This is a genomic window from Streptomyces sp. SYP-A7185 (assembly GCF_046103685.1).
In the GTDB taxonomy this organism is placed as follows: Bacteria; Actinomycetota; Actinomycetes; order Streptomycetales; family Streptomycetaceae; genus Streptomyces.
Genome location: NZ_CP122310.1, coordinates 6,377,782 through 6,435,452, shown reverse-complemented (window position 1 = coordinate 6,435,452; position 57,671 = coordinate 6,377,782). Strand labels below are relative to the sequence as shown.

General features: G+C 71.2%; 42 protein-coding genes (2 of these 42 only partly in view). 21 read left to right on the top strand and 21 right to left on the bottom strand.

Annotated features, from left to right (window positions below; genetic code table 11):
• From QBL25_RS28370 to QBL25_RS28340, 7 genes are all read right to left on the bottom strand, one after another.
• On the bottom strand, positions 1–84 hold the 5' portion of the coding sequence (locus tag QBL25_RS28370; protein WP_409059795.1) for a glycoside hydrolase family 25 protein. 471 nt of this gene lie to the left of the window's left edge; only the first 84 of its 555 coding nucleotides appear in the window; it begins with the start codon at positions 82–84; the stop codon falls past the left edge of the window.
• Positions 85–173: 89 nt separating this feature from the next.
• Positions 174–1,361, bottom strand: coding sequence for a YncE family protein (locus tag QBL25_RS28365; protein WP_409059794.1), 1,188 nt, complete (start codon positions 1,359–1,361; stop codon positions 174–176).
• Positions 1,361–2,164, bottom strand: coding sequence for a polysaccharide deacetylase family protein (locus tag QBL25_RS28360; protein ID WP_409059793.1), 804 nt, complete (start codon positions 2,162–2,164; stop codon positions 1,361–1,363). The genes QBL25_RS28365 and QBL25_RS28360 overlap by 1 nt, the downstream gene beginning before the upstream one ends.
• A gap of 376 nt (positions 2,165–2,540) precedes the next feature.
• Positions 2,541–3,044 (bottom strand): ATP-binding protein, encoded by a 504-nt coding sequence (locus tag QBL25_RS28355; RefSeq protein ID WP_371527060.1) that lies wholly within the window; start codon positions 3,042–3,044, stop codon positions 2,541–2,543.
• A gap of 275 nt (positions 3,045–3,319) precedes the next feature.
• Positions 3,320–4,090 carry an enoyl-CoA hydratase/isomerase family protein gene (locus QBL25_RS28350; RefSeq protein ID WP_409059792.1) on the bottom strand — a complete coding sequence of 257 codons (771 nt, stop codon included), beginning with the start codon at positions 4,088–4,090 and terminating at the stop codon, positions 3,320–3,322.
• 110 nt (positions 4,091–4,200) lie between these two features.
• Positions 4,201–5,442, bottom strand: coding sequence for an Ig-like domain-containing protein (locus tag QBL25_RS28345; protein WP_409059791.1), 1,242 nt, complete (start codon positions 5,440–5,442; stop codon positions 4,201–4,203).
• Between the two features lie 157 nt (positions 5,443–5,599).
• The gene (locus QBL25_RS28340; protein ID WP_409059790.1) at positions 5,600–6,796 is read right to left on the bottom strand and encodes an Ig-like domain-containing protein; all 1,197 of its coding nucleotides are present in this window, start codon (positions 6,794–6,796) and stop codon (positions 5,600–5,602) included.
• 220 nt (positions 6,797–7,016) lie between these two features.
• Between QBL25_RS28340 and glgX the strand changes: the two genes are divergently transcribed.
• The 3 genes from glgX (at position 7,017) to QBL25_RS28325 (ending at position 12,209) form a co-directional block, all read left to right on the top strand.
• The gene (gene glgX, locus QBL25_RS28335) at positions 7,017–9,329 is read left to right on the top strand and encodes a glycogen debranching protein GlgX (RefSeq protein ID WP_409059789.1); all 2,313 of its coding nucleotides are present in this window, start codon (positions 7,017–7,019) and stop codon (positions 9,327–9,329) included.
• Positions 9,330–9,454: 125 nt separating this feature from the next.
• The gene (locus tag QBL25_RS28330) at positions 9,455–10,408 is read left to right on the top strand and encodes a LysR substrate-binding domain-containing protein (RefSeq protein ID WP_409059788.1); all 954 of its coding nucleotides are present in this window, start codon (positions 9,455–9,457) and stop codon (positions 10,406–10,408) included.
• A gap of 406 nt (positions 10,409–10,814) precedes the next feature.
• Positions 10,815–12,209, top strand: a complete 1,395-nt coding sequence (locus QBL25_RS28325; RefSeq protein WP_409059787.1) for a carbohydrate-binding protein — start codon at positions 10,815–10,817, stop codon at positions 12,207–12,209.
• Positions 12,210–12,257: 48 nt separating this feature from the next.
• Here the strand turns inward: QBL25_RS28325 and QBL25_RS28320 are convergent, their stop codons facing one another.
• The 4 genes from QBL25_RS28320 to QBL25_RS28305 all read right to left on the bottom strand — a co-directional run bounded on the left by QBL25_RS28320 (position 12,258) and on the right by QBL25_RS28305 (position 15,858).
• Positions 12,258–12,887 (bottom strand): response regulator, encoded by a 630-nt coding sequence (locus tag QBL25_RS28320; protein ID WP_409059786.1) that lies wholly within the window; start codon positions 12,885–12,887, stop codon positions 12,258–12,260.
• Complete coding sequence (locus QBL25_RS28315; protein ID WP_409062805.1) at positions 12,880–14,112, bottom strand: sensor histidine kinase; 1,233 nt, start codon at positions 14,110–14,112, stop codon at positions 12,880–12,882. Before QBL25_RS28315 ends, QBL25_RS28320 begins: the two co-directional genes overlap by 8 nt.
• A 70-nt stretch (positions 14,113–14,182) precedes the next feature.
• Complete coding sequence (locus QBL25_RS28310) at positions 14,183–14,959, bottom strand: ABC transporter permease (RefSeq protein ID WP_409059785.1); 777 nt, start codon at positions 14,957–14,959, stop codon at positions 14,183–14,185.
• The gene (locus QBL25_RS28305) at positions 14,956–15,858 is read right to left on the bottom strand and encodes an ABC transporter ATP-binding protein (protein ID WP_409059784.1); all 903 of its coding nucleotides are present in this window, start codon (positions 15,856–15,858) and stop codon (positions 14,956–14,958) included. The genes QBL25_RS28310 and QBL25_RS28305 overlap by 4 nt, the downstream gene beginning before the upstream one ends.
• 247 nt (positions 15,859–16,105) lie before the next feature.
• On the opposite strand from QBL25_RS28305, the gene QBL25_RS28300 reads away from it, so the two are divergent.
• From QBL25_RS28300 to QBL25_RS28285, 4 genes are all read left to right on the top strand, one after another.
• Positions 16,106–18,139 carry an ABC transporter ATP-binding protein gene (locus tag QBL25_RS28300; RefSeq protein WP_409059783.1) on the top strand — a complete coding sequence of 678 codons (2,034 nt, stop codon included), beginning with the start codon at positions 16,106–16,108 and terminating at the stop codon, positions 18,137–18,139.
• Positions 18,136–20,256: an ATP-binding cassette domain-containing protein gene (locus QBL25_RS28295; protein ID WP_409059782.1), complete on the top strand. Its 2,121-nt coding sequence runs from the start codon at positions 18,136–18,138 to the stop codon at positions 20,254–20,256. Before QBL25_RS28300 ends, QBL25_RS28295 begins: the two co-directional genes overlap by 4 nt.
• A 418-nt stretch (positions 20,257–20,674) precedes the next feature.
• Positions 20,675–22,732, top strand: coding sequence for a M4 family metallopeptidase (locus tag QBL25_RS28290; RefSeq protein ID WP_409059781.1), 2,058 nt, complete (start codon positions 20,675–20,677; stop codon positions 22,730–22,732).
• 273 nt (positions 22,733–23,005) lie between these two features.
• Positions 23,006–24,640, top strand: coding sequence for a M4 family metallopeptidase (locus QBL25_RS28285; RefSeq protein ID WP_409059780.1), 1,635 nt, complete (start codon positions 23,006–23,008; stop codon positions 24,638–24,640).
• A gap of 67 nt (positions 24,641–24,707) precedes the next feature.
• On the opposite strand, the gene glgP is transcribed toward QBL25_RS28285, so the two are convergent.
• A complete protein-coding gene (gene glgP, locus QBL25_RS28280) occupies positions 24,708–27,338 on the bottom strand; it encodes an alpha-glucan family phosphorylase (RefSeq protein ID WP_409059779.1) in 2,631 nt (876 codons plus the stop codon).
• 401 nt (positions 27,339–27,739) lie between these two features.
• Here glgP and QBL25_RS28275 point away from each other — a divergent pair, with 401 nt between their 5' ends.
• The 5 genes from QBL25_RS28275 to glgB all read left to right on the top strand — a co-directional run bounded on the left by QBL25_RS28275 (position 27,740) and on the right by glgB (position 37,121).
• On the top strand, positions 27,740–28,954 hold the full coding sequence (locus tag QBL25_RS28275; RefSeq protein ID WP_409059778.1) for a S8 family peptidase: 1,215 nt from the start codon (positions 27,740–27,742) through the stop codon (positions 28,952–28,954).
• A 346-nt stretch (positions 28,955–29,300) separates the two neighbouring features.
• Positions 29,301–31,493, top strand: a complete 2,193-nt coding sequence (locus QBL25_RS28270; protein ID WP_409059777.1) for a maltotransferase domain-containing protein — start codon at positions 29,301–29,303, stop codon at positions 31,491–31,493.
• Positions 31,490–33,190, top strand: a complete 1,701-nt coding sequence (treS, locus tag QBL25_RS28265) for a maltose alpha-D-glucosyltransferase (protein ID WP_409059776.1) — start codon at positions 31,490–31,492, stop codon at positions 33,188–33,190. The genes QBL25_RS28270 and treS overlap by 4 nt, the downstream gene beginning before the upstream one ends.
• A gap of 119 nt (positions 33,191–33,309) precedes the next feature.
• Entirely contained in the window at positions 33,310–34,731 is a 1,422-nt protein-coding gene (locus QBL25_RS28260) for a maltokinase N-terminal cap-like domain-containing protein (protein ID WP_409059775.1), read from the top strand.
• 146 nt (positions 34,732–34,877) lie between these two features.
• On the top strand, positions 34,878–37,121 hold the full coding sequence (gene glgB / locus QBL25_RS28255; protein WP_409062804.1) for a 1,4-alpha-glucan branching enzyme: 2,244 nt from the start codon (positions 34,878–34,880) through the stop codon (positions 37,119–37,121).
• Here the strand turns inward: glgB and QBL25_RS28250 are convergent.
• From QBL25_RS28250 to QBL25_RS28220, 7 genes are all read right to left on the bottom strand, one after another.
• Positions 37,078–39,345, bottom strand: coding sequence for a HelD family protein (locus QBL25_RS28250; RefSeq protein ID WP_409059774.1), 2,268 nt, complete (start codon positions 39,343–39,345; stop codon positions 37,078–37,080). The two genes, glgB and QBL25_RS28250, sit on opposite strands and share 44 nt — an antisense overlap.
• 172 nt (positions 39,346–39,517) lie before the next feature.
• Positions 39,518–39,856 carry a thioredoxin gene (trxA, locus tag QBL25_RS28245; RefSeq protein WP_409062803.1) on the bottom strand — a complete coding sequence of 113 codons (339 nt, stop codon included), beginning with the start codon at positions 39,854–39,856 and terminating at the stop codon, positions 39,518–39,520.
• Positions 39,857–39,880: 24 nt separating this feature from the next.
• Complete coding sequence (locus QBL25_RS28240; protein ID WP_409059773.1) at positions 39,881–40,273, bottom strand: MerR family transcriptional regulator; 393 nt, start codon at positions 40,271–40,273, stop codon at positions 39,881–39,883.
• Positions 40,274–40,379: 106 nt separating this feature from the next.
• Complete coding sequence (locus QBL25_RS28235; protein WP_409059772.1) at positions 40,380–41,276, bottom strand: NAD(P)-dependent oxidoreductase; 897 nt, start codon at positions 41,274–41,276, stop codon at positions 40,380–40,382.
• Positions 41,277–41,443: 167 nt separating this feature from the next.
• A complete protein-coding gene (locus QBL25_RS28230; protein ID WP_409059771.1) occupies positions 41,444–42,049 on the bottom strand; it encodes a DsbA family protein in 606 nt (201 codons plus the stop codon).
• 68 nt (positions 42,050–42,117) lie between these two features.
• Entirely contained in the window at positions 42,118–43,050 is a 933-nt protein-coding gene (locus QBL25_RS28225; protein ID WP_409059770.1) for an SGNH/GDSL hydrolase family protein, read from the bottom strand.
• 407 nt (positions 43,051–43,457) lie between these two features.
• A complete protein-coding gene (locus QBL25_RS28220) occupies positions 43,458–45,161 on the bottom strand; it encodes an MFS transporter (protein WP_409059769.1) in 1,704 nt (567 codons plus the stop codon).
• 128 nt (positions 45,162–45,289) lie between these two features.
• Between QBL25_RS28220 and QBL25_RS28215 the strand changes: the two genes are divergently transcribed.
• On the top strand, positions 45,290–45,928 hold the full coding sequence (locus QBL25_RS28215) for a TetR/AcrR family transcriptional regulator (RefSeq protein ID WP_409059768.1): 639 nt from the start codon (positions 45,290–45,292) through the stop codon (positions 45,926–45,928).
• Here QBL25_RS28215 and QBL25_RS28210 read toward each other — a convergent pair.
• Positions 45,925–47,337, bottom strand: coding sequence for a cation:dicarboxylate symporter family transporter (locus QBL25_RS28210; protein WP_409059767.1), 1,413 nt, complete (start codon positions 47,335–47,337; stop codon positions 45,925–45,927). The genes QBL25_RS28215 and QBL25_RS28210 overlap by 4 nt on opposite strands.
• 157 nt (positions 47,338–47,494) lie before the next feature.
• Between QBL25_RS28210 and QBL25_RS28205 the strand changes: the two genes are divergently transcribed.
• The 6 genes from QBL25_RS28205 to QBL25_RS28180 all read left to right on the top strand — a co-directional run bounded on the left by QBL25_RS28205 (position 47,495) and on the right by QBL25_RS28180 (position 56,122).
• Positions 47,495–49,282: an ATP-binding protein gene (locus tag QBL25_RS28205; protein ID WP_409059766.1), complete on the top strand. Its 1,788-nt coding sequence runs from the start codon at positions 47,495–47,497 to the stop codon at positions 49,280–49,282.
• Entirely contained in the window at positions 49,279–49,965 is a 687-nt protein-coding gene (locus QBL25_RS28200; protein WP_409059765.1) for a response regulator, read from the top strand. The genes QBL25_RS28205 and QBL25_RS28200 overlap by 4 nt, the downstream gene beginning before the upstream one ends.
• A gap of 236 nt (positions 49,966–50,201) precedes the next feature.
• The gene (locus tag QBL25_RS28195; RefSeq protein WP_409059764.1) at positions 50,202–51,557 is read left to right on the top strand and encodes an extracellular solute-binding protein; all 1,356 of its coding nucleotides are present in this window, start codon (positions 50,202–50,204) and stop codon (positions 51,555–51,557) included.
• Positions 51,558–51,851: 294 nt separating this feature from the next.
• Positions 51,852–52,775 (top strand): carbohydrate ABC transporter permease, encoded by a 924-nt coding sequence (locus QBL25_RS28190; RefSeq protein ID WP_409062802.1) that lies wholly within the window; start codon positions 51,852–51,854, stop codon positions 52,773–52,775.
• Complete coding sequence (locus tag QBL25_RS28185; RefSeq protein WP_409059763.1) at positions 52,776–53,642, top strand: carbohydrate ABC transporter permease; 867 nt, start codon at positions 52,776–52,778, stop codon at positions 53,640–53,642.
• A 59-nt stretch (positions 53,643–53,701) separates the two neighbouring features.
• Positions 53,702–56,122 carry a protein kinase domain-containing protein gene (locus tag QBL25_RS28180; protein WP_409059762.1) on the top strand — a complete coding sequence of 807 codons (2,421 nt, stop codon included), beginning with the start codon at positions 53,702–53,704 and terminating at the stop codon, positions 56,120–56,122.
• A 9-nt stretch (positions 56,123–56,131) separates the two neighbouring features.
• On the opposite strand, the gene QBL25_RS28175 is transcribed toward QBL25_RS28180, so the two are convergent.
• On the bottom strand, positions 56,132–56,626 hold the full coding sequence (locus QBL25_RS28175; protein WP_409059761.1) for an HIT family protein: 495 nt from the start codon (positions 56,624–56,626) through the stop codon (positions 56,132–56,134).
• A gap of 170 nt (positions 56,627–56,796) precedes the next feature.
• Between QBL25_RS28175 and QBL25_RS28170 the strand changes: the two genes are divergently transcribed.
• Complete coding sequence (locus tag QBL25_RS28170; protein ID WP_409059760.1) at positions 56,797–57,447, top strand: hypothetical protein; 651 nt, start codon at positions 56,797–56,799, stop codon at positions 57,445–57,447.
• Positions 57,444–57,671 carry the beginning of a hypothetical protein gene (locus tag QBL25_RS28165; RefSeq protein WP_409059759.1) on the top strand. Its footprint extends 792 nt past the window's final position, so 228 of the gene's 1,020 nt are visible here — the first part of the coding sequence; it begins with the start codon at positions 57,444–57,446; its stop codon lies off the right edge, out of view. The genes QBL25_RS28170 and QBL25_RS28165 overlap by 4 nt, the downstream gene beginning before the upstream one ends.

The window sequence follows — 57,671 nt, the reverse complement described above, 5'->3', positions numbered from 1 at the left end:
CTCAGTTGATTTGATGATGACGAAGGATATGCCGTCCGTGTCGAACGTGGACTGGTACGAGCTGACGTCGATGCCTTTGAGCACGGGCAGCCTCCTGAGCGGCCGAGGGGGGAGTGGTGGGGGGAACTACCCCTTTGGTGCCCGCTGGCCAGGATGGTCAACCGTTGTATGACTTAGCGGAAGATCCCGGTGTGCCCCAGTGAGTAGCGGCCGGGCTGCGGATAGACCGCGAGGCCGTGCGGGCCGCCGCCCACCTTGATGCGGGCCGTCTGGACTCCGGTGCGGGTGTCGATGGCGTACACCTCGGAGTCGTAACGGCCGGACAGCCACAGGGTGTTGCCGTCCGCCGACACTCCCCCCATGTCGGGGCTGCCGCCCTGGGGGAGTTTCCATTTCTTGGTGAGCTTGTTCTTGGGGAAGTCGAAGACGGAGATCGTGCCCTCGCCGCGATTGGACACGTACATCTCGCGCGAATCCCTGCTGACGTACAGGCCGTGGGTGCCCTTGCCGGTCGGCAGGAGTTTCGGCTTGTCGAACTTGTCGCCGCTCAGGACCCACATGCCGTCGGCCATCATGTCGGCGACATAGAACGTCTTGCCGTCGGGCGAGATCTTCACGTCCTGCGGCATCGCGCCCTCGAAGGGCAGCTTCTGCTGCCCGATGACCTTCATCTTCTCGGTGTCCACCTTGAGGAGTTCACCCGAGAACTCGCAGGAGACGATGAAATAGCGCCCGTCGGCGGAGAAGTCGGCGTGATTGACGCCGTAGCAGCTCACCGGTTCGGTCTTGACCTTCTTCATGGTGTGCGGGTCGCGGAAGACCAGTTCCCGGTCCATCGAGGCCATCACGATCGCGTACTTGCCGTTGGGCGTGAAGTAGAGGTTGTACGGGTCGTGCACGTCGACCGGCTTTCCCGCCTTGCCGGTCTTGGGGTCGATGGGCGTGAGCGTGTGACCGCGGTTGTTGTTGACCCAGAGCGTCTTCATGTCCCAGGAGGGCACGACGTGCTGGGGCTGGATCCCCACGTCGATCGTGTCGACGACTTCGTACGTCTTCGGGTCGATGACCGAGACGGTGTTGGAGCCGGTGTTGGGGACGTAGATCCGGGAGGGGAAGTCCTTGACCACCGGGGAGAGCTTGTTCGGGCGGTCGGCCGCGTAGACGTCCTTCGGGTCGAGGACGGGCGGCATGCCCGGCAGGCCAGGTGCCGCCTTGGGCCCGGCGGTCTTCCGGACGCCTTTGGTGCCGAGGGCTTCGTCCGCGCGGTCACCGCTCCCGCAGCCGGCGAGCGCCGCGGCCACGACGGCTCCGGCGACGAGGACGGCTCCGGTGCGCCGGGTGAGGTTCAGGTTCGGGGTCATCAGGTCAGCAGCTCCGTGGTCGTCACCGCGCGCAGGCCGCGGCGGTCCAGTTCTTCCAGGACGGCGGGCAGCGCGGCGACCGTGTCCGCGTACCCGAAGTGCAGGCTCACGACGGAGCCCGGGCGCACCTCCGACGCGACCTTGCGGACGACGGCCGGTGCGCCGGGTGAGGTGAAGTCGAGGGAGTCGACGTCGTACGAGAGGACGTGCGGGTAGCCGGCGCGGTGGGCGAGTCGGGCGACGAGGGGGGTCGCCCGCTCGGCGCGCGAGGGGCGGAACCAGGTGCCGATGGAGCCGGTGAGGCGGCGCAGTCGGTCGGCGCAGCCGGTGATCTCGGCGTAGGCGTCGGCCTCGGGCATCGCGTTGACGGTGCGGTGGTGGAGGGTGTGGTTGCCGAGGTCGTGGCCGCCGTCGAGGATGCGGCGGGCGAGGCCGGGGTGTGCGTCGAGCCAGCTGCCGACGGCGAGGACGGTGATGTGGGCGTGCGCGTTCTCGGCGATGGAGAGCAGGGACCGCGCGGTGGCCGGGTCGCCCTGGCCGTGGAAGGTGAGGGCGACCTGGGGGCGCTCCCGGGGGCCGTGCGCGATCTGTTCGGGGAGGCCGGGGAAGCGGCGGGGCGCGGGCGCGGGGCGGGGTGCTTTCGCGGCAGGGGCGCGGCTCGCGGGGGTGCGGGTGGGGCTCGCGGGGGTGGCCCGGTGCGTGGCGGGGGCGGATCCGAGGGCGGAGCAGCCCGCGGTGAGCGCGCCCGCGACGGCCAGTCCGGCGCCCGTGCGCAGGGCTCTGCGGCGGTCGGTCTCGATCACGCGACCATTTAATGCGTAAAGCGGTCAAAAGCCGTCCATTGCCCGCGCCGGAACCCCGCGGGTCGGGGCCGCGAGGGCGGGAGGTCATCTCGCCGCCCCTTACGGAACACCTGTCACAGCCAGAACTTAACCAGCGTTTACCAGGCAGGTGTCCCAGCTCACCAAGGATTCACTTTTGAGATGCCCCTGATTGCACCCTTATGCCCGGATAGGGACTTTTGGATCAGAGACCCTCGTCTGCCATAGTCGGAGCCACGACCCCCATTGACCCGGGCTCAGGTCGTCATCCGCGTCCGTGGACCACACCCCTTCGTCCACGGCGCTCCGCGCAGGCCCCCGCAGCGCCCCACACGGCGACCGGGGGCTTTCGCGTCTCTCAGCGGTCGGCGACCCGCATCTCGAACCACGTCGTCTTGCCGCGCGGCAGCAGATCCACGCCCCACCGGTCGGAGAGCTTGTCGACGAGGAAGAGGCCGCGGCCACTGAGGTCGAGCTCCTGGACGGGCATCAGGCAGGGCAGTCCGCGCGAGGGGTCGCGCACCTCGATCCTGATCCAGCCCCGCCGCCGCATCATCCGCAGCCCGAAGACGCGGGCGCCGGTGTGCCGCACGGCGTTGCCGACGAGCTCGGACGTGAGGAGCACGGCGTCCTCGGTCAGCTTCGGGGAGAGCCCCCAGTGCCGGAGCACCACGACTTGGGCGAGCCTGCGCGCGATGGCGGCGGACTCCGGGCGCGACGGCAGCGGAACCTCCGCGTCCGTCGGATTGCCGAACAACTCCAGCGCCTTCAGCGCGTGTTCGTCCTCGACCGCCGGCGACCAGCGCGCCGCGGTCGCACTCCCGTGTCGCCGCGGCTGTTCGATACCCTCCAGCCCCGCCATGCCCCCCATCATGGCCGCACACAACGCTTTCCGGGGCCGTTCCGACGGAATAAGCCCCCCGGAACCATCCGTTCCGGGGGGCTGGGTGGGCATATGCCAGTGGCAGTCAGGCCCCCGTGACACCCACTCTGACCTGCGATGACTACTCGCTTACGAGTGATCACTTACGGCCGCGAAGGCACCAGACTTAAGGTTCTCTTAAGGCGCGCATAATGCGCTCCTTCGGGGGACACTTTGGCTGACGCGTCCTCAACTGAACGTGTCACGCGTCCAATTCAGAGGAACTTCGCCTTGCCCGGACCCTCTTCGGCGAAGCTCCGCATGCCCCGCTCACGGTCCTCGGTGGCGAAAAGGCCCGCGAACCACGTGCGCTCGATCGCGAGCCCCGTGTCGATGTCCGTCTCCAGGCCCGCGTCCACGGACTCCTTCGCGGCGCGCAGCGCGAGCGCGGGCCCCTGCGCGAGCCGCGCGGCCCACTGGTGCGCCTGCTCGTACACCTCGGCGGCGGGCACGACGCGGTCCACCAGACCCATCGACAGCGCCTCGTCGGCCTTGACCATGCGGCCGGTGAAGATGAGGTCCTTGGCCTTGGCCGGGCCGACCAGACGCGCCAGGCGCTGGGTGCCGCCCGCGCCGGGGATCAGGCCGAGCAGGATCTCCGGCTGGCCGAGCTTGGCGTTGTCGGCGGCGATGCGGAAGTCGGCGCAGAGGGCCAGCTCGCAGCCGCCGCCGAGGGCGTAGCCGGTGACGGCGGCGACGACGGGCTTGGGGATGCGGGCGACCGCGGTGAAGGAGTCCTGAAGGTCCCTGGACCGCACGACCATCGCCGTGTGGTCCATGGCCTGCATCTCCTTGATGTCCGCGCCCGCCGCGAACACCTTCTCGCCGCCGTAGATGATCACGGCGCGTACGTCGTCGCGCCGGGTCGCCTCTTCGGCCAGCTCTTTGAGCCGGTCCTGGAGGGCGATGTCGAGCGCGTTCATCGGGGGGCGGTCGAGGCGGATCGTGCCGACGCCTTCGGCGACTTCGAGATGCACAGATGTCATGCGGGGCACGTTAGCCGTGCCCCGCACACCCGTGACGACCGGTCACGGTTTCCGACCGGTCGGGGCTTCCTGCCCGTCAGGACCTCCGACCGGTCAGGACTACCTGCTGGTCAGGACTTCCACTTGTCCCAGGACATGTTCCAGCCGTTGTAGCCGTTCTCGGGCTGGATCGTCTTGTCCGCGGAGTTCTTCACGACCACGACGTCACCGATGAGGGAGTTGTCGAAGAACCATCCGGCGGGTGTCTTCTTGCTGTAGCCGCCGCGCACGTCGCTCAGGCCGATGCAGCCGTGGCTGGCGTTCGTGTTGCCGAAGGCGCCGCCCGACCAGTAGTTGCCGTGGATGAACGTGCCCGAGGTGGACAGCCGCATCGCGTGCGGGACGTCCTTGATGTCGTACTCGCCGCCGAAGCCGACGGTCTCGCCGTTCATGCGCGTGACCTGGAGCTTCTCACTGATGACCATCTGGCCGTTGTACGTCGTCGTGCCGGGGGCGCCCGCGGTGATCGGGATCTTCTTGATCTGCTTGCCGTCCCGGACGACCTTCATCTGGTGCGACTTGGCGTCGACGGTGGAGACCTGGCTGCGGCCGATGGTGAACTTCAGGGTCTTGGCCTGCTCGCCGTAGACCCCCGGCCGGCCCTCGACACCGTCGAGGTTGAGGTCGACGGTGACCTTCGTCCCCGCCTTCCAGTACTTCTCGGGACGGAAGTCGATGCGGTCGTTGCCGAACCAGTGCGGCTCGACGTCGACGGCGGGCTCCGTCTTGATCCGGATGGCCTTCTCGACGGCCTCCGGGTCGGTGATGCCACGCGAGAAGTGGACCGAGAACGGCATTCCGACGCCGACCTTCGAGCCGTCCTCCGGCGTGAACTGACCTATGAAGGTGTTCTTCGGGGTCAGCGTCGTGAACGTCGTGTCTTTGGCGGACTCCCGGCCCTCGGAGTCCTTGGCTATCGCGTGGACCTTGTACTTCGTGGACGCGGCGAGGTGATGCGCCGGCGTCCAGCTCGCGCCGCCCGAAGTGATCTTGCCCGGGACCGGATTGCCCTTGCTGTCCTCGACCTTGACCTGCGACAGCTTGCCCTTGTCGGCGGCTATCTTCAGCGCTCCGCTGGTGGCCACCGAGTCGGCGCCGTCCTTGGGGGCTATGGTCACCACCGCCGTCGACGGCGCGTTCTTGTCGGCCGCCTTGTCCTTGCCGTCGCCGCCCGCGTCCGAGCCGCCCCCGCCGCATGCCGTGACCAACAGCAGCGTCACACCCGATGCCACCGCAAAGAGACCCTTGGTCCCCCGTCGTCGCGCACTCCCCCGTGCGCCAACCGACGTCCCCGATATCGGTCGCCCGTTCACGATGTGTCTCCCCTCGCACGGCCTGGTCAGGCCCGCACCCCAGTGCCTCAGCGCGTACAGACACGCGCCTGCGCTAGATAACCACACGGCTCCGACCGATGACTCCCCGCCAATGTCACCGTTCCGTCCCAACTGCGCATGCGGTGCGGGCCCTGCCTCAGCGGCCGTCCTCGGGCTTGGTCACCGGCTTGGATCCGGGCGGCGCCGTCCACTCCTTCCAGTCCATGTTCCAGCCACCGAGCCCGTTGTCAGGAGCGACTTTCTTGTCATCGCTGTTGACGACTTCCACCACGTCACCGATCAGGGTGCGGTCGAAGAACCACCCGGCCGGCGTCCGCGAGCTGCCGCCCTTCACGTCGCGCAGGCCCACGCAGCCGTGGCTGACATTCGTGTTGCCGGGCGCGTTCGGTGACCAGTAGTTGCCGTGCAGGAAGGTGCCGGACGTCGTCAGACGGATCGCGTGCGGCACGTCGGGGATGTTGTACTCGCCGCCGAAGCCGACGGTGCGGCTGTTCATCCGGGTCACCTCCAGCATCTCCGTGACCACCATCTTCCCGTTGTACGTGGTGGTCTTGGGGGCGCCCGCGGTGATCGGCACCGTGGAGAGGAGCTCGCCGTCGCGGCGTACCTCCATGGTGTGCTCGGCGGCGTCGACCAGGGAGGTCTGGCTGCGGCCGACCGTGAACGCGAAGCTCTTGTCCTGGAGGCCGTAGACGCCGGGGGCCGCCTCGACGTCGCGCAGGCGCAGGCCGACGGTGACCTTCGTGCCGGGCTTCCAGTACTTCTCGGGGCGGAAGTCCAGGCGGGTCTTGCCGAACCAGTGCGGCCGCACGTCGACGGCGGGCTTCGCGGTGACCTCGATGGCGCGCTCGACGGCCTCGCGGTTCTCGATCTCCTGGTTGAACTCCAGGGAGACGATCATGCCGGTGCCGACGGTGGAGCGGTTCTCCGGCGACACGTAGGCGATGAACCGCTCGTCGGGGACCTGGGTGGTGAACGTCGTGTGCCGGGCCGAGCGGCGGCCGTGGCCGTCGAGGGCGACGGCGTCCACCGAGTACTTGGCGGCGAGCGCGAGGGCGCCGTCGTCCAGCGGCTTCCAGGTCATGCCGTCCTCGTCGATGCGGCCGGGCACGTTCTGCTCGCGCGCGTCCTGCACCCGGACGACCTTCACCGATTCGAGCCGTCCGTCGGGGACCTCGATCCGGAGCGGTTCGTCCCCCTTGACTCCCTTGCTCCCGTCGTCGGGCGTCACCCGGATGGCGTCGGCGGGCGACCGCGGCTTGCCCATAAGGCGGTCGATGCCACCGTCACCGCTGCACCCCGTGGCACCGGCAAGCAGTCCTGCCCATGTCATTACGGCGGCCAGCGCGGCCCCTGCGCGCCGAGCGCGCCTCGCTACCTGTCTCACGTCCGTCCCAACGACCGTCCCCCTCCTGGGGAAACGTGAGTGCGACGCACACGCTGGGCAGAACAGTGGGGAGGACGGCACGGGCCCTCGGGTCCGCACGTGCCGTCGGTCGGGTAAGCCTCCGTCGCCGGGACGCGGCGGGGGTCGAGCCGCAGGAGGCGAATGGGTGTCCAGCGCAGCCGAACAGGAAGCACTCCGGGACGGGCGGCGCGGGACGGGCGCGACCGCGGTGAACGGAACGGCCGCCGCCGTGAACGGGACGTCGACGGCGGCACGGGCGGCGCCGCGGGCCGTTGCGAGCGCGCGTGCCCTGCCCGTGTGGCCGGGGGCGCCGACGCCGCTCGGCGCGCGGTTCAGGGTGGGGCCCGACGGAGTCGCGGGGACCAACTTCGCGCTGTGGGCGGGGGGCGCCGAGGCCGTCGAGCTGTGTCTGTTCGACGGGCGGGGCGTCGAGACGCGCGCCGCGCTGACCGAGCTGACGCACGAGATATGGCACGGCTTCGTGCCGGGCGTCCGGCCGGGACAGCGCTACGGCTACCGCGTGCACGGCCGCTGGGACCCGTGGACGGGCGCCCGCTGGAACCCGGCGAAACTGCTCCTCGATCCGTACGCGCGTGCGGTGGACGGTGACTTCGCCACGCACGGGCTGCCGCCCGAGGTCTACGGGCACGTGCGGGACTGGCCCCAGCAGCACGTGGCCGACACCGTGCGCGACGACCGGGACTCGGCGCCGTTCGTCCCCAAGGGCGTGGTGGTGCACGACGACGCCCCGGACGACGAGTGGGCCGACGACCGGCGCCCGAAGACGCCGTGGGCGGACTCGGTCATCTACGAGGTGCACGTACGCGGCTTCACCAAGCTGCACCCGGAGATCCCCGAGGAGCTGCGGGGGACGTACGCGGGTCTGGCGCATCCCGCGGCGATCGGTCATCTCGTCCGCCTCGGGGTGACGGCGGTCGAGCTGCTCCCCGTGCACCAGTTCGCCCACGAGGACCACCTCCTGCGCCGGGGCTTGACGAACTACTGGGGCTACAACTCGATCGGCTACTTCGCACCGCACGCGGCGTACGCGGCGTCGGGGACGCGGGGCGAGCAGGTCGGGGAGTTCAAGCGGATGGTGCGGGCGCTGCACGAAGCCGGGATCGAGGTGATCCTGGACGTCGTCTACAACCACACGGCGGAGGCGGGCGAGCTGGGCCCGACGTTCTCGCTCAAGGGGATCGACAACCGCGGCTACTACCGGCTCCAGCCGTCCGACGCGCGGCGGTACGCGGACTACACGGGCTGCGGGAACACGCTCCAGGTGGTGCAGCCGCACGTGCTGCGCCTGATCACGGACTCCCTGCGGTACTGGGTGACCGAGATGGGCGTGGACGGTTTCCGCTTCGACCTGGCGGCGGCGCTCGCGCGCTCGTTCCACGACGTCGACATGCTGTCCCCCTTCCTGGCGGTGATCGCGCAGGACCCGGTGCTTCGGCGCGTGAAGCTGATCGCCGAGCCGTGGGACGTGGGGTCCGGCGGCTATCAGGTGGGGGCCTTCCCTCCGCTGTGGACGGAGTGGAACGACCGCTACCGCGGGGCGGTGCGGGACTTCTGGCGGGGCGCGCTGCCCGACGTACGGGATCTGGGGTACCGGCTGTCCGGGTCGAGTGATCTGTACGCGTGGGGCGGGCGCCGTCCGTACGCGTCGGTGAACTTCGTGACGGCGCACGACGGGTTCACGCTGCGGGACCTGGTGAGTTACGAGCGCAAGCACAACGAGGCCAACGGCGAGGGGAACCGGGACGGCTCGGACGACAACCGGTCCTGGAACTGCGGCGTGGAGGGCGAGAGCGCGGACGAGCGGGTGACGCGGCTGCGGCGGCGCCAGCTGCGCAATCTGCTGACGACGCTGCTGCTCTCGACGGGGGTGCCGATGCTGGTCGCCGGGGACGAGATGGGGCGCACGCAGCGGGGCAGCAACAACGCATACTGCCAGGACAACGAGGTCAGCTGGGTGGACTGGGGGCTGCTGGAGGAGCCGGGGTGGCGGGCGCTGTTCGACCTGACGTCGCGGCTGATCGCGCTGCGCCACCGGCATCCCGTGCTGCGGCGGCGGGCCTTCTTCTCCGGGCGGGCGCACTCGGCGGACGGGCTGCGGGATCTGGCGTGGTTCACCGCGCGGGGGACGGAGATGACGGAGGGCGACTGGTACGCGCCGGCCGCGACGCTCGGCATGTATCTGTCCGGCCGCGACATCCCGGGCCGGGACGCCCGGGGCGCGCCGGTCGTCGACGACAGCTTCCTCGCGATCCTGCACGCGGCGGACCGGGCGGACAGCTTCATCCTGCCCGGGGCGCCGTGGGCGCGGGCGTACGAGGTGGTGGTGGACACCGCGCTGGAGGAGCAGGCCGCCGAGCCCGGCCGGGTCCTGCCCGCCGACACGGCGGTGACGGTGGGGGCCCGGTCGGTGCTGTTGCTGCGGGTGCGGGAGGGGTGACGGTGACGGGCGGGTGAGGCCGGGCGGGAGCAGTGCCCCGCGGTGGCCCGTGGTGGCCCGCGGCGGCCCGCATTGGTCCGTACCTGCCCATTGCCGCGCTGACCGGCACGGGTCAAGCTCGGCGCATGGACCTGGAGTTGCGGCACCTGAAGACGATCCGGGCGATCGCCGACGCGGGCAGCCTGACCAAGGCCGCCACCGTGCTCGGGCTGGCGCAGCCCGCCCTGAGCGCGCAGCTGAAGCGGATCGAGCGGGCCCTGGGAGGGGAGCTCTTCGAGCGGGGGCGGCACGGGGTGCGGGCCACCGCGCTCGGGGAGTTCGTGCTGGCCCGTGCCCGGGTCGTGCTGCCCGCGGTCAGCGGGCTGCGGGAGGAGGCGCTGCGGTTCGGCCGGGCCTGGGAGGGCGGGGCGGGGTTCCGTCTTGGCGCGACGCACGGGCCGCTGCTCGGGGCCCTGGTGGACCGGCTCGCGGCGGCGCATCCGGGGGTGCCGGTGACGACCCACACGTCCTGGTCGGAGCGGGAGATCGCGTCCCGCACGGCCGACGGGCGCCTGGACTTCGCGCTGGTGGGGACGTGCGGGGCGAGTCCGCCGCCGGAGAGCGAGGTGCTGGTGTGGCGGGAGGTGGCCCGTGACCCCGTCTTCGTCATGCTGCCGACGGAGCATCCGCTGGCCGGCCGCCGGGAGATCGAGCTGGCCCGGCTCGCGGACGAGGCGTGGACGGACGTGCCGGGCGACGGCTGCTTCGCGGACTGCTTCACCGCGGCGTGCGCCCGTGCGGGCTTCACTCCGGCGTCCGTCTACGAGACGGATGTGGCGTCCTGCGTCCATCTGGTCCAGGTGGGGCGGGCGGTGGGGCTGTGCCGGGCGACGTTCCCGCCGACGCCGGGCCTGGTGACCCGGCCGCTCGCCGGGGCGCCGCTGTACTGGCGCCACCTGCTGGGCTGGCATCCCGCGACCCCGGCCCACGCCACGGCCCCCACGGTCTACGCCCAGGCCCGCGCGGCCCACGCGGAAGCGGCAGCCCGCAGCGAAAGCTACACGGCCTGGCTGACGGCCCCTTCCCCTCAGGGCCCGTGAGGACGCCCTGCGGGTTACGGCGACCGTGGCCTCCCACGCCGAGCCGACGTCTCCAGCCCGTCCGGCGTTCGAGGACGAGCTCGGCGCAGCCGGCGATGGCGGGGCGTGCCACTGCCGGGAGGCCGGGTGCAAGGGGCAGCACGCATCCCGCCCCTCCCCCTGGTCGCACTCTCCCCGCGCGCCGGGCCGGCGTAATCAGCCCGTCCGGCGTTTGAGGACGAGCTCGGCGCAGCCGGCGAGGGCGGGGCGTGCCCCCTGCCGGGAGGCCGTGGTGGCTGTTCCATAACGTCGGGGGCGGGGGTCGGATGACAGCTTCTGGGGGGCAGTTGAGGGTTCTACGGTGTGGGCGTTCCGCTGAGCGACACCCCCACCGGTCCGCTCGCCCCTCGTACCGAGGAGTTGCCCCATGCCCCCCATCCACCACAGACGCGCCACCGCCGCGTGCGCCGCGCTCGCCGCGGCCGGCGCCCTGGTCCTCGCGGGCCTGCCCGGCACCGCCAACGCCCAGACCGACCCCGCCGCATCCTCTTCGTCCCCCTCGTCTTCTTCGCCCTCCCCCGCCGAGACCGCCGCCGTCGACAGGACATCGCCCGAGGTCCTGAAGGCCATGCAGCGGGACCTCGGCCTCACGTCGGCGCAGGCGAAGGCCCGTCTGGTCAACGAGGCCGACGCCGGTGCCGTCGCGGGAGCACTGCGGGCCGCGCTCGGCCGTGACTTCGCGGGTGCCTGGGTGCACGGCGCAACCTCCGCGCGGCTCACCGTGGCCACCACCGACGCCTCCGACGTCCCCGCGATCGAGGCCCGGGGCGCGCGGGCAGAGGTCGTGCCGTACTCCACCGCACAACTCGACGCCGCCAAGGCACGGCTGGACCGCGCCGCGAAGAAGGCCGCCACGCGCGACGCCCCCGTCTGGTACGTCGACGTACGCTCCAACGCCGTCGTGGTGCGGGCCGTGCACGCCTCCGCCGCGAAGTCCCTCGTCTCCGCCGCGGGGGTCCCCTCCTCCCTCGTACAGATCGAGAAGACCACGGAGCGGCCGCGTCCGCTGTACGACCTCGTGGGCGGTGAGGCGTACTACATGGGCGGCCGGTGTTCCATCGGCTTCCCGATCACCAAGGGCACGCAGCAGGGCTTCGCCACGGCGGGCCACTGCGGGCGGGCCGGCACCGCGACCAGCGGCTACAACCAGGTGGCCCAGGGCACGTTCCAGGCGTCCATCTTCCCCGGCAAGGACATGGCCTGGGTCGCGGTCAACTCCCAATGGACCGCCACCCCGTACGTGAAGGGCCAGGGCGGGCAGCGGATCGGCGTCGGGGGCTCCACGCAGTCCCCGGTGGGTGCGTCGGTCTGCCGCTCCGGCTCCACTACGGGGTGGCACTGCGGCACGATCCAGCAGCACAACACCAGTGTCACCTACCCCGAGGGCACCATCAGCGGCGTGACGCGGACGACGGTCTGCGCGGAGCCGGGCGACTCGGGCGGCTCCTACATATCCGGGAGCCAGGCGCAGGGCGTCACCTCGGGCGGCTCGGGCACCTGCTCCAGCGGCGGGACGACGTTCCACCAGCCGATCAACCCGCTGCTCCAGCAGTTCGGCCTGACGCTGAAGACGACCGGCGGGGGCGACCCCGGCCCCGGTCCCGGTGACCCGGAGCCGGGCGGCACGTGGGCCGCGGGCAAGGTGTACGCCCCGGGCGACACCGTCACGTACGGCGGCTCGACCTACCGCTGCCTCCAGGGGCACCAGGCACAGCCGGGCTGGGAGCCGCCGAACACTCCCGCCCTGTGGCAGGCCGCCTGAGCCAGAACCTGACTCAGCTCAGCTCAGCTCAGACCAGCTCAGCAAAGCTCAGCTCAGGATCCCCCTGCTGTACGCCGTGGCCACCGCCGCCGCGCGGTCCTTGACGCCCAACTTGCCGTAGATGTGGGTGAGATGCGTCTTGACCGTGGCCTCGCTGATGAAGAGTTCGACGGCGATCGCACGGTTCGACGTGCCCTTGGCGACGAGCGCGAGCACCTCCCGTTCACGGGTGCTCAGCGGCTCGTTGCCGGGGGCACGTACGCGTGAGACGAGCCGGGACGCCACGGCGGGCGAGAGGACCGTGCGGCCCTGGGCCGCCGCGCGGACCGCGGTGAACAGCTCGTCGCGGGGCGCGTCCTTGAGGAGATAGCCGGTCGCGCCCGCCTCGATCGCGGGGATCGTGTCCGAGTCCGTGTCGTACGTGGTGAGGACCAGGACCCGGGCGCGGGAGCCGCGCCGGGTGAGCTCGGCGATCGCGTCGACGCCGTTGCCGCCCGGCATCCGCAGATCCATCAGGACGACGTCGGGGTCGAGTCGCTCCACCAGGGCGACGGCCTCGACGCCGTCGGCGGCCTCGCCGAGCACCTCGAAGCCGGGGGCCGACCGGAACATGCCGCGCAGGCCGTCGCGTACGACGGGGTGGTCGTCGACGACGAGCAGAGTGATCAGGTCATCCATGGCGGACCAACGGTACGCGAGCCGAGAGCGCGGTGCCGTGACCCGGCTCCGATTCCACGGTGAAGGAGCCCGCGACGCGTTCGGCGCGGACCCGCATGCCGTCGAGCCCGAAGCCGCCGGAGCCGCTGCGCTGCACCAGGTCCAGCGGATCGAAGCCGCGGCCGTCGTCACGCACGTCCAGGGCGACCTCGTCGTCCATGTACGAGAGGGTGACGCCGAGGCGGGTGGCCGCCGCGTGCCGCGAGGCGTTGGACAGGGCCTCCTGGACGATGCGCAGGAGCGTCGCGTCGATCTCCTCGTGGAGCGGCTCGGCGGTGCCCGTGAGGGTGAACTCGGCCCGGACACCCGTGCGTTCGGCCCACTCCGCGACCGTCTTCTTCAACGCCTCGGGGAGCGCGTCGTGCTCCAGGGCCGTCGGGGAGAGGTTGTGCACGGAGCGGCGGGCCTCGCCCAGGCTGTGCCGGGCCAGATCGGCGGCGCGGCCCAGGTGCTCGCGGGCCAGCGTCTCGTCGGAGGCGCTCGCGACGACCTGGAGCTGGGCGATGATGCCGGTCAGGCCCTGCGCGATGGTGTCGTGGATCTCCGCGGCGAGCCTGCGCCGCTCGTCGGCGACGCCCGCTTCCCGTGCCTGGACCAGGAGTTGGGCGTGCAGGGCGGCGTTCTCGTCCATGGCCTGCTGGAGCGCGGTGTTGGTGCGCTCCAGCTCGACGATCGTGTCGGCCGCGTCGCGGGCACGCTGCTCCTCCTGCTCCGTGAGGTGGGCGAAGACGGCGAGCATCGCGACGTTCACCGCGAGCAGTCCGCCGAAGACGCCCCAGCCGAGCTCGCCGTGCGGCGGCAGGCCGCCGGACTGCGAGCCCGACATGGTGACGGCGGTGAGGAACAGGCCGGGCTTGACCAGGCGCGGCAGCAGCCGCTCGGCACCGAAGTAGCCGACGACGGCGTAGAACGCGAAGAACGGGTTGATCCAGCTGAGGACGAAGGCGATCGCCCAGCGCAGGGCGTAGTAGGCGACGCCCGCGGGCGAGGGCCCCGGGCGGGACACGGCCAGCGCGCCCCACCCCAGCTGGAGCGCGAACCCCGCGCCGACGAGGGCCCCGGCCACGTACCAGTCGCCCCGGCTCATGCCGATGGGGCCACCCGTGGCGACCGCCATGAGCAGCCCGAAGGCCAGCAGGGCGTAGGGGCCCCAGCGGTGGAACATGCCCCACCGCCGTTCGATCATCTCCGCGGCGTCCGCCGTGCTCGTGCTCACCGCCCCAGTGTCCTCGACCGGCCACGTCGCCACGGTCGGGTCACTCCCACCGGAACCAGCGCACGGCCCCGGCCGTCAGGGCCACCGTCCACAGCGCGAGGACGCCCAGGTGGATCCACCCGGCCCAGTCCCCGGCGGCGGCGTCGCCGAGCGCCTGGGACGCGGCGCCGAGCGGGGTGATCTCCACGACGCGGGCGAGCGCGTCCGGCATCGCCTGCACCGGCAGCCAGACGCCCGCGCTGAACATCGTCGGGAAGAAGACCGCGGAGCCGATGGCGGTAGCGGCCTTCGTGGTGCGGGCGAGCGCCGAGACGAGGGCGCCGAGTGCGAGCCCGCACAGGATCGCGAGGAGCAGCGCGAGGGCGTAACCGAACGCCTGGCGCGGCAGCGTCACGTCGAAGGCGATGCGTCCGGCGGCCAGCGAGAGCAGTGCGGAGACGAGGGCGGCAAAACCGTGGATGCCCGTCTGCGCGCCGAGCACGGCGGCGGGGCGCACGGGCGTGGCCGACATGCGGCGCAGGATGCCGCGTTCGCGGTAGCCCGTGACGAGCGGCGGCATGGCCTGGAGGCCCGCCATGATCAGCGAGAGCAGCACCGCCACGGGCACGTACGCGTCGATCATCCTGAGCCCGCCGAGCGAGTCCGAGGGGTCCCGGAAGGAGGGGATCGAGCCGAGGAGCAGCAGGAGGGCCGTGGGAAAGACCATGATCCAGAAGAGGGCGCCGGGCTCGCGCCGGAAGAGGCGCAGTTCCGCCTTGAGGACGGCGGCGAAAGCCCCGTGCGTCCGGGTGGGGCGAAGGGCCGTGGCGGCGGTCATGCCGTGGCTCCCGTCAGGTCGAGGAACGCGTCGTCCAAGGTGGCGTCGGAGACCCGGAGTTGGTGGGCCGTGACGTGGTGCCGGGCGAGCAGTGTGATGGCGGCGTCGACGGTCTCGTCGGTGCCGGTGAGGGTGTAGCGGCCGTCGCGGTGGTCTACGGAGATCACCCGGGGCAGCGCGGCGAGCTCCCGCTCGTCGAGCGGCGCCGACGGCGTGAAGGACATGACGGTGGATCCCGCGGCCCGGCTGATGAGGCCGGCCGGGCTGTCCAGGGCGGCGATCCGGCCGTGGTCGATGACCGCGATGCGGTCGCAGAGGCGCTGGGCCTCCTCCATGAAGTGCGTGACGAGCAGGACGGTGACGCCGCTGTCGCGTACGTCCTCGATGAGCTGCCAGGTGTCGCGGCGGGCGCGCGGGTCGAGCCCGGTGGTCAGCTCGTCGAGCACGACGACCCGGGGGTTGCCGATCAGTGCGAGCGCGATGAACAGGCGCTGCTTCTGGCCGCCGGAGAGCTTGCCGAAGCGGCTGTCCAGCTTGTCGGTCAGGCGCAGGCGTTCGGCCAGGGGGCGCCAGTCCGCGGGGTCCGGGTAGAAGGCGGCGTACAGCTCCAGGGCCTCGCGCACGGTGAGCTTGGGCTGAAGCTCGCTCTCCTGGAGCTGGGCGCCGAGGATCCGGGTGACGCGGTCGTGGTCGGCGACGGGGTCGAGCCCGGCGACGCGGACCGTTCCGGAGTCGGGGACGCGCAGGCCCTCGACGCACTCCACGGTGGTGGTCTTTCCGGCGCCGTTCGGTCCGAGGACGCCGAAGATCTCGCCCTCCTCGACGGCGAAGGAGACGCCGTCGACGACGGTCCGTCCGCCGTAGGCCTTGCGCAGGTCGTGCACTTCGATGATGGGCATGAGCCGAGCCTCGCGGGTGGGCGGGGGTCCGGGCATCGCCCATCGCGCTCGAACGGACATCAGCCGATCGGTTGATGGCGGGGTACGACTTCACCGGCGCGGCCCGGTCCGCCGGGCGGCGGCCGGGAGCGGGGTCCGGGAGGGAGCGGGGTCCCGGAGCGGGGTCCGGGACTAGGACCAGCGGACGAGCGGGGACGGGTCAAAACTCGGTGGGTTCTGTCAGCGGCCGTCCGTAGGCTCGCTCCTGATGCCGAAACCAGATGCACCGACCAAGGAACCCGTCGGGAAGCTAGTTCAGGAGCCGGTCCGGGAGCCGGTCCAGGAGCCGGCCGGGCACCCCACCGGGGAGCCGGGCCGGGAGCGGTCCGCCGCACGGACGCTGCTGCGCCTGTGGCCGTACGTCCGGCCCGTCCGGACCCGTCTGTTCAGCGCCGCGTTCGTCGCCGTCGTCGCCTCCTGTACGGGGCTCGTCTTCCCCCTCGTACTGAAGTGGCTGGTGGACGGGCCGGTGGCGGACCGGGATCTTCGCGGGGTGTGGATCGGGGCGCTGCTCCTGCTGCTGCTCGGCATCGCGGAGGCGCTGCTCTTCGGCCTCCGGCGGTGGCTCGTGGCACGGCCGCTCGCCTCGGTCGAGGCGGCGATGCGGGCGGACCTCTACCGCCATCTTCAGCGGCTGCCGGTGGCCTTCCACGACCGGTGGGCCTCGGGCCAGCTCCTTTCGCGCGGCACGACCGATCTGATGCTGCTGCGGATGTTCCTGGCCTTCCCGCTGACGTTCCTGATCGTGAACGGCACGACGATCCTGGTCGGCATGGCCATCCTGCTGGCGCAGGACTGGGCGCTCGGCCTGGTGCTGCTGACCCCGCTGCTGCCGCTGATGATCGTCGCCGCGTACTTCGAGGGCCGGTACATGGCGGTGGCGCGGCGGGCGCAGGACCAGGTCGGCGATCTGACGACGGTCGTCGAGGAGAGCGTGCTCGGCATCCGCATCATCAAGGGCTTCGGCCGCCACCGCAGCCAGGCGCGGGCCTTCCGCGAGCTGTCGCACACGCTGCGGGGCACGGAGCTGGCCAAGGCGCGGCTGCTCGCCGCGATCAACGCCGTCATCATGACGCTGCCGGAACTCGCGATCGGCGCGGCGCTCGTCCTCGGGACGGTGGAGGTGGCGGACGGGAACCTGTCCACGGGCACGCTGGTCGCCTTCCTCTCCACGGCCCTTGCGCTGCGCTGGCCGGTGGAGTCGATCGGGTTCCTGCTCGCGATGAGCCAGGAGTCGGCGACGGCCACGGAGCGGTACTTCGAGGTGATGGACGCGGAGCCGGAGTCGGAGCGGGTGGCGGAGCTGGAGCCGGCGTCGGCGTCGGGCTCGGCGTCGGAGCTGGCGTCGGGCTCGGCGTCGGCATCGGAGCGGGTGTCGGAGTCAGCGTCGGCGTCGGCGTCGGCGTCGGAGCAAGCCGGACTCCGCTTTCACGGGGTCGAGTTCCGCTACCCGGACGCGCCCGCCGACGCGCCGCCCGCGCTCGACCGGATCGACCTGCACGTCAGGACCGGCGAGACCCTGGCGCTGGTCGGCGCGACCGGCAGCGGCAAGACGACGCTGACGGCTCTGGTCCCCCGGCTGCACGAGGTGAGCGGCGGACGCATCACGCTGGACGGCGAGGACATCGCGGAGATGGACCGCGAGCGGCTGCGCACGCTGGTGGCGGTCGCCTTCGAGGAGCCGACGCTGTTCTCCGCTTCGGTGGGCGAGAACGTCCTGATGGGCGCGGGAGAGTCCGCGGGCGACGCGGAGTTGGGGCGTGCGCTAGACGTCTCCCAGGCCGACTTCGTCCACGCGCTCCCGCAGGGCACGGCCACCCAGGTCGGCGAGCAGGGCCTGAGCCTCTCCGGAGGTCAGCGCCAGCGGCTCGCGCTGGCCCGCGCGGTGGTCGGCGGCCCCCGCTTCCTGGTCCTGGACGACCCGCTCTCGGCGCTGGACGTCCACACGGAGGCCCTGGTGGAGGCGGCCCTGCGTCGCGTCCTGGCCGACACGACGGCCCTGGTGGTGGCCCACCGCCCGTCCACGGTCCTGCTCGCCGACCGGGTCGCGCTTCTCTCCGGCGGCAGGATCACCGCGGTGGGCACCCACCAGGAACTGCTGCGGACGAGCGGGGAGTACGCGTGGCTGATGTCGGGGGCGGAGACCGTTCCCGCGCCGGGACCGGTGGACCGGGCGGCCGCGTCCGCCGACGGGCAGATCGAGGCGGGCCCGGGGTCCGCGGAAGGGGAGGTCTCGGCATGACCGCGTCGACACCGGCGTCACGGACCACGAGCCCGGACGAGAAGGAAGACCCCCTCGCACCACCGACGGGCGAGCCAGGCGAGCCCGCGGCCTCCAACGGCTCCGAACCCGAGGCAGGCTCCGAACCCGAGACGGGATCCGAACCCGGGGCAGGCCCCAGGCCCAAGGCAGGCACCAGGTCCAAGGCGGGCTCCGGGCCCGAAGCAGACTCCGGACCCGGAACAGGATCCCGACCCGAAGCAGGCTCCGAACCCGCGGCAGGATCCGGAGCAGGGACGGGATCCGGACCCGCAGCAGGCCCCGAACAGGGCGCTCCCGTCGACCACTTCGACAAGGACACCCTCCCCGCGCCGCCGGGCGCCACCGCCGCCCTGCTCCGGTCGCTGCTCAAGCCTCTGCGCGGGCGGGTCGTCGTCGCGACCGTGCTGCTGCTCCTCCAGCAGGCCGCCGTGCAGGGCGGGCCGCTGCTCGTCGCGTACGCCATCGACAGCGGGGTGCCCGCGGTCCGCGCGGACGACTACGGGCCGCTCGTCGCCGTCGGCATCGGCTATCTGCTCTGCGCGGCGGCATCCGGCGCGTTCCAGTACGCGTTCATCGTGGCCTCCGCCCGCGTCAACCAGGACGTGCTGCTCGACCTGCGCGGGCGGATCTTCCGGCACGCGCAGGCCCTCAGCGTGGACTTCCACGAGCGGTACACCTCGGGGCGGCTCATCTCCCGGTCCACCACCGACGTGGAGTCCCTGCGCGAACTCCTCAGCGAGGGGCTCCAGGAGCTGGTCACCGTCATCCTGTCCTTCGTCTACATCTCGGCGATGCTGCTCTGGCTCGACCTGAGCCTGGGCGCCGCGGCCGTGGTGTCGTTCGTGCCGCTCTACCTCCTCGTACGCCGCTACCAGCGCCGCGCGGGCCCCCTCTTCGGGAAGCGCTCCACGGCGATCGCCTCCGTCATCGTGAAGTTCGCCGAGACGATGAACGGCATCCGCCCGGTGCGCGCGTTCCGGCGCGAGCGCGCCAACGAGGCGGAGTTCGGCGTGCTCAACCGGCACCACGAGCGGGCCAACGGCGACGCCATGCTGGAGATGGCCCGTTACGTGGTCGGCTCCCGGCTCGTCGCCAACACCGCCGTCGCGGGCATCGTCCTGTGGGGCGCTCATCGCGTCACCGACGGCACCCTCGCGCTCGGCGTCCTCGCCGCGGCCGTGCTCTACCTGCGGCGCCTGTACGACCCGATCGACCGGCTCGGCATGTTCCTGAACTCCTACCAGTCCGCCGCCGCGTCCCTGGAGAAGGTCGCCGGGCTCCTCGCCCAGACGCCCTCCGTGCCCGAGCCGCACCCCGACCGCGCCCGCCCGCTGCCCGCCCTCGCCTCCGAACACCCGGGCCGCGAGGTCGACTTCGACGGCGTGCGGTTCGCCTACCGCACCGGCGGCGAGGTCCTGCCCCGCTTCGACCTGACGCTGCCCGCCGGGCAGACCGTCGCCGTCGTCGGCTCCACCGGCGCCGGAAAGTCGACGCTCGCCAAGCTGCTCGCCCGCTTCTACGACCCGACGGAGGGCCGCGTCCTGCTCGACGGGGTCGACCTGCGGGATCTCGCCAACGCGGAGCTGCGGCGCGGCGTGGTGATGGTGACGCAGGAGGCCTTCCTCTTCTCCGGGACCGTCGCCGAGAACATCGCCATCGGCCGCCCGGACGCCACCCGCGAGGACATCGAGCGGGCCGCGAAGGCGATCGGCGCGCACGACTTCATCGCGTCCCTGCCCGACGGCTACGACACCGACGTACGCAAGCGGGGCGGCCGTATCTCCGCAGGTCAGCGCCAGCTCGTCGCCTTCGCGCGGGCGCTGCTCGCCGACCCCGCGGTGCTGATCCTCGACGAGGCGACCAGCTCGCTCGACATCCCGGGCGAGCGGGCGGTGCAGCGCGCCATGCACACCGTGCTGCGCGGCAGGACCGCCGTGGTGATCGCCCACCGGCTCTCCACGGTGGAGATCGCCGACCGGGTGCTCGTGATGGAGCACGGCCGTGTCGTGGAGGACGGCACCCCGGACGAACTCATCGCGGGAAGCGGGGCGTTCGCGGATCTGCACCGGGCGTGGCGGGACAGCGTGGTGGGGTGAAAGACGGGCACAGTGGTGTCCACGGCGTCCCCCGTCCCTCTGCCACGCGCCGGCCCCGACTCGGCTGAAACCAGGGGCGGTCGGGGTAGGGAATCAGCCACACCGTTCCGGACGCCGGCGGCGGGCTCTCCTCGAACAATCCGAAGTGCTTCACCCTGCGCGACCCCTCCGTATATCGAACGTGGGCCACCGGGCAGCGGGCAATTTCCGGCCAACTCTTGACGCACCCCTGACAAACAGAGCGAGCCGGTGCCACTCTTCCCCTCGATTCCCAGCACCACCCTGTTCCACCACTGCTCCACCCCTGCTCCACCGTGCGTCATCCCTGCTCCACGTTCTGCCTTGTTCTGCCCGGACGGCACGACCGCGCCGCCCGGTCCCCCTGGCCGCGTATCCCGCGGCCACGCAGAAGGAGTCCGTGTTGAGAAGCACCTCTCACAGACCTGCCTCCCACAGACGCGCCACCGCCGCCGGCGCCCTGACCGCCGTCGCCGCCCTCGTCGCGGTGGCCTTCCAGACGGGCCCGGCATCCGCCGACGACCCCGCGATATCGGCGGCCAAGGCCCCGGCCGCCGCGAAGATAGGCAAGGCCGACCCCGGCTCCCTGCCCGTGAAGCTCACTCCCGCCCAGCGTGCGGCGCTCCTCAAGGACGCCAACGCCACCAAGGCGGACACGGCCAAGGACCTGGGGCTCGGCGCCAAGGAGAAGCTCGTCGTCCGTGACGTCACCAAGGACGGCGACGGCACGACCCACACCCGCTACGAGCGCACCTACGACGGCCTGCCCGTCCTCGGCGGCGACCTGGTGGTCGACGAGGCGAAGTCCGGGAAGACCGAAGGCGTCACCAAGGCCGCCAAGGCCGAGCTCAAGGGTGTCGACACCAGCGCCGACGTGAAGGCGGCGACCGCCGAGAAGCAGGCGCTCGGCGCGGCGAAGGCCGAGGGATCCAAGAAGACCGACGCGGACCGCGCGCCGCGCAAGGTCGTCTGGATGGCCAAGGGCGAGCCGACCCTCGCGTACGAGACCGTGGTCGGCGGGTTGCAGCACGACGGCACCCCGAACGAGCTGCACGTCATCACGGACGCGGCCACCGGCAAGAAGCTCTTCCAGTGGCAGGGCGTCGAGAACGGCACGGGCAACACGCAGTACAGCGGTCAGGTCACCGTGGGCAGCACCCAGTCGGGGTCGAACTACACCCTGACCGACACCGCTCGCGGCAGCCACAAGACGTACAACCTCAACCGCGGCACGTCCGGCACCGGCACGCTCTTCAGTGGCCCGGACGACGTGTGGGGCAACGGCCAGGCCTCCAACGCGGAGACCGCGGGCGCGGACGCCGCCTACGGCGCCCAGCTGACGTGGGACTACTACAAGAACGTGCACGGCCGCAGCGGCATCCGCGGAGACGGCGTCGGCGCCTACTCCCGGGTCCACTACGGCAACAACTACGTCAACGCGTTCTGGCAGGACTCCTGCTTCTGCATGACGTACGGCGACGGCTCCGGCAACGCCAAGCCGCTGACGTCCATCGACGTGGCGGCCCACGAGATGACGCACGGCGTCACCGCCGCGACCGGCAACATGACCTACAGCGGCGAGTCCGGTGGCCTGAACGAGGCGACGTCGGACATCTTCGCGGCGGCCGTGGAGTTCAACGCCAACAACGCGCAGGACAAGGGCGACTACCTCGTCGGCGAGAAGATCGACATCAACGGCAACGGCACGCCGCTGCGCTACATGGACAAGCCCTCCAAGGACGGCGGCTCCAAGGACTCCTGGTACTCGGGCATCGGCAACATCGACGTCCACTACTCGTCCGGTGTCGCCAACCACTTCTACTACCTGCTGAGCGAGGGCAGCGGCGCCAAGGTGGTCAACGGCGTCTCGTACGACTCGCCCACCTCGGACGGCCTGCCCGTGACCGGTATCGGTCGTGACAAGGCGTCGCTCATCTGGTACAAGGCGCTGACGACGAAGTTCACCACGACCACCAACTACGCGGCGGCCCGCACCGGCACCCTCGCGGTCGCCGGCGAGCTGTACGGCACCACCAGCGCCGAGTACGCGGCGGTGGCCCACGCGTGGGCCGGCGTCAACGTCGGTTCGCGGCCCGGTGGCGGCGGTGGCACGGACTTCGAGAACACCACCGACGTCGCCATCCCGGACAACGGAGCGGCCGTCACCTCGTCGGTCACCGTCACCGGACGCACGGGCAACGCGCCCGCCGCGCTGAAGGTCGGCGTCGACATCGTGCACACCTGGCGCGGTGACCTGGTCGTCGACCTGGTGGCCCCGGACGGTTCGACGTACCGCCTGAAGAACTCCAGCGCGAACGACTCGGCGGACAACATCGTGGAGACCTACACGGTCAACGCGTCGTCCGAGGTGGCCAACGGCACCTGGAAGCTGAAGGTCCAGGACGTGGCCGCGCAGGACGTCGGCCGCATCAACAGCTGGAAGCTGACGTTCCCGTAAACCGGTAGGTACACGCACCGACTTGCGCCGCTCCGGGTGGACCGACTCCCCGGGGCGGCGCAGCCATGTGCGCAACACCCCGTTCGCATTGCGTACATGGACCTTCGCTCAACGAACGAATTCCGGCCAACCTGCGGTCAGGTACCTGACATGCACCTTGCTCAACTGACACTCTTCCCTCGCACGACACAACTGAACATCTGTACACCCGCACCGCATCTTTCAGTTCGGACGGTCCCCATGCCGTCCGGACCCCCCACAGAAGGAGCATGCGTGACCCCCCACATATCCCGGAAGCGCTCCACGCTGGCCATCGCCACCGCCGTCGCCGCCGGAGCACTGCTCGCCGGCGGACTGGCCACCGGAGCCTCCGCGCAGCCCGACCGGGCCGCGGCACCCGCCGGATCGCCCATCGCGCTCTCCTCCACCGCCCGCGCCGGCCTGCTCCAGGACGCGAACGCGGACAAGGCGGCCACCGCCGAGAAGATCGGCCTCGGCGCCAAGGAGAAGCTCGTCGTCCGTGACGTCGTCAAGGACCGCGACGGCACCACGCACACCCGCTACGAGCGCACCTACGACGGCCTGCCCGTCCTCGGCGGCGACCTCGTCGTGCACACCGCGAAGAGCGGCTCGGTCAAGAGCGTGACCAAGGCGGCCAAGGCCACCATCAAGGTCGCCTCCACCTCGGCGAAGATCGGGGCCACGTCGGCCGCGAAGTCCGCCGAGTCGACCGCGGCGAAGTCCGGCGACACCGAGAAGGCCGACGCGCAGACCCCGCGCAAGGTCGTCTGGGCCGCCTCCGGCAAGCCGGTCCTCGCCCACGAGACCGTCGTCACCGGCGTCCAGAAGGACGGCACGCCCAGCAAGCTGCACGTCATCACCGACGCGGCCACGGGCAAGAAGCTCTTCCAGTACCAGGCCATCGAGAACGGCGCCGGCCACAGCCAGTACAGCGGCGACGTCGAGATCGGCTCGAAGAAGGGCACCAGCGGCTTCGACCTGACCGACGACGCGCGCGGCGGGCACTCGACGTTCGACCTGAACCACGGTCAGAGCGGCGAGGGCAAGCTCGTCACGGACGACGACGACACCTGGGGCACCGGAAAGCCGGACGACGCCCAGACCGCCGCCGTCGACGCCGCCTACGGCGCCCAGTTGACCTGGGACTACTACAAGGCCGTGCACGGCCGCGAAGGCATCAAGGGCGACGGCAAGGGCGCGACCTCACGCGTCCACTACGGCAACGCCTACGTCAACGCGTTCTGGGACGACAGCTGCTTCTGCATGACGTACGGCGACGGCGAGGGCGACAAGAAGCCCCTGACGTCGATCGACGTCGCGGGCCACGAGATGACGCACGGCGTCACCGCGGCCACCGGCAACATGGAGTACAGCGGTGAGTCGGGCGGTCTGAACGAGGCCACGTCGGACATCTTCGGCTCCGCCGTCGAGTTCAACGCCAAGAACGCCGAGGACGTCGGCGACTACCTCGTCGGCGAGAAGATCGACATCAACGGCGACGGCTCGCCGCTGCGCTACATGGACAAGCCCTCCAAGGACGGCCAGTCCCTGGACAACTGGAGCGCGGACGCGGGCAACGTGGACGTCCACTACTCCTCGGGCATCGCCAACCACTTCTTCTACCTGCTGGCCGAGGGCAGCGGCGCGAAGGAGATCAACGGCGTCAAGTACGACTCCCCGACGGCCGACGGCTCCAAGGTCGAGGGCATCGGCAGGGACAAGGCCGAGAAGATCTGGTTCAAGGCCCTGACGTCGTACTTCACCACGACGACGGACTACAAGGCGGCCCGTGAGGGCACGCTGAGCGCCGCGAAGGACCTCTTCGGCGCGGACTCCGCCGAGTACAAGGGCGTGGACGCGGCCTGGGCCGGCGTCAACGTCAAGTAACTCCCCGTACGGGACGCCGGGCGGGCCGGGATCTTCCGGCCCGCCCGGCGTTCGCGGTCGCGGCGGCCTACCGCAGCAGCACCCCGGCGGCCTCGCCCGTGCCCTCCGACGGGACCGCCACCAGGCCCAGGTCCGCTCCGGTGGCCAGGAGGCGGTGGGCCGGCAGGATGCGGACGGTGTAGCCGAACGGGCCCGTCCGGTCCAGGGCCAGCGGGCCCTCGTAGAGGCGGCGGCCCTCCGCGTCCGGGCCGCCCACGGGCTTCAGCGGGACCGGGCTCGCGTCGGCGATGACGTCCTCCGGGTCGACGCGGCCCGCGATCGTCTGGACCTCCACGTCGTCCGGGGTCAGCTCGCCCAGGTGGACGCGGACCCGCAGCGCGAGCGTGGCGCCCAGTTCGGCGGTGGCGCCCGTCGCCGACGCCTCGACGTGGTCGACGGCCACCCGCGGCCAGGCGGCACGCACCCGCGCCTTCCATGCGGCCAGCTCCGCCGCGGCGTCCACGCCCAGGGTGCGGTGCGCCCGCGCGGCGGGCACGTACAGCTGCTCCACGTAGTCACGCACCATCCGCCCCGCGAGGACCTTCGGGCCCAGCCGGGTCAGCGTCCTGCGCACCATCTCGATCCACCGGTCGGGCAGGCCGCCGGGCCCCTGCTCGTAGAAGCGGGGCGCGATCCTGCGCTCCAGGAGGTCGTACAGCGCCGCGGCCTCCAGGTCGTCGCGCCGGTCGTCGTCCGTCGCCGCGCCGTCCGCCGTCGGGATGGCCCATCCGAAGTCCGGCTCGAACCACTCGTCCCACCAGCCGTCGAGCACCGACAGGTTGAGGCAGCCGTTCAGGGCGGCCTTCATCCCGCTCGTCCCGCACGCCTCCAGGGGGCGCAGCGGGTTGTTCAGCCAGACGTCGCACCCCGGATACAGCTTCTGCGCCATCGCCATGCCGTAGTCCGGCAGGAACACGATCCGCTGCCGCACCCGCGGATCGTCCGTGAAGCGCACCAGCTCCTGGATGAGCCGCTTGCCCCCGTCGTCCGCCGGATGCGCCTTGCCCGCCACCACGATCTGCACGGGCCGCTCCGGATGCGTGAGCAGCTCCATCAGCCGGTCCCGGTCCCGCAGCATCAGCGTCAGCCGCTTGTACGAGGGGACGCGGCGCGCGAAGCCGATGGTCAGGACGTCGGGGTCGAGCACCTCGTCGATCCAGCCCAGCTCGGCGCTCGCCGCGCCCCGCTGCCGCCACGACGCGTAGAGCCGCTGCCTGACCTCGGCCACCAGCTGGCCGCGCAGTTCCCGCCGCAGCTCCCAGATGTCCGCGTCCTGGATGTCGGCGACCGCGTCCCACCGGTCCGAACCGCCCACCGACAGCGCGTCCTCGGTGCGCTGCGCGCCGATCTGGCGGGCGCCGAGGCGGAAGACCTCGGGAGCGACCCAGGTCGGGGCGTGCACGCCGTTCGTGACGGAGGCGATCGGCACCTCTTCGGCGTCGAAGCCCGGCCACAGGCCCGCGAACATCTCGCGGCTCACCTTGCCGTGCAGGGTGGAGACGCCGTTGGCGCGGCTTCCCAGACGCAGGCCCATCACCGCCATGTTGAAGAGGTTGGGCTCACCGCCGGGATAGGTCTCCATGCCCAGGCGCAGGATCCGTTCGACGTCGATGCGGGGCAGTTCGGCGTCGGGGCCGAAGTGCCGGGCGACGAGTTCACGGTCGAAGCGGTCGATGCCGGCGGGCACGGGCGTGTGCGTGGTGAAGACGGTCCCGGCCCGCACGGCTTCCAGGGACGCCTCGAACTCCACGCCTTCAAGGGCCAGTTCGTGGATGCGCTCCAGGCCGAGGAAGCCCGCGTGGCCTTCGTTCGTGTGGAAGACCTCGGGCTCGGGGTGTCCGCTGAGCCGGCAGTACGTCCGGATGGCGCGCACCCCGCCGATGCCGAGCAGCATTTCCTGGAGCAGCCGGTGCTCGCTGCCGCCGCCGTAGAGCCGGTCGGTCACCTCGCGGGCCGCGGGGTCGTTCTCCTCGACGTCCGAGTCGAGCATGAGCAGCGGTACGCGCCCGACGCTGGCGTGCCAGACGTGGGCGCGCAGCGCACGTCCGCCGGGCAGCGCGATGGCCACCAGGCTCGGGGTGCCGTCCGCCTCGCGCAGGAGCGAGAGGGGCAGCTCGTTCGGGTCGAGCACCGGGTAGGTCTCCTGCTGCCAGCCGTCGCGCGACAGCGACTGGTGGAAGTAGCCGTGCCGGTAGAGCAGCCCGACCCCGATGAGCGGGAGCCCGAGGTCGCTGGCCGCCTTCAGGTGGTCGCCCGCGAGGATGCCGAGCCCGCCGGAGTACTGCGGCAGGGCGGCGGTGATGCCGAACTCGGGCGAGAAGTACGCGACGGCGCGCGGCAGTTCGCCCCCGCGCTCGGCGGACTGCGCCTGGTACCAGCGCGCCCCGGTGACGTACTCCCGCAGCCCGTCCGAGGCCTCGGCGAGCCGCCGCAGGAAGTCCGCGTCCCCGGCCAGCTCGGTCAGGCGCGCGGGCGACACGCCGCCGAGCAGCCGCACGGGGTCGCAGCCCGACGCGGCCCACTGCCCGGGGTCGACGGAGGCGAACAGGTCACGGGTGTCCGGGTGCCAGGACCAGCGCAGATTGCGCGCCAGCTCCGACAGCGGGGTGAGGGGTTCGGGGAGGGCGGGACGTACGGTGAATCGACGGATGGCCTTCACAGCGACTCCACCTCTACGGGGAATGCGTTACGTATGCGACCGACGCGTCAACGGTAGCGGCGTTGGCCCCCGGCAACCACGGCGCACGAGCGGCCCCGGAGAACGCCTCCGCACCCCTGCCGCCGTCACCTCGCCGTCACGCCGCCGGACACTCTCCCCGCGGACGGTCACCCGTTGGTCCCGCACCTGACGGAGGCGTCCCGAACACGTCCGGAAATCGGCGCAACCCTCACAGCACCCCCACCCGCCGGTATGGCCGATTCCCCCACGCCGTGTGGTCTTGTAGGCCCTCACGCCGCACGAGAGGCTGCCAAGTGGTGCTCGTGGAGGATACGGGGAAACCGGCACCGACCCCTCCAACTCCACGAGAATCACGTCAAGTTGGGGAGGGAATCCAGCGCATGACTCTGTCGCGAACGAAGCGTCTGCGGTGGGCCGGGGCCGTCACCGCCGCCACCACGGCGGCGGTGCTTTCGGCCAGCACGCTGCCCGCACACGCCGCTCCCGCCGATCCCCCGCTCGGGGAGATACTCGGCGCCGGGGAGCCCGGTTCCATCAGCGGAAGTTACATCGTCACGCTCAAGGGCGGGACCGACGCCCCGTCGGACGCGGGCAAGGGACTCGCCGCGAAGTACGGGGCGGAAATAAGCCACACCTACGACACCGCCCTCAACGGCTATGCGGTGAAAGCCGGTTCGGACGAGGCCAAGAGACTCGCGGGGGACGCGAACGTCGCCTCCGTCGTCCAGGACAGCACCGTGACCCTGGACGGCACCCAGAGCGATCCGCCCTCCTGGGGGCTCGACCGGATCGACCAGAAGGCCCTGCCGCTCGACAACTCCTACACCTCTCCCGACTCCGCGGGGCAGGGTGTGACGGCGTACGTCATCGACACCGGGATCCGCGCCTCGCACGCGGACTTCGGCGGACGTGCCCGCAGCGGCTGGGACTTCGTCGACGGCGACGCCACGGCCCAGGACGGGAACGGACACGGCACGCACGTCTCGGCGACCGTCGCCGGCGCGAGCCACGGCGTGGCCAAGAAGGCCGACGTCGTGGGCGTCAGGGTGCTCGACGACGCGGGGTCGGGGACGACCGCGCAGGTCATCGCGGGCATCGACTGGGTGACCAAGCACGCGAAGAAGCCCGCCGTCGCCAACCTCAGCCTCGGCGGCACCGCCAACGCCCAACTGGACGCGGCCGTACGCAACTCCATCGCGTCGGGTGTCACGTACACGGTCGCGGCGGGGAACGACGGCCTGCCGGCGTTCCTGTTCTCGCCGGCCCGCGTGAAGGAGGCGGTCACGGTCGGCGCCACCGACACGAAGGACGCCAAGGCGGGCTTCTCCAACTGGGGAGGCAGCGTCGACCTGTTCGCGCCGGGGGTCGGCATCACCTCCGCGTGGAAGACGGACGACACGGCCACGGACACCCTGTCGGGCACCTCGATGGCCTCGCCGCACGCGGCGGGCGCGGCGGCGCTCTACCTCGCCGCCCACCCCTCGGCCACCCCGGCCGCGGTGGGCAAGGCACTGGCCGACCAAGCGGCCCCGGGCCAGGTGACGGGCGCCGGCCTCGGATCGCCGAACAAGTTGTTGCAGGTCAGCAAGCCGTAGCGCACGACGCACGACCGAACCGGCCCCGCCGCACCCGGCGGGGCCGGTTCTGCGTGTGCGGGTGCGGCCTTGCCTCTGGGGCGATCCCGAAGCACCCTCGATGGGGAGCCGGTCTTGTATGAGCCTTACGCACCAGTAGTTAACAAAGCGCCGGATTGCCCACCCGAAGTTGGTGGGAAGGCTCCCCCGGTACGCGCACGGCTCAGTACGGTCGGTCACGGCTCGGTACGGCACGGCTCAGTACGGCAGTCACGGCTCCACCACGGCCCCCACAAGCGGCATGCAGTAGCTGAACCCCTCCACACCCCGTATCCGCCTCACTCACGCAACGCGGACAGGAGCGGTAATGCCCTCAACACGCCCGTCGGCGACGCCCTCGGGAAAGGCCCCCACAAGGGTGCCCAAGTCTCCGGCACCAGAGCAGAAGTCACAGCGGGAAGCAGAGCAGGACCCGGATCAGGAGTCACCGCAGGGATCGCGGCCCGTACCACGGCAACCGGATCACCCGCGGGACCCCCGGCCGGAACCCCTCACCGGGCGCATACCCGTCCTCGACGTCGCGCCCCAGGTCCACGGCGGGAGACGGCCCGCCAAGGCGGTGCCGGGTGAGACCTTCCAGGTCACCGCCACCGTCTTCCGCGAAGGACACGAGGCGGTCGCCGCCAACGTCGTCCTGCGCGACCCGGCCGGACGCCCCGGCCCCTGGACGCCCATGCGGGAACTGGCCCCCGGCACCGACCGGTGGGGCGCGGACGTCACCCCGGACGCGGAGGGGAGATGGACGTTCACCGTCGAGGCGTGGGGCGATCCCGTGTCCCAGTGGCGCCACCACGCGCACATCAAGATCCCGGCGGGCATCGACACCGACCTCGTCCTGGAGGAAGGCGCCCGGCTGCACGAGCGCGCCGCGGCCGACGCCCCGGCGAGCAAGGGCCGCCGCGCCGTCCTCCGCGCCGCCGCCAAGGCCCTGCGCGACACGGCACGCTCCCCCGCCGCGCGCCTGGCGGCCGCCCTCACCCCCGAGGTGGACGCGGTCCTCGCCGAGCACCCCTTGCGTGAACTCGTCACCGAGAGCGCTCCGTTGCCGCTGCTGGTGGAGCGGGAGCGGGCGTTGTTCGGGTCCTGGTACGAGTTCTTCCCGCGCTCGGAGGGGGCCGTCGTGCGGGCGGGTGAGCCGCCGCGCTCGGGCACCTTGCGCACCGCCGCCGAGCGGCTGCCGGCGATCGCCGCGATGGGCTTCGACGTGGTGTACCTGCCGCCGATCCACCCCATCGGCCGCACCTTCCGCAAGGGACCCGACAACTCCCTGTCGCCCGGTCCCCACGACGTCGGCGTGCCCTGGGCGATCGGCTCGCCCGAGGGCGGCCACGACGCCGTCCACCCCGACCTGGGCACCCTGGCCGACTTCGACGCCTTCGTGGCCCGCGCCCGCGACCTGGACCTGGAGGTGGCCCTGGACTTCGCCCTCCAGTGCTCCCCCGACCACCCCTGGGTGGACAAGCACCCCGAATGGTTCCAGCACCGCGCCGACGGCAGCATCGCCTACGCCGAGAACCCGCCGAAGAAGTACCAGGACATCTACCCGCTGGCCTTCGACCGCGACATGCCGGGCCTGGTCGCCGAGACCCTACGTCTGCTGCGGTTCTGGATGGACCACGGCGTGCGTATCTTCCGCGTCGACAACCCGCACACCAAGCCGGTCGTCTTCTGGGAACAGGTCCTGGCCGACATCAACCGCACCGACCCCGACGTCCTGTTCCTGGCCGAGGCCTTCACCCGCCCGGCCATGATGCACACCCTGGCCGCCATCGGCTTCCAGCAGTCCTACACCTACTTCACCTGGCGCAACACCAAGGATGAACTGACCGACTATCTGCGCGAGTTGTCGGGCGAGACGGCCCACTTCCTCCGGCCGAACTTCTTCGTCAACACCCCCGACATCCTGCACGCCTACCTCCAGCACGGCGGACGCCCGGCCTTCGAGGCCCGCGCGGTGCTCGCCGCAACCCTCTCCCCCACGTGGGGCGTCTACAGCGGATACGAACTGTGCGAGAACGCCCCGGCGCGGGCCGACAGCGAGGAGTATCTGCATTCGGAGAAGTACGAACTGCGGCCGCGGGACTGGGAGTCCGCAGAGCGTACGGGCTCCACCATCACGCCCCTCATCACCACGCTGAACCGCGTGCGGCGCTCCAACCCCGCCCTGCGGCAACTGCGTGACCTGCACTTCCACACCACGGACCAAGAAGCGGTGATCGCGTACTCCAAGACATCCAGTGACAAGGACGGGTCGAACACGGTTCTGGTGGTCGTGAACCTCGACGCCCACCACACCCAGGAGGCCACGGTCTCGTTGGACATGCCGAAACTCGGCCTCCACTGGCACGAGACCGTGCCGGTGCGCGACGAGCTCACCGGCGACACCTATCACTGGGGCAGGGCCAACTATGTGCGCCTCGAGCCGGGCCGCGCGCCCGCGCACATCTTCCGCGTCCTGCGACCGTCCTCACCGTTGATCGGAGGGTCACCCACACCATGATCATCAACGAGCCCGTCCAGGACACATTCGAGGACACGCCCGCCAAGGACCGAGACCCCGAGTGGTTCAAGCGCGCCGTCTTCTACGAAGTCCTCGTCCGCTCCTTCCAGGACAGCAACGGCGACGGCATCGGCGACCTCAAGGGGATCACCGCCAAGCTGGACTATCTGCAATGGCTGGGCGTGGACTGCCTGTGGCTGCCGCCGTTCTTCAAATCGCCGTTGCGGGACGGCGGTTACGACGTGTCGGACTACACCGCCGTCCTGCCCGAGTTCGGGGATCTCGCCGACTTCGTGGAGTTCGTGGACTCCGCGCATCAGCGGGGCATGCGCGTGATCATCGACTTCGTCATGAACCACACCAGCGACCAGCACCCGTGGTTCCAGCAGTCCCGCACCGACCCCGAAGGCCCCTACGGCGACTACTACGTCTGGGCCGACGACGACAAGCAGTACCAGGACGCCCGCATCATCTTCGTCGACACCGAAGCCTCCAACTGGACCTTCGACCCGGTGCGCAAGCAGTACTTCTGGCACCGCTTCTTCTCCCACCAGCCCGACCTCAACTACGAGAACCCGGCCGTCCAGGAAGAGATCATCTCCGCCCTGCGGTTCTGGCTCGACCTGGGCATCGACGGCTTCCGCCTGGACGCCGTGCCCTACCTCTTCGCCGAAGAGGGCACCAACTGCGAAAACCTCCCCCGCTCCCACGGCCTCCTCAAACGGGTGCGCGCCGAGATCGACGCCCACTACCCCGACACCGTGCTGCTCGCCGAAGCCAACCAGTGGCCCGAAGACGTCGTCGACTACTTCGGCGACTTCAAGGACGGCGGCGACGAATGCCACATGGCCTTCCACTTCCCCGTCATGCCCCGCATCTTCATGGCCGTGCGCCGCGAATCGCGCTATCCGGTCTCGGAGATCCTGACCAAGACGCCGGCCATTCCCTCGGGCTGCCAGTGGGGCATCTTCCTGCGCAACCACGACGAGCTCACCCTCGAAATGGTCACCGACGAAGAGCGCGACTACATGTACGCGGAATACGCCAAAGACCCCCGCATGCGCGCCAACATCGGCATCCGCCGCCGCCTGGCCCCCCTCCTGGACAACGACCGCAACCAGATCGAACTGTTCACCGCCCTGCTCCTGTCCCTGCCCGGCTCCCCGATCCTCTACTACGGCGACGAGATCGGCATGGGCGACAACATCTGGCTCGGCGACCGCGACGCCGTGCGCACCCCCATGCAGTGGACACCCGACCGCAACGCCGGCTTCTCCTCCTGCGACCCCGGACGCCTCTACCTCCCCACGATCATGGACCCCGTCTACGGCTACCAGGTCACCAACGTCGAAGCCTCCATGTCCTCCCCGTCCTCACTGCTCCACTGGACCCGGCGGATGATCGAGATCCGCAAGCAGAACCCCGCCTTCGGACTCGGCTCGTACACGGAACTTCCGTCGTCGAACCCGGCGGTGATCGCGTTCCTGCGCGAGTACAAGGACGACCTGGTGCTGTGCGTGCACAACTTCTCGCGGTTCGCGCAGCCGACGGAACTGGATCTCCAGACCTTCAACGGCAGGCACCCGGTGGAGCTGATCGGCGGGGTGCGCTTCCCGGCCATCGGTGAACTCCCGTACCTGCTGACGCTGGCCGGACATGGCTTCTACTGGTTCCGGCTGCGCAGGGACGCCGCGTAGGCTCCACCCCTGCCGTTCCCGGGCGGGGCGTTTCCACCGCCCCGCCCTGGGAACTCTCCCCGCACAACCGGCACTCCCGCACTTCTCCCTTGTCCGCACCGCGGAAAGGACGCGACGCCATGTCGGAAGCCGTCACCCGCCCGGGCATCACCGCGGACGCGCTGCTCGCCTCGCTCGATCCGCTGCTGCGCCCGTGGCTGCCACGGCAGCGCTGGTTCGCGGGCAAAGGCCGCCCCATCTCCGAGTTCACCGTGACCTCGGTGACCGAACTGCTGCCGCCCACCGCCGACTCCGGCCTCCTGCACCTGCTCGTACGGGTGCGGCAGCCCCACGTGCCCGGGCAGACCGGCGGCGCGCCGCCCCCGCCCGCCGACTGCTATCAGCTCCTCGTCGGGGTACGCCGTGAGCTGCCGACCCGGCTCGCACCCGCCCTGATCGGCCATGTGACGCAGGGGCCGCTGTCCGGGTTCACGGTCTACGAGGCGCTGCACGACTCCCGTATGTCCGGCTTCCTCCTCGAGGCGCTGCGGATGCGGGCGCGCATCGGCGGGCTCCGCTTCGAGCGTGACCCGCACAAGGACATAGGAGCAGGACTCGTCCCGCGCGTGCTCGCCGCCGAGCAGTCCAACTCCTCGCTGGTGTACGGAGATACGTTCATCCTGAAGCTGTTCCGGCGCGTGGTGCCCGGCGTCAATCCGGACCTGGAGCTGCCACTCGTCCTGTCCCGCGAGGGCTGCACGCGAGTGCCCGCGCCCGCCGCCTGGTTCCTGGGCGAGGGCAAGGACGCGACGGATGACGCATACGTCCTCGGTGTGCTCCAGCCCTATCTGAAGGGCACGGCGGACGGCTGGGAGCTGGCCCTGGAGGAACTCGACGCGGGGCGCGCGTTCAGCGGCGAGGCGCGGGCGCTCGGCCGGGTGACCGCCGAGGTGCATCTGGCGCTGGCGCACGCGCTGCCCACCGTCACGCTGGGCCGCGCCCAGATGGAACTCATCGCCGAGGGCATGGCCGACCGGCTGGACGCCGCGGCCCGGGCGGTGCCCGCCCTCCAGCCGTACGCCCCCACCCTGCGCACCACCTTTGAGGCGCTCGCCGACCTGGGGCGCGGCGAGGAGATGTGGACGGCCCAGCGCATCCACGGCGACCTGCACCTGGGGCAGTGCCTGCGCTCGCCCGCCGGGGAGTGGTCCCTCATCGACTTCGAGGGCGAGCCCTCCCGGCCACCGGCCGAGCGCAGGCTGCCGCAGCCCGCGGTGCGCGACGTGGCGGGCATGCTCCGGTCCTTCGACTACGCGGCACGCTCCCGGCAGCCGTGGGCTCCGCAGTGGGCGGGCGACTGCCGGGCGGCGTACTGCGCCGGGTACGCGGAGGTCGCGGGCCGCGATCCGCGCATGGACCCGGTGCTGCTGCGCGCCTACGAAACGGACAAGGCGGTCTACGAGGTCCTCTACGAGGCCCGCCACCGCCCCGACTGGCTCCCCGTCCCCCTCGCCGCGATCCGGCGCCTCGCCACGAACGGCCCCGCCACCGAAGCCCACTGACCCGCCATCGCCTTGGAGGCTCCCCCGTGACCCCCCGCCCGCAGCCGCGCAAACCGTCCGACGAGGCCAGCAAGAAGGGCAAGCGGAAGCCGGAGCCCGCCAGCCGGAAGTCCGCCGCGCCCCGGCAGAAGCAGCCGAAGGCACCGATCCCGCCCGTACAGACGCCGGCCGCCGCCGTCCGGCCCACGTCACCCGTCCCCCAGGACGACCGCGCCCGCCTCCTGGGCGGCACGCACCACGACCCGCACGGGGTGCTCGGCGCGCACGCCGTGCCCGAGGGCATCGCCTTCCGCGCCCTTCGGCCGTACGCCCGTTCCGTCGCCGTCGTCGCCAAGGACCTGCGGGCGGAGCTCCAGGACGACGGGGACGGGTTCTTCTCCGGGGTGCTGCCGCTGCGCGAGATCCCCGAGGACTACCGGCTCCACATCACGTACGAGGACGCGGAGCTGGAGATCCACGACGCGTACCGCTTCCTGCCGGCGGTGGGCGAGCTGGACCTGCATCTGATCGGCGAGGGCCGGCACGAGCAGCTGTGGCACGCGCTCGGTTCCCGCCCGATGGTGCACGAGGGGGCGACCGGGACGCGCTTCACGGTGTGGGCGCCCAATGCCCTCGGTGTGCGCGTGGTGGGCGGCTTCAACTTCTGGGACGGCACCGGATTCCCGCTGCGGTCGCTGGGCGGCAGCGGTGTGTGGGAGCTGTTCGTGCCGTCCGTCGGCGAGGGCGAGCTCTACAAGTACGAGATCACCCGGCCCGACGGCACGAAGACGCTGCGCGCCGACCCGCTGGCCCGCCGCACGGAGACACCGCCCGCGAACTCCTCGGTCGTGCACGAGTCGCACCACGAGTGGCATGACGCGGAGTGGCTGGCGCGCCGGGCCGAGGTGCCGGTCCACCAGGCGCCCTTCTCCGTGTACGAGGTCCATCTGGCGTCCTGGCGGCCGGGCCTGACGTACCGCCAGCTCGCCGAGCAGCTGCCCGCGTACGTGGCCGACCTGGGGTTCACGCACGTCGAGCTGATGCCGGTCGCCGAGCATCCCTTCGGCGGCTCCTGGGGTTACCAGGTGACGGGGTTCTACGCGCCGACGGCCCGCCTCGGCACCCCCGACGACTTCAAGTTCCTGGTGGACGCGCTGCACCGGGCGGGCATCGGCGTCCTCATGGACTGGGTGCCCGCGCACTTCCCGCGCGACGACTGGGCGCTCGCGGAGTTCGACGGCCGCACGCTGTACGAGCACGAGGATCCGGGCCGGGCCGCGCACCCCGACTGGGGCACCCTGGAGTTCGACTACGGTCGCAAGGAGGTCCGCAACTTCCTCGTCGCCAACGCCACGTACTGGTGCGAGGAGTTCCACATCGACGGCCTGCGCGTCGACGCCGTCGCCTCCATGCTCTACCTGGACTACTCCCGCGAGGACGGCGCATGGACGCCGAACGCGCACGGCGGCCGGGAGAACCTCGACGCGGTCGCCTTCCTCCAGGAGATGAACGCCACCGTCTACCGCCGCTGCCCCGGCGTCGTGACCATCGCCGAGGAGTCCACCGCCTGGGACGGCGTCACCCGCGCGACGCACCACCAGGGCCCCGGCGGCTTCGGCGGGCTCGGCTTCGGCCTGAAGTGGAACATGGGGTGGATGCACGACTCCCTCGACTACGTGACGAAGGAGCCCGTGCACCGCAAGTTCCACCACCACGAGATGACGTTCTCGATGGTGTACGCCTACAGCGAGAACTACGTCCTGCCGATCTCGCACGACGAGGTCGTGCACGGCAAGCGCTCCCTGGTCTCCAAGATGCCCGGCGACTGGTGGCAGCAGCGCGCCAACCACCGCGCCTACCTGGGCTTCATGTGGGCCCACCCGGGCAAGCAACTCCTCTTCATGGGCCAGGAGTTCGCCCAGGGCGCCGAATGGGCCGAGGGGCACGGCCCCGACTGGTGGCTGCTCGATCCCGCGTACGGGGCGGAGGCCGACCACCGGGGCGTGCGCGATCTCGTGCGCGACCTGAACACCGGCTACCGCCGCGACCCGGCCCTGTGGCAGCGCGACACCGACCCCGGCGGCTTCGCCTGGGTCGAGGGCGACGCCGCCGAGGACAACGTGTTCGCGTTCCTGCGCTATCCCGCCGCGAACGCCGACGGCACGGAGGGCACGCCGCTCCTGGCCATCTCGCACTTCTCGCCGGTGGTGCGGCACGAGTACCGCCTCGGGGTCCCCGGCGAGTTCACCGCCTGGCACGAGGTCCTCAACACGGACCTGGGACGCTACGGCGGCAGCGACGTCTCCAACCCGGACCCGGTCAAGACCGAGCCGGTGGCCTCGCACGGCCGTCCGGCGTCCCTGCGGCTCACCCTGCCGCCGCTGGCCACGGTGTGGCTGCGACCTGTCTGAGCGCCACCGGCAGCTCCTCGGCGTGCAGGATGCCGAGGCGCTGCGTGGCCCGGGTCAGGGCCACGTACAGGTCGCTCGTGCCGTAGCGGCCCGGTTCCACGACCAGGACCGTGTCGAACTCCAGGCCCTTCGCCTGACGCGGGTCGATCAGGACGACCGGCCGCGTCAGGTCCGGGGCCTCCCCGGCCGTCACCCCGGGAAGCTTTCCGGCGAGATCGTGGTGGAGTTCGCGCGGGGCGATCACCGCGAGGCGGCCCTCGTCCCGCGCCTCGGCGGCCACCGCGTCGGCCACGTCGGCGGCGAGGTCGTCGCTGCGGCGCGCCCAGGGGAGCACGCCCGTGGACCGCACCGAACTCGGCGGCCGGAACCGGGGGTGCTCGACGCGGGGCACCTCGGCGGCCACGTCCATGATCTCCACGGGCGTGCGGTAGTTGACGCCGAGCCGGGTGTACTCCCAGCGGTCCTCGACGTACGGCGACAGGATCGTCTCCCAGGAGCCGCAGCCGCCGGCCTCGGCCGTCTGCGCGGGGTCGCCGACCAGGGTCATCGAGCGGGTCGGGCAGCGCCGCATCAACAGCCGCCAGGCCATGGCGGACAGTTCCTGCGCCTCGTCCACGATGATGTGCCCGAAGGCCCACGTCCGGTCCGCGGCGGCCCGCTCGGCGGCGCTGCGGTGGTCGGCCTCCTCCTGGCGCTCGGCCATCCGCTCGGCGTCGATGATGTCGTGCGCGAGCAGGACCTCGGACTCGTCGTCGTCCTTGTCCTCGAACTCATGGGTGCGGGACGCGTACGAGACGTCGAGGACTCCTTGCGCGTAGGCGATCTGCTTGGCCCGCTCGGCCTCCGCCCTCGCGCGTGCCGCGCTGTCGTCGCTGCCGAGCAGCTCGGCGGCCTCGTCGAGCAGCGGGACGTCGGCGGCGGTCCAGGCGGCTCCGGCCGGGCGCCGCACGATCCGGGCCTCCTCGTCCGGCAGATGCGGGGCCGGCTCCTGAAGGAAGTCCGCGAGGAACTCCTCGGGGGTGAGCTGCGGCCACAGCTCCTCGATGGCCGCGTGCACGTCGGGGCTCGCGGCGATCGCCTTGCCGAGCTGCGCGATGTCGTCGGGGCCGAGGAAGTTCGGGCCGCCGTACGGGTCGGCGCCGAGCCGCTCGGCCAGCTGCCCGGTGAGCATGTCGATGACGCGGAAGGCGAAGTGCGGGCGGCCGAGGTTGTGCGGGACGTCCGCCTCACGGGCCGCCTCGCGCGCCTCGTTCGCGATCGTCCAGTCCAGGATCAGGTCGCCGTCGTCGTGCTCGATGATCAGCGGGGCGCCGGGCTCCGGGGTGCGCTGCCGGTCGCGCAGGGCGGCGGCGAGCACGTCCGCCATCTCCGCGCGGCCCTTGATCTCGGCGGCCTCGGGGGTGTCGGTGGCGGTGGCCGTCACGCCGGGGAACAGCTCGCCGACCGTGGAGAGCAGGACGCCCGTCTCGCCGAGCGCGGGCAGGACCTCGCTGATGTAGCCGAGGAAGGCGGGGTTCGGGCCGACGATCAGGACCGCGCGCTTGGCGAGCAGTTGGCGGTGGGCGTAGAGGAGAAACGCGGCGCGGTGCAGCGCCACGACCGTCTTGCCGGTGCCGGGGCCGCCCTCGACGACCAGGACTCCCTGGTGCGGGGCCCGGATGATGCGGTCCTGCTCGGCCTGGATGGTCTGCACGATGTCGTGCATGCGCCCGGTGCGGGCCGAGTCGAGGGCGGCGAGCAGCACCTCGTCGGCGTTCGCGCCCTCGTGTCCGGTGCGGGTGGTGTCGCCGAGGTCGAGGATCTCGTCGTGCAGGGCCGTCACGTCACGGCCCTTCGTGGTGATGTGCCTGCGCCGCCGGAGCCCCATCGGGACATGGCCGGTCGCGAGATAGAAGGGGCGTGCGACGTCCGCGCGCCAATCGATCACGAGTGGGGTGCGTTCGACGTCGGACGCGCGGATTCCGATGCGCCCGATGTGGTGGTCGCGGCCGTCGCGGAATTCGAGCCTCCCAAAGCAGAGCCCGTTTTCTTCCGCGTTGAAGGCGGCCAGCAGTCCGGACCGCTCGGCCACCAGGACGTCACGCTCAAGCCTGGCCTGCAGACCATTGCCGACCTGCGTCAACGACGCCCGCACGGCGGCTTCCGCCTCCTCGCGCAGCGCGTCGAGGCGCGCGTACAGCCCGGAGACGAATTGCTGCTCTTCCCGCAATTCCTCGGTTGACAATTCAGCCCCTCGCCAGTTACAGTGCTCTTATACAGATTCTCGCGATTCCGGTGCGCCCAAATGAGCCAGGGGTCGCGAAAGGATCCAATATACGCCAGGAAAAGCCCCGGACGTCAATTCGTCCGGGGCTTTTCTCTTTGTCGCGCGCGGTCAGAGCACTTCTTGCGCGCGGTCAGAGCGCCTCGGCTTCGGCCAGCTCGGCGAGCAGCTTGCGCTTGGGGCGCGCGCCGACCATGGACTTCACCGGCTCACCGCCCTTGAACACCACCAGGGACGGCACCGAGAGGATCCCGTACGCGATCGCCGTCCGCGGGTTGTGGTCCACGTCCATCTGCACGATCTTCAGCCGGCCCGCCTCCTCGCGCGCGATCTCGCCGAGCACCGGCGCGAGCTGCCGGCACGGGCCGCACCACTGCGCCCCGAACTCCACGAGCACCGGCAGTTCCGCCCCGAGCACCTCCCCCTCGAAGTCCGCGTCCGTCACCTCGGCCACGCCGTCCGTCACGACCATCGCCATGCTTGCGCTCCCTCTCCCTCAGTCCGTCAGCTCGCACCGCGGGTCCGGACCCCCCGGAACCGCCGCCTCGGCACGCAGGAGCTGCGCCCCGACCTGTGCGCGCACCGCGCTCAACTCACGGATCAGCGCGTCGAGTTCACCGAGCTTGCGGCGGTACACGTCGAGCGAGGCGGGGCAGGAGTCGCCCGCCGGGTGCCCCGACCGCAGACACTCCACGAACGGCCGCGTCTCCTCCAGATCGAACCCGAAGTCCTGCAAGGTCCTGATCTGCTCCAGAAGGCGGACGTCGTCCTCGTCGTACGTGCGGTATCCGTTGCCGCTGCGCCGAGCCGGCAGCAGCCCCCGTGACTCGTAGTACCGGAGGGTCCGCGTGGTGGTGCCGGCCCGCTCCGCAAGTTCGCCGATGCGCATGCGTACGACGGTAATCCTTGACGCAGGCGTCAAGGCCAGCGCTCCGGGCGGCTCGTCCGGGCCGTCGCGTTCACCGTCAGCCACGGTGGCGTGCCACGCATGTCGCTCAGTGGGCCCGGGCTTCGGGGGTGCGGATGGCCTCGATGATGGCCGTCCAGCCGTCGGCGCCTTGCCCCCGGGCGATCGCCCGGTCCAGGACGGCCTTGATGCCGTTCAAGGCCTCCACGTCCAGGCCCCGGTGCACGGAGGCGTGGATGACGTGATCGACGTTGGCGGCCTCGGTGACCAGCGGGGCCTGGTCACCCGGATACTCGCCGGAGTCGACCTCGACCGCGGTCGACTCGACGGCCGCCGGGAAGATGGAGAGCAGGGCACTCATGTAGGGCGCCAGCTCCGCCCCCTTCACGCCGTCCGCCCCGGCCAGCGCGAACGCGTGCACCAGGCCGTACATGCTGGTCCAGAAGAAGTCGAGCAGGGCGTTGTCGTAGACGGCCGCGAGGCCGTGGTCCTCGCCGAGGTACACGGTGTTGCCGCCGAGCACCTTGAGCGTGCTCTCGTGCCGCTCGTACACGGCTCTCGGGCCGCTGTGGAAGAGCAGCGCGTCAGCGGTGCCGATCACGGTCACCGGCACCAGGATGGCGCCGTCCAGGTACGCGATGCCGTGCTCCGCGGCCCAGGCAGCGGCCTCGCGCGAGCGCTCCGGGGTGTCCGAGGTGAGGTTGACGAGGACGCGCCCCGCCAGGTCCGCGGCGACCGGGCCGAGCACGGCCCGCGAGACCTCGTAGTCGTAGAGGCAGACGACCACCAGGTCCGAGGCGCGGGCCGCCTCGGCCGCCGTACCGGCGCGCGTGGCGCCCGCGGCGACCAGGTCATCGCCCTTGCCCGGCGTGCGGTTCCAGATGGTGGTGGGGTGGCCGGCCCGGAGGAAGGCACCGGCGAGGGCCTGTCCCATGGCGCCGAGGCCGATGACGGTCACGGATGTCTTGTGCTGCTGATCTGTCATGACGACCATGCTTGACGGGCGCCCGCTTCCCCACAAGTACGGACTAAATAGTCAGGTACTTACGAAAAGGTAAGCGTGCGGGGGCAGTTGAGGGGGTGGGGTGGGCGGCGGTCGGGGTGCGGGGTGGGCCGGGGCGGGGCGGGAACGCGAGGTCGGCAGGCGTCCGGTCAGCCGAAGTCCGCTTCGCCGTACGCCCGCTTCAGTTCGCAGAAGTCCTGGACGCCCGCCATCAGCACCACCCCGTCCCACAGTCGGCCCGCCGCCTCTCCCTTCGGTGCGGGCGAGACGACCGGGCCGAAGAGCCCGCCCGCTCCGGGGACGGAGAGGACCGGGGTGCCGACCTCGGGGCCGACCAGGGCGATGCCCTGCTCGTGCGAGGCCCGTACGGCGTCGTCGTACGCATCCGTCCGGGCCGCCGCGGCGAGCTCCGCGGGCAGGCCCGCGTCGGCGAGTGCGCGCTCGGCGCCGTCCCACTCGCCCCGCTCGTGCAGCCGCACGCCGAGTGCGTCGAAGTACCTGCCCAGGGCCTCGTTCCCGTACCGCCCGGTGACGGCAGCGCAGACCCGGCCCGGTCCTCGCATGGAGTCGCCCCACTGCCCCTCGGGGTCCTCGGGGTCGACGTCCAAGTGCTCGTTCAGGACCGAGAGGCTCATGACCCGCCACCGGACAGTGACGTCCCGCACCCGCTCGACCTCACGGATCCACCGGGAGGTCAGCCAGGTGTACGGGCACACGGGGTCGAACCAGAAGTCGACGTACTGTGCTCTGCTCATCCAACTACGTTAGGCGTGCGGCGAGTTTGGCGAGTCGGCGTGCCCGGTCCGTCGAGGCCCCGGAACCGTCAGCCCAGCTTCAGTACGCCGATGGCCTGGTCGGCCATGCCCTTCTCGCCGAGGGCGTTCGGGTGCACCGGCACGAAGTTGGTGCCGAACAGGACGGGCTCGATCCAGCGCGTGCCCAGCGGCTTGCAGGCGTCGTGCCCCTCCGAGGCGGCCGCCATGTCGACGAACGTGGCGCCCGTCTCGGCGGCGGCACGCTGCACGGCCTTGTTCAAGTGGGCCTGGAGATCGCGGAGATAGGGCACGTCCCCACTGGCGATCGGCATCTTGGCGAAGCAGCCCGGGTCGGCCTTGGCCGGCACGATCCAGGGGTAACCGAGCACGCCGACGCGCGCGTCCGGGGCCTTGGCCTTGACCGCTCGCAGGGCGGTCTTCAGCGCGGGGTACGTACTGGCGTCGATCGCCTTGGTGAACTTGTCCCCGTTGGCGTCCTTGCAGGGGCTGCCCTTGCCGCCGGACAGGACGCCGGCGGAACCGCAGGCCAGGATCGCGCTGATGAAGGTGTTGTTGTCGTTGCCGCCGATCGTCAGCGTCACGACGTCCGTGTCGGCCTTGACCGCGTCGAGCTGGGGCGCGACGCCGGGGTACTGCGACCCCGCGAAGTCCTTGGTCTGGGCTCCGCCGCAGGTCACGTCGGTGAGCCGAGCGCCGGTGCGCTGGGCCACGACGTGCGGGTAGTTGGCCGTGGAGCGCGCGCAGAGGAGCGGCGCGGTCGGGTCGAGGGGCAGGACGCCGGACCCGGCGCTGAAGCTGTCGCCGAGGGCCACGTAGTCGAGGGGGTCGCCGCCGGACGCCTGGGCGGGTGCGGACAGGCCGAGGGTGGCGGTGCCCGCGGCGGCGAGGGCGGCGGCGAGGCGCAGGGCGCGGGAGCGGGGGCGCGAGGGGCGCGAAGGCCGTGAGGGGGAGGGAGCGAGGGCGCGTGCGCGGATCACCATCTGGAGTCTCCTTTGAATCCGATGGGGGGCGGTCCCGGGGAGGAGCGGGCAGGCCACGGGCGCGCCAACAGCCTTGCCCTGAAGGTGATTTGGGCAGGCTTCAGCGGCTTCTGGCGATTCTCAGTGGTGCAACGCTGAAGTTACTGGCAGGTTTGAACAAGAGTCAACAGTTCGCGCACGCGCCCACCTGGATGGCGGAACCCTCCCCCGGCACACGCCCCGACCGCCCCCGCGATCCCGCCACACCGCCGTGACCGCCACGCCCGCATGCCCGCCGCGACCGCCATGCCCGCCATGCCCGCCGACGAACGAAGCCGGGGGAGGCGACTGAACCCCTCCCCCGGCACACACCGGAATCACGACCTCCCCGGGATCACCGCCCCTCCGGGATCACGACCTCCCCGGGATCACCGCCGCCCCGCGGTCTCGGCGACCTCCGGGGTCTCCGCGGGCTCTTCCGTTTCCGCGGAGGCCCCGGCAGCGCTCTCCGCCGCCTTCCGCCGCCCCGGCAGCAGCACCGCGACGACCACGGTCCCCACGCCCAGGATCACCGCGCCGACCAGGCTGGTGTGGGCCACGGCGTCGGAGAACGCGGAGCCCACCGCGTCCGCCATCTGGTGCGCGCCCCCGGCGAGTTCCTGCGCCTGCGACTTGAGCTGCGCGGCCTCCTGGGGCGAGGACGCCTTCGCCGCCTTCTCCGAGAGTTCGCGCGCCTGCTCGGCGATACCCTGCGCCACGCCGTTGCCCGCGCCCACGGAGTCCTGGGCCGTGTCGAGCGCGGAGGCCGGAAGCTTGCTGCCCGCCGCCTCGTCGGACAACTTCGACGAGTACGCGCCCGCGAGGACCGAGCCGAGCACCGCGATGCCGAGCGAGCCGCCGAGCTCCAGCGAGGTGTCGTTGACCGCGCCGCCGACGCCGAGCTCCGACTCGGGGAACGCGCCCATGATGACGTCCGTGCACGGCGAGACCGCGAAGCCGAGCGACAGCCCGAGGACGATCAGCGACGGCACGAAGTCCGCGTACGTGGAGCCCGCGTCGATCCGCGTCAGGAGGGCGAGCGCCACCGTGCCGCCGACCATGCCCGCCACCACCATGATCTTGCCGCCGATGCGCGGCGCGAGGATCCCGGTGACCGCCGAGCCGACGAAGACCGCACCGGCCAGCGGCAGCATGCGGACGCCGGTCTCCAGCGGGTCGTAGGCGAGGACGAACTGGAGGTGCTGGGTCAGGTAGTAGAAGGCGCCGAACACCGCGAGGAAGAAGAGCGCCACGGCCAGGTTCGAGCCCGCGAAGCCGCGCCGGGCGAACTTGCGTACGTCGAGGACCGGGCGCGGGTGCCGCAGCTCCCAGAGGACGAAGGCGACCAGACCGAGGCCGGCCACCACGGCGGCGGAGACGGCGCGCACGCCCCACCCGAAGTGCGGACCATCGATGATCATGAAGATCAGGGAGCCCACCCAGACGACCGAGAGCAGTCCGCCCACGTAGTCGATCCGGCCGTGCCGCGCCGCCTTCGACGGCGGTACGAGGACGAACGCGCCGATGATCGCGAGTACCGCCACCGGGATGTTGATCAGGAACGTGGCGTGCCAGCCGTTGTCCCGCAGCAGTGCGCCGGCGATCAGCGGACCGGCGGCGATCGCGATGCCGGACGTGGCCGCCCAGATGGTGATCGCCTTGGCCCGCTCCGCGCGCGGGAAGGTCGCCGCGAGCAGCGACAGCGTGGCGGGCATGATCAGCGCCGCGCCGACGCCCATGACCGCGCGGACCGCGATGACCGCCGTCGAGCTGTCGACCACCGAGCCCGCGGCGGCACCGACGGACATGATCACCAGGCCGAGCACCAGGGCGCCCCGGCGGCTGTACTTGTCGCCGATCGCGCCGAGCAGCAGCATCAGCGCGGCGTACGGGACGGTGTAGGCGTCGATGACCCACTGGAGGTCGGAGCTGGTCAGGCCGAGGTCCATGGTCATGTCGGGCGCGGCCACCGTCAGCGCGGTGTTCGCCATCACGGCGATGAGCAGACTCAGACAGAGCACGCCCAGGGCCCACCAGCGGCGGGCGTACGGGCGATCCATCCGTTCGACCGGTTCCTTGATCAGCAGAGACATCCGGATTCCACCCATCCCTTCTTGCACAAGCCTGTGCAACTACACACTGCTGTGCAAGATACCCGATGTTGCACACCTATGTGCAAATGGGGGGAGCGGTGCTGCCGCCGAGTGGGCAGAATGGGGCCATGAACCCCCGCCCAGCGAGCAGCGTCAGAGCCGATGCCAACCGCCGCCGCATCCTTGACGTCGCCGTCGCCGAGCTGCTGCGCGACCCCGACGCGTCCATGGACCAGATCGCGCGCGCCGCGGGCGTCGTGCGCCGCACGGTGTACGGGCACTTCCCCAGCCGTGACGCGCTGGTCGAGGCCATCGTGGAGCGGGCGGTCGCCGCGGTGGAGACCGCGCACGAGGCGGGCCGCAAGGGTGTCGACGACCCCGCGGAGGCGGTGGCCAGCTCGCTGCTCGCCGTCTGGGACGTGGCCGACCGCTACCGCCTGCTGCTGTCCCTGGCCCAGCGGAGCGTGACGATGAGCGGCATGCGCGAGCGGCTCGGCGGGGTCCACGAGTCCGGCATGGAGATGTTCCGGCGCGGCCTGGAAGACGGCACGTTCGTGACGCCGCTGCCGACGCGGGCGCTCGGCTACGTCCTCGAAGGGATTCTGTTCGCCGTGATGGAGGCCGTGAACGACGGTGTCGTACCGGCACAAGAGGCGGGCAGGTCCACCGCGATCACGTTTCTGACCGCGGCGGGCCTGCCCGCCTCACGCGCCACCGAACTGGTGACCAGGGTCGCCGACCGCAGGGCCGCGACCGTCGACGGCTAGGCCGTCAGGGACTTCTTCTCCACGGCGTCCGGCTGCGCGGGGACACCGTCCGCCGCGTCCGGGTCGACGTCCTGCCGCTCGGGCTCACCCTCGTCGAGCAGCGTCTTCTCGTCGAACGGCAGGCGTCCGGCGAGGACGTCGTCGACCCGCTGCCGGTCGACCTCCTTGGTCCACGTGCCGATCAGGAGCGTCGCCACCGCGTTGCCGGCGAAGTTGGTCAGGGCGCGCGCCTCGCTCATGAAGCGGTCGACGCCGATGATCAGACCGACGCCGTCCACCAGGCCCGGCTTGTGCGACTGGAGGCCGCTGGCGAGGACCGCGATGCCGGAACCGGAGACGCCCGCCGCGCCCTTGGACGCGATCATCATGAACAGGAGCAGGGAGATCTGCTCGCCCACGCCCAGCGGCTGGTCCATCGCCTCGGCGATGAAGAGCGACGACATGGTCAGGTAGATCATCGTGCCGTCGAGGTTGAAGGAGTAGCCCGTCGGGACGGTGATGCCGACGACCGGGCGGCTGACGCCCAGGTGCTCCATCTTCGCGATGAGCCGCGGCAGCGCGGACTCGGACGAGGAGGTGGACAGGATCAGGAGGAACTCGCGGCCCAGGTACTTCAGGAGCTTGAAGAGGCTGACGCCGGTCACCAGGCGCAGCAGCGTGCCGAGCACGATCAGGATGAACAGCGCACAGGTGACGTAGAAGCCGATCATGATCGTGGCCAGGGCCTTCAGGGCGTCCGTGCCGGTCTCGCCGACCACCGCAGCCATCGCGCCGAACGCGCCGACCGGGGCGGCCCACATGATCATGCCGAGCACGCGGAAGACGAGGCGCTGGATGTGCCCGATGCCGCGCAGGATCGGTTCTCCGGAGCGGCCCATGGCCTGGAGCGCGAAGCCCACGAGCAGCGCGACGAGGAGCGTCTGGAGGACCTCGCCCTCGGTGAAGGCGGAGACGAGCGTCTTGGGGATGATGCCGAGCGCGAAGTCGACCAGGCCCTTGTTCGCCTCTTCGGCCGCGTCGTGACCGGCGCCCTTCTCGGAGTCGGAGATGTCCATGCCCGAGCCCGGGTGCAGGATGTTGCCGACCAGCAGACCGATGGCGAGCGCGACGACCGACATCGCGACGAAGTAGCCGAGCGCGAGACCGCCGACCTTGCCGACCTTGGCGGCCTTGCGGACGGATCCGACGCCCAGGACGATCGTGCAGAAGATGATCGGCGAGATCATCATCTTGATCAGGTTCACGAAGCCGGTGCCGACCGGCTTGAGCTCCTTGGCGAAGTCCGGGAAGAGCAGGCCGACACCGATACCGAGAACCACGGCGATGATGACGGCGATGTACAGATAGTGGGTTCGGTCCCGTTTGGCTGCGGGAGCCTTGGCCACCTGGCTGTCGGTGGTGTCGGCCACGAGGGCCCTCCTTGAACGACTACGTCGGCGTTTTCGGCCAGTGCGTGCGGCTCACGTCCTGGGCAGGCGAATCTCGGGTGACTATCTCTCGCCCTGTGAGGGCGGTCACCCTTACGTTCATTTAGTTCGTGCTGATCGGGCGAGGCAGACTGGCCCCATGCCCCTCGCCCGCCCGTCCCGGCCCCGCAGCCTCGCCGGGCAGCTCTTCGCGATGCAGATCGTGCTGGTCACCGTCGTGGTGGCCGGATGTGCCCTGTTCACGTTCCTGAGCGACCGGCAGCAGGCCGAGGAGGGCGCGCGGCGCCAGGCGACGGCCGCGGCGCGGGCGGTCGCCGACTCCCCTTCCGTGCGCGAGGCGGCGCTCGGCCCGGACCCGACGAAGACCCTCCAGCCGTACGCGAGCGACGTGCGCCGCCACACCGGGGTCGACTTCGTCACGATCATGGACCCGGACGGCATCCGCTGGACGCACCCCGACGAGGAGCAGATCGGGGAGCGCTTCCTCGGCCACCGGGCACAGGCGCTGCGGGGCAGGACCTTCACCGAGACGTACACCGGGACGCTGGGCCCCTCGGTGCGCGTGGTCACGCCGATCCACGCCGCCGACGGCACGGACCGCATCACCGGCCTGGTCAGCGCGGGCATCACCATCGAGGAGATCAGCCAGAAGGCGCGCGGCCAGCTGCTCGCCCTGCTCGGCGTCGCGGCGGGCGCGCTCGCGCTGGGCGGCCTCGGCACGTACGTCATCAACGCCCGGCTGCGGCGCCACACCCACGGCATGAACGCCGCCGAGCTGAGCCGGATGCACGACTACCACGAGGCCGCGCTGCACGCGGTGCGCGAGGGGCTCCTGATGCTGGACGGGCAGCGGCGCATCGCCCTCATCAACGACGGGGGCCGCGAACTGCTCGGGGTCTCGGGCGACCCGGTCGGCCGGAACGTCGCCGAGCTGGGTCTGCCCGCGCCGCTGACCGGCGCGCTGCTCGCGGCCGAGCCGCGGGTGGACGAGCTGCACCTGACGACGGACCGGGTGGTCGTGGTGAACACCTCGCCCGTGTCGAGCGGCGAGCGGCGCGGGACGGTGGTCACCCTGCGCGACCACACCGAACTCCAGTCCCTGACCGGTGAGCTGGACTCCGAGCGCGGCTTCACGCGGGCGCTGCGCTCGCAGGCCCACGAGGCGGCGAACCGCCTCCACACGGTGGTCTCCCTGATCGAACTGGGCCGCGCCGACGAGGCCGTGGACTTCGCCACCGCCGAGCTTGAGCTGGCGCAGACGCTGACGGACCAGGTGGTCGCGGCCGTGAGCGAGCCGGTGCTGGCCGCCCTGCTCCTGGGCAAGGCCGCGCAGGCGAACGAGCACGGCGTGGAGCTCGTCGTCTCCCCCGACAGCAGCATCGACGACGGGATGCTGCCCGCGGAGCTGCCGGCGCGCGACCTGGTGACCGTCCTGGGCAACCTGATCGACAACGCGGTGGACGCGGCCCAGGGCTCGCCCGCGGCCCGCGTGACGGTGACGGCACGCGCCGACGAGGCCGGGCTGACCCTGCGGGTCACCGACACGGGGCCCGGCGTCGACCCCGCCCACACGGAGGCGGTCTTCCGCCGCGGCTGGTCCACGAAGGCCACGGCGGGCCGCGGCCTGGGCCTGGCCCTGGTCCACCAGACGGTGACGAAGCACGAGGGAACACTCAGGGTGCGCGAGGCGCCCGGCGGCGGCGCGGAATTCGAGGTCCACCTCCGCGCGGCCGGCGCCGGCCGGGGGGCGGGGGCCGGGGGCGGGCAGCCGCCTCTGCCGGACCCCGGCCGCGAGGCGGGGGCAAGTGACGGTGACGCAGCGGGGCCGAGGGCCGACGGATCGGCCGCGCCCGGGGATCGGCGCAAGGCGGCACCCCGTGGCGAGCACGACCGTACGGCGGACGTAATAGACGGAGGCACCACGTGACCGAGCCCATTCGTGTCCTGGTCGTGGAGGACGACCCCGTGGCCGCCGACGCCCACGTCCTGTACGTGAACCGCATCCCCGGTTTCCACGCCGTGGGCAAGGCGCACAGCGCGGCCGAGGCGAAACGCGCCCTGGACCGCACGGAGGTCGACCTCCTGCTCCTGGACCTCCACCTCCCCGACGGCCACGGCCTCCAGCTGGCCCGCACCCTGCGCGCCGCGGGCCACCGCACGGACGTCATCGCCGTCACCTCGGCCCGCGATCTCACGGTCGTCCGCGAGGGCGTGTCCCTCGGCGTCGTCCAGTACGTGCTCAAGCCCTTCACCTTCGCCACCCTCCGCGACCGCCTCACCCGGTACGCCGAGTTCCGTACCGCCGCGGGCGAGGCCACCGGCCAGGACGAGGTGGACCGCGCCCTGGCCACCCTGCGCGCGCCCGGCCCCGCCGCCCTGCCCAAAGGGCTCAGCGGACCCACCCTGGAGCGGGTGACCCGGGCCCTGCGCGACGCCCCCGCGGCGGGCGTCACCGCCGCGACCGCAGCCGAGGCCGTGGGCATCTCCCGTATCACCGCACGGCGTTACCTGGAGCACCTGGTCACCACGGGCCGCGCCGCCCGCACCCCGCAGTACGGCCACGTGGGCCGCCCCGAGTACGCCTACCGCTGGCTGACGTCGAACACCTGACGCCCCGAACCCCTCCCCGGGGCCCCAAGTCCCCCTCCGGGCGCGCCGGTTGACCGGGCGCGCACACCCCGGCGGCCCCCCGGCACCACCTCGGACAACAACGTTGTCACGTTGATGACAAGGGGCGACGCACGGGCATTGACCTTGCTCGGAGGCCGCCCTTACGTTCACCGGGCAGCCCCGCGTTGCGCCCTGCGTGGTAACCCGGCCGCGTCGGCCAGTAGGAGGTCGTGCCCGTGCGTCCCACCACCCCTCTGCTCCTCGCCACCGCCCTGGTCGCCGCCTGCACCCTCACCGCGTGCGGCGGGGACTCCGGCGACGACCCGGACACCGTGAAGGTCTCCTTCAAGCAGTCCACGGACAACCAGATCAAGGTCATGGACACCTATCTGGCGGACATCAAGAAGCAGTTCGAGAAGGCGAACCCCGGCAAGAAGGTCGAGCTGGTGCCGATCAAGGCCCCGGACTCCGAGTACTACACCAAGCTCCAGCAGATGATGCGCTCCCCCAAGACCGCGCCCGACCTGGTCTACGAGGACACCTTCCTCATCAACTCGGACATCACCAGCGGGTACCTGCGGCCGCTCGACGCGTACCTGAACAAGTGGAAGGACTGGGACCAGTTCATCGACACGTCCAAGTCGGCGGCGAAGGCGGCGGACGGGAAGACGTACGGCGTGCCGGACGGCACCGACACCCGCGGCCTGTGGTTCAGCAAGAGCATCTTCAAGAAGGCCGGGCTGCCCGCCGACTGGCAGCCCAAGACCTGGGACGACGTCCTGGAGGCGGCCCGGACCATCAAGAAGAAGGTCCCCGGCGTCACCCCCCTGAACGTCTACACGGGCAAGCCCGCGGGCGAGGCGGCCACCATGCAGGGCATGGAGATGCTCCTGTACGGGACGGGCAAGGACCCCATGTACGACCCGGCGTCGGAGAAGTGGGTCACCGGCAGCCAGGGTTTCAAGGACTCCCTGGAGTTCGTCGAGACGGTCTACAAGGAGAAGCTCGGCCCCGAGGTCTCCGACGCCCTCGACCCGAACTTCGCCACCCGGGTGCGCGGTGAACTGCTCCCCGAGAACAAGCTCGGCATCAACCTCGACGGCTCCTGGCTGCCGCAGGACTGGGGCAAGGGCGCGGGCCACGAGTGGCCCGAGTGGCCGAAGGAGCTGGGCCTGGCCCACATGCCGACCCAGAACGGCCAGGCCCCCGGCAAGGTGAGCATGTCCGGCGGCTGGACCTGGGCGATCCCGTCCAAGGCGTCCAACCCCGGCCTGGCCTTCAAGTTCATCGAGCAGATGCAGACCAAGGCCAACGCCCAGAAGTGGTACGTGGCGAACTCGGGCATCGCGGTCCGCAAGGACGTCGCCGCCGACCCCGCGTACCTCAAGGCGCAGCCCGGCCTGAAGTTCTTCACGGACCTGGTGTCCTCCACGCACTACCGGCCCGCGTTCCCGGCCTACCCGCGGGTGTCCACCGCGGTGCAGGAGGCCATGGAGAAGGTCACGACGGGCGACGCGTCCGTGGCCGAGGCAGCGAGCGAGTACGACAGCGAGGTCAAGGCGGCGACCAACGGCAAGGTCGTCGAGAAGTAGCCCAGTGGCCGCGGGGACGCGGTACGCCGGGCCGCCGGGCCGCCGGGCCGCCGGGCCGCCGGGCGGGGTGTTGCGGTGCGGTGCGTGCACCGTACGCACCGCCCCACGCGGACCGGCCGCCGCGCCGCCCCGCGCGCACAGCCGCCCGTGGACGCGGCCAAGCGGGCGCGCGCCATACGCGTCCGAGCGGGCGCCCCCGTACGCGTCCAAGGGCACGGAAAGTGAGCGCCATCCGTACGCAAGGGAAGTGAGTGTCCCGAGGTGACCACCGCACCCCCCGCCGGGCCCGGCGACATCGCGAAGACCGCGCCGGGGCCGAGCGCCCCGCGCCCCGCGCGGCCGCCGTCCCGCCGCAAGCGGACGGGCCGCGCCCTGTCCCGCGCGCTGCCCGTCTCCCCCGCCGTCGTCCTGCTGCTCCTCTTCCTCGCGGGGCCCATCGGCTACTGCGCCTACATCGCCTTCACCGACCTCCAGCTCACCGGCCAGGCGGAGTCGAGCTTCGTCGGGCTCGACAACTTCCGGCAGGCCTTCGGCGACGAGGCGTTCCTCAACGCCGTGTGGCTGACCCTGGTCTTCACCGTCGTGTCCTCGCTCATCGGGCAGAACACCATCGGCCTCGCGCTCGCCTCCCTGATGCAGCGGGCGTCCAAGCCGGTCCGCACGATCACCGGCGCGATCGTGATCACCGCGTGGGTGCTGCCCGAGGTGGTGGCGGCCTTCCTCCTGTACGCGTTCTTCCGCCGCGAGGGCACCCTCAACGCGGTCCTGGACTTCCTGCACCTCCCGGACCAGAACTGGATGTACACGCTGCCGATCCTGGCGGTGTCGTTCGCCAACGTGTGGCGCGGGACGGCGTTCTCGATGCTGGTCTACTCGGCGGCCCTGAACGAGATCCCCAAGGAGATCACCGAGGCCGCCGAGGTGGACGGCGCGGGCGGCTGGCGCCGCATGTGGCACATCACGCTGCCGATGATCCGCCGCTCCATCGGCACGAACCTGATGCTGAACACCCTCCAGACCCTCTCCGTCTTCGGTCTGATCTGGGTGATGACACGCGGCGGACCGGGAAACCGCAGCCAGACCCTTCCCCTGTTCATGTACGAACAGGCCTTCCAGAAGAGCATGATCGGTTACGGCACGGCGGTGGCGCTCCTGCTCCTGGTCGTCGGCTCACTCTTCTCCCTCGTCTACATGCGCCTGCTCCGCACGGAGGTCTGAGTGTCGTCCGCCAGCTCCCTGAAGTCCCCTGCCCGCAGCCTGCGTTCCCGCCGTACGACACGCCGGCTCGCGGCGGACGTGGGCCTGCTCGTGGTCGCGGCCGCGTTCGTGCTGCCGCTGGCCTGGGTGGTCCTGTCCTCGCTCGACACCGAGGCCGACCTGAAGGTGAAGGTCCCCGACGGCATCACCCTGGACAACTACGACGCGGTCCTGACCCCCGAGATCACCTTCACCCCTCTGCTCAACAGCCTGCTCCTGTGCGGCGGCGGCACCGTCCTGACGGTGGTGTGCGCGGCGCTCGCCGCGTACCCGCTCTCCCGCTTCAGGTCCCGCCTGAACCGCCCGTTCATGCTGACGATCCTCTTCGCGACGAGCCTGCCGATCACGGCGATCATGGTCCCGGTGTACGCGCTGTTCGTCCAGGTCGACCTGATCGACACCATGCAGGGCACGATCTTCTTCTTCGCCGCGTCCCAACTCCCCTTCGCCATCTGGCTGATGAAGAACTTCATGGACGGCGTGCCGAAGGAGCTCGAGGAGGCGGCCTGGACGGACGGCGCCTCGTCGTTCCAGTCGCTGCTGCGGATCGTGCTGCCCCTGATGGGTCCCGGGGTGGCGGTGGTGACGGTCTTCTCGTTCGTGATGATGTGGGGCAACTTCTTCGTCCCGTTCATGCTGCTCCTGACCCCGGAGCAGATGCCGGCGTCGGTCAGCATCAACGACTTCTTCGGCAACAAGGGGACGGTGGTCTACGGCCAGTTGGCGGCGTTCTCGATCATCTACTCCACCCCGGTGATCCTCCTGTACGTCCTGATATCGCGCCGTCTGGGCGGAGGCTTCGCTCTGGGAGGTGCGGTGAAGGGCTGACCGGACCCTTCGGAGCGCCCGGCCCACTGGCTACGATCGCCCGGTCAGAGGGAGGGCACATGCGGGGGCGTTTGCTGGACGGCCGGTACGAGTTGCTGGAGCGGCTCGGTGCGGGCGGCATGGGAGAGGTGTGGCGGGCGCGGGACCGGAGCCTGGGCCGTGAGGTGGCGGTCAAGGTCTTCGTGCCGCCGGAGCGGTCCGGTGCGGACGAGCCGGCGCAGCTCCTGGCGCGGTTCCGGCAGGAGGCCCGTGCCGCGGCCTCGCTGGACAGCCCGTACATCGTCGCCGTCCACGACCACGGCACGGACGGCGACACCGCGTACCTGGTGATGGCCCTGGTACAGGGACGGTCGCTCGACCGCGTGCTGCGCGAGAGCATCCGGGTGCCGGTGGCGGACGCGCTGCGCTGGGCGGCGGACATCTGCCGCGCCCTGGACGCGGCGCACTCGGCGGGCGTCGTCCACCGCGACATCAAGCCCGGCAACGTCATGATCGCGCCGGACGGCACCGCCAAGCTCGTCGACTTCGGCATCGCGACGTTCATGGAGGGCGTCACGGACGACTCCCGGCTCACCCGGACCGGGCAACTGCCGTTCGGCAGCGTGCCGTACCTGGCGCCGGAACGGTTCCGCCAGGAGACGGGCGACGGACGCACCGACCTGTACGCCCTGGGCTGCGTCCTCTATGAACTCCTGGTCGGCAGGCCGCCGTTCACCGGCACGGCGGCGGGCGTCATGTACAACCACGTCAACGACGCCCCGCTGCGGCCGTCGCGGGCGCGGGCGGAGGTACCGGCACCGGTGGAGCGCCTCGTCCTCGACCTCCTCGCCAAGAACCCGGCGGACCGGCCGGGGGACGCGGGGGCGGTGCTTGAGCGGATCTTGGGGATGACGGGGGCGGAGGCGGCGGAAGGGGCGGAGGCGGCAACGGGGGCGACGGCTGAACTGGCCGATGCGGCGCTGGCGGAGGCGACTCCGGCGGACGCGGCTCCGGACGGGGCGCCACCGGCGGATGTGGCTCCGGCCGACGCGAATCCGGCGGACGCGAATCCGGCGAACCCGTCTCCGGCCAGGGTGATTCCGGCCGGGGCGGCTCCGTCCGACGCGGCTCCGGCGAACCCGTCTCCGGCCGGGGCGACCCCGGCGGACGCGTCTCCGGACGGGGTTGAGCCGGTGAGGCACGTCGCGGGCCGCCCCGCGACGGCCGACGTGCAGGATGCCGTCCCCCGGTCCCGGCCCTCGGCGGCCGTCCGCAAGGACCCCGCCACCCCCGAGCCACGCTCCCGCCGCTCGCGCGCACGGCGGCTGCTGATCCCCGCCGCGCTGGTCCTGGCGGTCGGTATCCCGGCCGGGCTCGGCATACGGTCCCTCGCCGCGTCCGACACCGGGTCCGCGTCCGGCACCGGGGGCTCCTCGGCCACGTACACGATCGGCGTCGCCCACAGCTACACGCACGTAGGCGCCGAGGGCTCCGGTGGCGGCGGCGACACGTACGAGAGGTCGGAGTTCAAGCAGTTCACGACGCAGCAGAAACGTACCGTCGAGTCCGCGTTCGCCGAGGCGCTGGGCGCCAAGAGCGGCAGCCGCTTCCGTGTCGTCCCCGTGGTGGCCGACCCGGACACGACCTCCCGCGAGCTGCTGGCCGAGCACCCGGACATGCTCGCCGTCATCGGGGACACCGTCGACTTCTCCTGGGTGCACGACACGGACGAGGCGTTCCTGCCGGAGATCAGCACGTGTTACGACGTGGCCCACCCCGACGGCGCCTTCGCGATCCCGCCCGACGAGGCGCGGCAGGGCGAGGCGATGGGCGAGTACCTCCTGACGCGGACCGGGGCGCGCCGGGTGCTGGTGGCCGAGGACAAGATCTGGGCGGACCGCGAGGACGGCGTCGGCACCGGTCTGCGCAAGGCCGGCGTGAGCGCCGAGGCGCTGGACGTCAGCCAGGACAAGGTGAGAACGTCGCAGATCCCTGGGCTGGTCGCCGGGGCGCGGGCGGACGCGGTCGTGGTGCCCACCGGTACGGACATCGCCGTATGGGCCAAGAAGCTCAGGGCCAGCGGGTTCACCGGCCCGGTGCTGACCCAGAGCCGTCCGAACGGCGTCTGCGAGGACTCCAAGGAGCGGGCGTCGTCAAAGGAGCGGGACAAGCCCCTGCCCGAGGGAATCGTGCGCACCCGGAACTACTCGGGCGAGCCCGACGACAACCTCCCCGCACGCGGAAACCAGGAGCTGTACGACGGGGCGCTCGCCCTGGCCACGGCGCTCGAGAAACTCCCGGCGGAGGGCTCGGCCACGTCCCTGCGGCACACCCTGGACCGCGAGATCCAGGGTGTCTCGGTCAACGGCGTCCTCGCGGAGGTCTCCTTCGAGAAGCGCCGCTCGGCACGCGAACGGCCGGTGTGGTTCGACCGCCGGGACGGGGACGCGTGGACGGAGATCGGCAAGGTGGAGAAGAAGTACGAGCCGACGAAGCAGTAGGGCGCGGGGTCAGGACCCGACGGCGGCCCGTAGCCGCGCGGCGAGGTCGGCCAGGTCCTGCGGCGCCATGTCCAGCACGCCGTTCTCGGTCATGAGGACGTGGAACTGCTGCTCGGCGTACGGGACTCCGGGCGGCAGGGCGGCGATGTGCCAGTGGAGGTGGCTGTTCCCTTCCTGGCTGCCGAGGGAGTAGAGGTAGGTCCGCTCGGCGTCGAGAACCTGCTCCAGGGCGAGGGCGACCTTCCGTACGACGAGCATGATCCGCGTGTACGCCTCCTCGTCGAGATCGCGGACGACGTGCTCGACGTGGGCCTTCGGCGCGACGAGGAGCTTGCCGGGGAGAGTGGGCCACCGGTCGAGGAACGCGATGTGGTCGTCGTCCTCGTACACGGTGTGATGGTCGAAGGCGGGATCTTTGGCGACGAACGCGCAGAGGAAACAAGGACCGCTGCGGGACCGCTCCATATAGGCCTCGAGATCCATGGCGTGCCGGCGTATCTCCACGAGAACTCCTCATTCCTGTTTCGCCGCTTGTGAGGGAAATCCCTCGCCCGGATTCACCGGGATAAGCCCCTGCCGCCCCATTGCTGGGCAGATTTCTCTCTGGTGCAGCCGATCAGCGCCCACTAGCGTGCTGAACTCGCGCCAACTCCGACCCTCACCAGGAGCCTCCAGTGAACCGCCCTCTCCGTCTGGCGACGTCCGCATTGGCCGTGTCCGCGGCTCTGCTGCTTTCTTCCTGCGGCGGCAGCGACGATTCCAAGGACAGCGACAAGATCGCTGGAGCGGATGACGGAGGCGCCAAGAAGTCCGAGAAGCCCAGCGAGCCGGCCTCGGAGGTCGCCGATCGCCCGAAGGTCGACCTGCCCGCGGATCTGACGTACGCCTTCGACTGGCGCAAGACGGGCAAGAAGGACCACGAGGCGATCTTGGCCGACGCCGAGCAGTCCATCAAGGCGGTCGACATGGCCATCGCCGAGCAGGACCCGGCCAACAAGGCCTACCGCTTCTACTACGAAGGGGAAGCCGCCGCCCAGACGCAGAAGTTCATCAAGGCCTACGTCGACGCGAAGGCGCGGACCACCGGCGCCTACCGCTACTACGACCCGACCGTGAGCGTCGACGGCAGCTCGGCTTCCCTCGTCTACTGCGAGGACCAGAGCAAGGCTTACGACAAGTACCTCAAGAAAGACACGGTCAAGAAGACTCCCGCGACGAAGAACAGTTACGTCCTCTACGCCGCCAAGCTACAGAGGAACGACGCGGGCGTCTGGGTCACCACACAGCTCAATTCGACTCGGGGGAGTGCCAAGTGCCAGCCATGAAGACTCGTTTGAAAACAGCGACTCTCGCAGCCCTCGGCTGCGTGCTCCTGTCAGCCGCACCGGCGGTGGCCGACAACGAAATCGGGGGCGGAGCCCAGAATCCCGAAGTCTCCGGCAACGCCGATGACGACGGAACGGTCTCCGCCACGGCGGGCGGCATCGTCTACGACCGTTCCAAGAACGGCTCCGGGCCCAAGGCCGGTGCCGTCACCCCGGCGACGAAC

Bases quoted from the DNA above. Each gene is read 5' to 3' on its own strand.
- QBL25_RS28365 (WP_409059794.1), bottom strand. From the start codon at position 1,361: ATGACCCCGAACCTGAACCTCACCCGGCGCACCGGAGCCGTCCTCGTC.
- QBL25_RS28355 (WP_371527060.1), bottom strand. From the start codon at position 3,044: ATGGCGGGGCTGGAGGGTATCGAACAGCCGCGGCGACACGGGAGTGCG.
- QBL25_RS28350 (WP_409059792.1), bottom strand. From the start codon at position 4,090: ATGACATCTGTGCATCTCGAAGTCGCCGAAGGCGTCGGCACGATCCGC.
- QBL25_RS28340 (WP_409059790.1), bottom strand. From the start codon at position 6,796: ATGACATGGGCAGGACTGCTTGCCGGTGCCACGGGGTGCAGCGGTGAC.
- QBL25_RS28330 (WP_409059788.1), top strand. From the start codon at position 9,455: ATGGACCTGGAGTTGCGGCACCTGAAGACGATCCGGGCGATCGCCGAC.
- QBL25_RS28325 (WP_409059787.1), top strand. From the start codon at position 10,815: ATGCCCCCCATCCACCACAGACGCGCCACCGCCGCGTGCGCCGCGCTC.
- QBL25_RS28320 (WP_409059786.1), bottom strand. From the start codon at position 12,887: ATGGATGACCTGATCACTCTGCTCGTCGTCGACGACCACCCCGTCGTA.
- QBL25_RS28315 (WP_409062805.1), bottom strand. From the start codon at position 14,112: ATGATCGAACGGCGGTGGGGCATGTTCCACCGCTGGGGCCCCTACGCC.
- QBL25_RS28310 (WP_409059785.1), bottom strand. From the start codon at position 14,959: ATGACCGCCGCCACGGCCCTTCGCCCCACCCGGACGCACGGGGCTTTC.
- QBL25_RS28305 (WP_409059784.1), bottom strand. From the start codon at position 15,858: ATGCCCATCATCGAAGTGCACGACCTGCGCAAGGCCTACGGCGGACGG.
- QBL25_RS28300 (WP_409059783.1), top strand. From the start codon at position 16,106: ATGCCGAAACCAGATGCACCGACCAAGGAACCCGTCGGGAAGCTAGTT.
- QBL25_RS28295 (WP_409059782.1), top strand. From the start codon at position 18,136: ATGACCGCGTCGACACCGGCGTCACGGACCACGAGCCCGGACGAGAAG.
- QBL25_RS28275 (WP_409059778.1), top strand. From the start codon at position 27,740: ATGACTCTGTCGCGAACGAAGCGTCTGCGGTGGGCCGGGGCCGTCACC.
- QBL25_RS28270 (WP_409059777.1), top strand. From the start codon at position 29,301: ATGCCCTCAACACGCCCGTCGGCGACGCCCTCGGGAAAGGCCCCCACA.
- treS (WP_409059776.1), top strand. From the start codon at position 31,490: ATGATCATCAACGAGCCCGTCCAGGACACATTCGAGGACACGCCCGCC.
- QBL25_RS28260 (WP_409059775.1), top strand. From the start codon at position 33,310: ATGTCGGAAGCCGTCACCCGCCCGGGCATCACCGCGGACGCGCTGCTC.
- trxA (WP_409062803.1), bottom strand. From the start codon at position 39,856: ATGGTCGTGACGGACGGCGTGGCCGAGGTGACGGACGCGGACTTCGAG.
- QBL25_RS28240 (WP_409059773.1), bottom strand. From the start codon at position 40,273: ATGCGCATCGGCGAACTTGCGGAGCGGGCCGGCACCACCACGCGGACC.
- QBL25_RS28235 (WP_409059772.1), bottom strand. From the start codon at position 41,276: ATGACAGATCAGCAGCACAAGACATCCGTGACCGTCATCGGCCTCGGC.
- QBL25_RS28230 (WP_409059771.1), bottom strand. From the start codon at position 42,049: ATGAGCAGAGCACAGTACGTCGACTTCTGGTTCGACCCCGTGTGCCCG.
- QBL25_RS28225 (WP_409059770.1), bottom strand. From the start codon at position 43,050: ATGGTGATCCGCGCACGCGCCCTCGCTCCCTCCCCCTCACGGCCTTCG.
- QBL25_RS28220 (WP_409059769.1), bottom strand. From the start codon at position 45,161: ATGTCTCTGCTGATCAAGGAACCGGTCGAACGGATGGATCGCCCGTAC.
- QBL25_RS28215 (WP_409059768.1), top strand. From the start codon at position 45,290: ATGAACCCCCGCCCAGCGAGCAGCGTCAGAGCCGATGCCAACCGCCGC.
- QBL25_RS28205 (WP_409059766.1), top strand. From the start codon at position 47,495: ATGCCCCTCGCCCGCCCGTCCCGGCCCCGCAGCCTCGCCGGGCAGCTC.
- QBL25_RS28180 (WP_409059762.1), top strand. From the start codon at position 53,702: ATGCGGGGGCGTTTGCTGGACGGCCGGTACGAGTTGCTGGAGCGGCTC.